Origin of the sequence: Enterococcus italicus (assembly GCF_023743875.1) — a bacterium.
Taxonomy (GTDB): domain Bacteria; phylum Bacillota; class Bacilli; order Lactobacillales; family Enterococcaceae; genus Enterococcus_G; species Enterococcus_G italicus.
This window is the reverse complement of record NZ_JAMRVB010000001.1, coordinates 1,816,764-1,874,434: the sequence shown is the minus strand read 5'-3', so window position 1 is coordinate 1,874,434 and position 57,671 is coordinate 1,816,764. Positions and strand designations below refer to the sequence as shown.

At 38.5% G+C, this 57,671-nt stretch carries 52 protein-coding genes, 2 pseudogenes and 1 other annotated feature (1 of these 55 only partly in view); of the genes and pseudogenes, 10 read left to right on the top strand and 44 right to left on the bottom strand.

The window, feature by feature from the left end; translation table 11 throughout:
* The 14 genes from NE257_RS09210 to NE257_RS09145 all read right to left on the bottom strand — a co-directional run.
* On the bottom strand, window positions 1-1,166 hold the 5' portion of the coding sequence (locus tag NE257_RS09210; protein WP_251886279.1) for an NAD-dependent succinate-semialdehyde dehydrogenase. It extends 244 nt beyond the left edge of the window; 1,166 of the gene's 1,410 nt are visible here — the first part of the coding sequence; its start codon is at window positions 1,164-1,166; the stop codon falls past the left edge of the window.
* 265 nt (window positions 1,167-1,431) lie between these two features.
* On the bottom strand, window positions 1,432-2,238 hold the full coding sequence (locus NE257_RS09205; RefSeq protein WP_007207403.1) for an AAA family ATPase: 807 nt from the start codon (window positions 2,236-2,238) through the stop codon (window positions 1,432-1,434).
* Between the two features lie 164 nt (window positions 2,239-2,402).
* Complete coding sequence (locus NE257_RS09200; protein ID WP_251886278.1) at window positions 2,403-3,413, bottom strand: ABC transporter substrate-binding protein; 1,011 nt, start codon at window positions 3,411-3,413, stop codon at window positions 2,403-2,405.
* A 1-nt stretch (window position 3,414) separates the two neighbouring features.
* A complete protein-coding gene (locus NE257_RS09195) occupies window positions 3,415-4,191 on the bottom strand; it encodes an ABC transporter ATP-binding protein (protein ID WP_251886277.1) in 777 nt (258 codons plus the stop codon).
* Window positions 4,192-4,194: 3 nt separating this feature from the next.
* Complete coding sequence (locus NE257_RS09190; RefSeq protein ID WP_251852180.1) at window positions 4,195-5,268, bottom strand: FecCD family ABC transporter permease; 1,074 nt, start codon at window positions 5,266-5,268, stop codon at window positions 4,195-4,197.
* 26 nt (window positions 5,269-5,294) lie between these two features.
* Entirely contained in the window at window positions 5,295-6,314 is a 1,020-nt protein-coding gene (locus tag NE257_RS09185; RefSeq protein ID WP_251886276.1) for an NAD(P)/FAD-dependent oxidoreductase, read from the bottom strand.
* A 324-nt stretch (window positions 6,315-6,638) separates the two neighbouring features.
* The gene (locus tag NE257_RS09180; protein WP_251869338.1) at window positions 6,639-8,264 is read right to left on the bottom strand and encodes an ammonium transporter family protein; all 1,626 of its coding nucleotides are present in this window, start codon (window positions 8,262-8,264) and stop codon (window positions 6,639-6,641) included.
* A gap of 25 nt (window positions 8,265-8,289) precedes the next feature.
* Window positions 8,290-9,264 carry an ABC transporter ATP-binding protein gene (locus tag NE257_RS09175; RefSeq protein ID WP_251886275.1) on the bottom strand — a complete coding sequence of 325 codons (975 nt, stop codon included), beginning with the start codon at window positions 9,262-9,264 and terminating at the stop codon, window positions 8,290-8,292.
* Window positions 9,261-10,322 (bottom strand): ABC transporter ATP-binding protein, encoded by a 1,062-nt coding sequence (locus NE257_RS09170; RefSeq protein WP_276532317.1) that lies wholly within the window; start codon window positions 10,320-10,322, stop codon window positions 9,261-9,263. Before NE257_RS09170 ends, NE257_RS09175 begins: the two co-directional genes overlap by 4 nt.
* 98 nt (window positions 10,323-10,420) lie before the next feature.
* Window positions 10,421-12,058 (bottom strand): ABC transporter substrate-binding protein, encoded by a 1,638-nt coding sequence (locus tag NE257_RS09165; RefSeq protein ID WP_251886274.1) that lies wholly within the window; start codon window positions 12,056-12,058, stop codon window positions 10,421-10,423.
* A 20-nt stretch (window positions 12,059-12,078) separates the two neighbouring features.
* Window positions 12,079-13,011, bottom strand: a complete 933-nt coding sequence (locus NE257_RS09160) for an ABC transporter permease (RefSeq protein WP_040366082.1) — start codon at window positions 13,009-13,011, stop codon at window positions 12,079-12,081.
* A gap of 13 nt (window positions 13,012-13,024) precedes the next feature.
* Window positions 13,025-13,972: an ABC transporter permease gene (locus NE257_RS09155; protein ID WP_251886273.1), complete on the bottom strand. Its 948-nt coding sequence runs from the start codon at window positions 13,970-13,972 to the stop codon at window positions 13,025-13,027.
* 15 nt (window positions 13,973-13,987) lie between these two features.
* Window positions 13,988-15,196 carry a M20 metallopeptidase family protein gene (locus NE257_RS09150; RefSeq protein ID WP_007207415.1) on the bottom strand — a complete coding sequence of 403 codons (1,209 nt, stop codon included), beginning with the start codon at window positions 15,194-15,196 and terminating at the stop codon, window positions 13,988-13,990.
* Window positions 15,193-16,440 carry a M20 metallopeptidase family protein gene (locus NE257_RS09145; protein ID WP_251886272.1) on the bottom strand — a complete coding sequence of 416 codons (1,248 nt, stop codon included), beginning with the start codon at window positions 16,438-16,440 and terminating at the stop codon, window positions 15,193-15,195. Before NE257_RS09145 ends, NE257_RS09150 begins: the two co-directional genes overlap by 4 nt.
* A 322-nt stretch (window positions 16,441-16,762) precedes the next feature.
* Here NE257_RS09145 and NE257_RS09140 point away from each other — a divergent pair, with 322 nt between their 5' ends.
* The gene (locus NE257_RS09140; protein WP_251855501.1) at window positions 16,763-18,175 is read left to right on the top strand and encodes a M20 family metallopeptidase; all 1,413 of its coding nucleotides are present in this window, start codon (window positions 16,763-16,765) and stop codon (window positions 18,173-18,175) included.
* A gap of 130 nt (window positions 18,176-18,305) precedes the next feature.
* Here NE257_RS09140 and NE257_RS09135 read toward each other — a convergent pair whose 3' ends face one another.
* The 6 genes from NE257_RS09135 to NE257_RS09110 all read right to left on the bottom strand — a co-directional run bounded on the left by NE257_RS09135 (window position 18,306) and on the right by NE257_RS09110 (window position 26,117).
* Window positions 18,306-19,940, bottom strand: coding sequence for a peptide ABC transporter substrate-binding protein (locus NE257_RS09135; protein WP_251886271.1), 1,635 nt, complete (start codon window positions 19,938-19,940; stop codon window positions 18,306-18,308).
* A gap of 25 nt (window positions 19,941-19,965) precedes the next feature.
* Entirely contained in the window at window positions 19,966-20,676 is a 711-nt protein-coding gene (locus NE257_RS09130; protein WP_251886270.1) for a gamma-glutamyl-gamma-aminobutyrate hydrolase family protein, read from the bottom strand.
* A 147-nt stretch (window positions 20,677-20,823) separates the two neighbouring features.
* Window positions 20,824-22,572 carry an ABC transporter ATP-binding protein gene (locus NE257_RS09125; protein WP_251869329.1) on the bottom strand — a complete coding sequence of 583 codons (1,749 nt, stop codon included), beginning with the start codon at window positions 22,570-22,572 and terminating at the stop codon, window positions 20,824-20,826.
* Window positions 22,565-24,313 (bottom strand): ABC transporter ATP-binding protein, encoded by a 1,749-nt coding sequence (locus NE257_RS09120; RefSeq protein WP_251886269.1) that lies wholly within the window; start codon window positions 24,311-24,313, stop codon window positions 22,565-22,567. The genes NE257_RS09125 and NE257_RS09120 overlap by 8 nt, the downstream gene beginning before the upstream one ends.
* A 304-nt stretch (window positions 24,314-24,617) precedes the next feature.
* Window positions 24,618-25,559 carry an alpha/beta fold hydrolase gene (locus tag NE257_RS09115; protein ID WP_007207422.1) on the bottom strand — a complete coding sequence of 314 codons (942 nt, stop codon included), beginning with the start codon at window positions 25,557-25,559 and terminating at the stop codon, window positions 24,618-24,620.
* Between the two features lie 18 nt (window positions 25,560-25,577).
* Entirely contained in the window at window positions 25,578-26,117 is a 540-nt protein-coding gene (locus NE257_RS09110) for a dihydrofolate reductase family protein (RefSeq protein WP_251886268.1), read from the bottom strand.
* Between the two features lie 149 nt (window positions 26,118-26,266).
* Between NE257_RS09110 and NE257_RS09105 the strand changes: the two genes are divergently transcribed.
* The gene (locus NE257_RS09105) at window positions 26,267-26,923 is read left to right on the top strand and encodes a GNAT family N-acetyltransferase (protein ID WP_251886267.1); all 657 of its coding nucleotides are present in this window, start codon (window positions 26,267-26,269) and stop codon (window positions 26,921-26,923) included.
* A gap of 262 nt (window positions 26,924-27,185) precedes the next feature.
* On the opposite strand, the gene NE257_RS09100 is transcribed toward NE257_RS09105, so the two are convergent.
* Together NE257_RS09100 and NE257_RS09095 are read right to left on the bottom strand one after the other, a co-directional pair.
* The gene (locus NE257_RS09100; protein ID WP_251886266.1) at window positions 27,186-28,502 is read right to left on the bottom strand and encodes a 2-hydroxycarboxylate transporter family protein; all 1,317 of its coding nucleotides are present in this window, start codon (window positions 28,500-28,502) and stop codon (window positions 27,186-27,188) included.
* Window positions 28,503-28,571: 69 nt separating this feature from the next.
* Window positions 28,572-30,212 (bottom strand): malolactic enzyme, encoded by a 1,641-nt coding sequence (locus NE257_RS09095; RefSeq protein ID WP_007207427.1) that lies wholly within the window; start codon window positions 30,210-30,212, stop codon window positions 28,572-28,574.
* A gap of 116 nt (window positions 30,213-30,328) precedes the next feature.
* Between NE257_RS09095 and NE257_RS09090 the strand changes: the two genes are divergently transcribed.
* Window positions 30,329-31,210 (top strand): LysR family transcriptional regulator, encoded by an 882-nt coding sequence (locus NE257_RS09090; RefSeq protein ID WP_007207428.1) that lies wholly within the window; start codon window positions 30,329-30,331, stop codon window positions 31,208-31,210.
* A 198-nt stretch (window positions 31,211-31,408) separates the two neighbouring features.
* On the opposite strand, the gene NE257_RS09085 is transcribed toward NE257_RS09090, so the two are convergent.
* The 9 genes from NE257_RS09085 to NE257_RS09045 form a co-directional block, all read right to left on the bottom strand.
* Complete coding sequence (locus tag NE257_RS09085) at window positions 31,409-32,605, bottom strand: trans-sulfuration enzyme family protein (protein WP_251886265.1); 1,197 nt, start codon at window positions 32,603-32,605, stop codon at window positions 31,409-31,411.
* 149 nt (window positions 32,606-32,754) lie between these two features.
* The gene (locus NE257_RS09080) at window positions 32,755-34,068 is read right to left on the bottom strand and encodes an NCS2 family permease (RefSeq protein ID WP_251886264.1); all 1,314 of its coding nucleotides are present in this window, start codon (window positions 34,066-34,068) and stop codon (window positions 32,755-32,757) included.
* Window positions 34,069-34,315: 247 nt separating this feature from the next.
* The gene (locus tag NE257_RS09075) at window positions 34,316-35,455 is read right to left on the bottom strand and encodes an amidohydrolase (protein WP_251852160.1); all 1,140 of its coding nucleotides are present in this window, start codon (window positions 35,453-35,455) and stop codon (window positions 34,316-34,318) included.
* Window positions 35,456-35,470: 15 nt separating this feature from the next.
* Window positions 35,471-36,217 carry an amino acid ABC transporter ATP-binding protein gene (locus NE257_RS09070; protein ID WP_251886263.1) on the bottom strand — a complete coding sequence of 249 codons (747 nt, stop codon included), beginning with the start codon at window positions 36,215-36,217 and terminating at the stop codon, window positions 35,471-35,473.
* Window positions 36,218-36,227: 10 nt separating this feature from the next.
* On the bottom strand, window positions 36,228-36,899 hold the full coding sequence (locus NE257_RS09065; protein ID WP_007207433.1) for an amino acid ABC transporter permease: 672 nt from the start codon (window positions 36,897-36,899) through the stop codon (window positions 36,228-36,230).
* An 11-nt stretch (window positions 36,900-36,910) separates the two neighbouring features.
* Window positions 36,911-37,720, bottom strand: a complete 810-nt coding sequence (locus NE257_RS09060) for an amino acid ABC transporter substrate-binding protein (protein ID WP_251869323.1) — start codon at window positions 37,718-37,720, stop codon at window positions 36,911-36,913.
* Window positions 37,721-37,724: 4 nt separating this feature from the next.
* The gene (locus NE257_RS09055; protein ID WP_251869322.1) at window positions 37,725-38,219 is read right to left on the bottom strand and encodes a GNAT family N-acetyltransferase; all 495 of its coding nucleotides are present in this window, start codon (window positions 38,217-38,219) and stop codon (window positions 37,725-37,727) included.
* A 3-nt stretch (window positions 38,220-38,222) separates the two neighbouring features.
* Complete coding sequence (gene purB, locus NE257_RS09050) at window positions 38,223-39,590, bottom strand: adenylosuccinate lyase (protein ID WP_251886262.1); 1,368 nt, start codon at window positions 39,588-39,590, stop codon at window positions 38,223-38,225.
* 3 nt (window positions 39,591-39,593) lie between these two features.
* Window positions 39,594-40,901 carry an MmgE/PrpD family protein gene (locus NE257_RS09045; protein WP_251886261.1) on the bottom strand — a complete coding sequence of 436 codons (1,308 nt, stop codon included), beginning with the start codon at window positions 40,899-40,901 and terminating at the stop codon, window positions 39,594-39,596.
* 42 nt (window positions 40,902-40,943) lie between these two features.
* Window positions 40,944-41,158, bottom strand: a binding site (T-box leader).
* 534 nt (window positions 41,159-41,692) lie between these two features.
* Between NE257_RS09045 and NE257_RS09040 the strand changes: the two genes are divergently transcribed.
* From NE257_RS09040 to NE257_RS09030, 3 genes are read left to right on the top strand one after another with little or no spacing between them, the layout of a single operon-like run.
* Window positions 41,693-41,860, top strand: coding sequence for a hypothetical protein (locus tag NE257_RS09040; RefSeq protein ID WP_251886260.1), 168 nt, complete (start codon window positions 41,693-41,695; stop codon window positions 41,858-41,860).
* 10 nt (window positions 41,861-41,870) lie between these two features.
* A complete protein-coding gene (locus tag NE257_RS09035) occupies window positions 41,871-42,611 on the top strand; it encodes a bile acid:sodium symporter family protein (RefSeq protein ID WP_251886259.1) in 741 nt (246 codons plus the stop codon).
* 1 nt (window position 42,612) lies between these two features.
* The gene (locus tag NE257_RS09030) at window positions 42,613-43,677 is read left to right on the top strand and encodes an iron-containing alcohol dehydrogenase family protein (protein ID WP_251886258.1); all 1,065 of its coding nucleotides are present in this window, start codon (window positions 42,613-42,615) and stop codon (window positions 43,675-43,677) included.
* A 122-nt stretch (window positions 43,678-43,799) separates the two neighbouring features.
* Here NE257_RS09030 and NE257_RS09025 read toward each other — a convergent pair whose 3' ends face one another.
* From NE257_RS09025 to NE257_RS09010, 4 genes are all read right to left on the bottom strand, one after another.
* Window positions 43,800-43,958: a hypothetical protein gene (locus NE257_RS09025; RefSeq protein WP_251886257.1), complete on the bottom strand. Its 159-nt coding sequence runs from the start codon at window positions 43,956-43,958 to the stop codon at window positions 43,800-43,802.
* A 14-nt stretch (window positions 43,959-43,972) separates the two neighbouring features.
* The gene (locus NE257_RS09020) at window positions 43,973-44,308 is read right to left on the bottom strand and encodes a hypothetical protein (RefSeq protein ID WP_251886256.1); all 336 of its coding nucleotides are present in this window, start codon (window positions 44,306-44,308) and stop codon (window positions 43,973-43,975) included.
* A gap of 105 nt (window positions 44,309-44,413) precedes the next feature.
* A complete protein-coding gene (locus NE257_RS09015) occupies window positions 44,414-44,893 on the bottom strand; it encodes a DUF4767 domain-containing protein (protein ID WP_251886255.1) in 480 nt (159 codons plus the stop codon).
* A 195-nt stretch (window positions 44,894-45,088) separates the two neighbouring features.
* Window positions 45,089-45,790 (bottom strand): MerR family transcriptional regulator, encoded by a 702-nt coding sequence (locus NE257_RS09010; protein ID WP_251886254.1) that lies wholly within the window; start codon window positions 45,788-45,790, stop codon window positions 45,089-45,091.
* Window positions 45,791-45,897: 107 nt separating this feature from the next.
* On the opposite strand from NE257_RS09010, the pseudogene NE257_RS09005 reads away from it, so the two are divergent.
* Window positions 45,898-46,362 (top strand): annotated as a pseudogene (locus NE257_RS09005) (CHAP domain-containing protein); the annotation flags it as partial.
* 107 nt (window positions 46,363-46,469) lie between these two features.
* On the opposite strand, the gene NE257_RS09000 reads toward NE257_RS09005, so the two are convergent.
* The 6 genes from NE257_RS09000 to NE257_RS11785 all read right to left on the bottom strand — a co-directional run bounded on the left by NE257_RS09000 (window position 46,470) and on the right by NE257_RS11785 (window position 51,043).
* Window positions 46,470-47,240: an ABC transporter permease gene (locus tag NE257_RS09000; protein ID WP_251886253.1), complete on the bottom strand. Its 771-nt coding sequence runs from the start codon at window positions 47,238-47,240 to the stop codon at window positions 46,470-46,472.
* Entirely contained in the window at window positions 47,233-48,168 is a 936-nt protein-coding gene (locus NE257_RS08995; RefSeq protein WP_002372158.1) for an ABC transporter ATP-binding protein, read from the bottom strand. The genes NE257_RS09000 and NE257_RS08995 overlap by 8 nt, the downstream gene beginning before the upstream one ends.
* A 110-nt stretch (window positions 48,169-48,278) precedes the next feature.
* Window positions 48,279-48,425, bottom strand: a complete 147-nt coding sequence (locus NE257_RS08990) for a hypothetical protein (RefSeq protein WP_251852149.1) — start codon at window positions 48,423-48,425, stop codon at window positions 48,279-48,281.
* 24 nt (window positions 48,426-48,449) lie between these two features.
* Window positions 48,450-50,123 (bottom strand): FAD-dependent oxidoreductase, encoded by a 1,674-nt coding sequence (locus tag NE257_RS08985; RefSeq protein WP_251886252.1) that lies wholly within the window; start codon window positions 50,121-50,123, stop codon window positions 48,450-48,452.
* Between the two features lie 20 nt (window positions 50,124-50,143).
* Window positions 50,144-50,437 (bottom strand): arsenic resistance protein, encoded by a 294-nt coding sequence (locus NE257_RS11790; RefSeq protein WP_477181463.1) that lies wholly within the window; start codon window positions 50,435-50,437, stop codon window positions 50,144-50,146.
* A 114-nt stretch (window positions 50,438-50,551) separates the two neighbouring features.
* Complete coding sequence (locus NE257_RS11785; protein ID WP_433961374.1) at window positions 50,552-51,043, bottom strand: arsenic resistance protein; 492 nt, start codon at window positions 51,041-51,043, stop codon at window positions 50,552-50,554.
* A gap of 131 nt (window positions 51,044-51,174) precedes the next feature.
* Here NE257_RS11785 and NE257_RS11770 point away from each other — a divergent pair.
* The 3 genes and pseudogenes from NE257_RS11770 to NE257_RS08950 all read left to right on the top strand — a co-directional run bounded on the left by NE257_RS11770 (window position 51,175) and on the right by NE257_RS08950 (window position 54,521).
* Window positions 51,175-52,497 (top strand): annotated as a pseudogene (locus NE257_RS11770) (ISL3 family transposase).
* A 669-nt stretch (window positions 52,498-53,166) separates the two neighbouring features.
* Window positions 53,167-54,000 (top strand): macro domain-containing protein, encoded by an 834-nt coding sequence (locus NE257_RS08955; protein WP_104806363.1) that lies wholly within the window; start codon window positions 53,167-53,169, stop codon window positions 53,998-54,000.
* Entirely contained in the window at window positions 54,000-54,521 is a 522-nt protein-coding gene (locus NE257_RS08950; protein WP_251886251.1) for a TIR domain-containing protein, read from the top strand. The genes NE257_RS08955 and NE257_RS08950 overlap by 1 nt, the downstream gene beginning before the upstream one ends.
* Before the next feature lie 132 nt (window positions 54,522-54,653).
* Here the strand turns inward: NE257_RS08950 and NE257_RS08945 are convergent, their stop codons facing one another.
* From NE257_RS08945 to NE257_RS08935, 3 genes are all read right to left on the bottom strand, one after another.
* On the bottom strand, window positions 54,654-55,667 hold the full coding sequence (locus NE257_RS08945; RefSeq protein WP_251886250.1) for a retron St85 family RNA-directed DNA polymerase: 1,014 nt from the start codon (window positions 55,665-55,667) through the stop codon (window positions 54,654-54,656).
* A 169-nt stretch (window positions 55,668-55,836) separates the two neighbouring features.
* Window positions 55,837-56,760, bottom strand: coding sequence for a retron St85 family effector protein (locus NE257_RS08940; RefSeq protein WP_104806360.1), 924 nt, complete (start codon window positions 56,758-56,760; stop codon window positions 55,837-55,839).
* Window positions 56,761-56,777: 17 nt separating this feature from the next.
* Window positions 56,778-57,671, bottom strand: an 894-nt coding sequence (locus NE257_RS08935) for an ATP-dependent nuclease (RefSeq protein ID WP_251886249.1), incomplete at its 5' end; no start/stop codon positions are given.

Below are 57,671 nucleotides of genomic sequence, written 5' to 3'. Positions count from 1 at the left end.
CTCAAGCCATAGACGGAATCATTCGCTAATTCGATTGCTTCCGCTTCATCTTTTACTTTATAGACTTCTCCAACTGGGCCAAAGAATTCTTCATAGTATGCAGGATTATCTTTCGTAATATCCGTCAAAATGACTGGATAGAAGAAAGCATCGTCTCCTTGGTTTTTACTCATGTCGCCATAGCTTAATGTCGCACCATTTTCAATGGCTTTTTCGACTTGCTTGACTAAATCTTTTTTCGCTTTTAGTGAATTTAATGGTGCCAAGGTCGTAGCTTCATCAAATGGATCACCTGTTTTCGCTTCTTTAAATGCCGCAGTCAAAGATGACAATACTTCGTCATAATTATTTTCCGTTACGATAAAGCGTTTAGAAGAGGTACATACTTGCCCTGCATTGTAAAGACGCGCTTGGCCGATGAATTTTTTGATTTCGCTTAAATCAGCATCTTCTAGAATAATAAATGGATCACTACCGCCAAGTTCTAATGAGCTACGTTTTAAGTTTTTACCCGCTTCAGCCGCGATTAATTCGCCAGCGCGCTCAGAACCTGTCAACGCCACACCTTGCACGCGTTTGTCGGCAATAATGTCATTAACTTGATCGTAGCTGACAAATAAGTTTGTTGCAGCTCCTTCTTCTATTCCCGCAGCCACTAGGAATTTTTCAAAAGCTTCTGCTGATCCTGGCGTATTGCTAGCGTGTTTGTAAACCATTGGATTGCCAAGTAAATAGTTTGGTGCAAATACTCGCATTAATTGATAAATAGGAAAGTTCCATGGCTCAACTGCCATTAACACCCCAATTGGGCGAGGGACAATTTGTGCTTTTCCCATACGAGAATCAAAATCTTTTGGCGCAGTGAGCGTTTCTGCATTTTCAGCATAATATTTCGCAATTTCTGCTGAGATAATCACTTCACCTTGCGCTTCTTTGAATAATTTACCCATATCATGTGTAATGATTGTTGCTAATTCATCTGTATGTGCATAGAAATAATCGCATACTGCCTGCAATTTTTTCGCACGATCAGCCACGGGTTCTTTCTTCCATGATTGATAGTTTTCGTAAGCTTTTGCCAATGCTGTGTCGACTTGTTCGTCCGTAAAGTTATCATAAGTCTTTTCGACTTCTCCAGTGTACGGGTTAGTGATTTGATACGCCATAGTAATCTTTCCTTTCTTTTTATCGATAATGAAATTAAAGTATTTTTTACTTATAATTTATAAGTAACATACGCCTTTTTTCCTTACTTGACAATCATTCTGTTTAGAAAATTCTCATTTTTTATCAGAAAACAAACTTATATTTTATTTTTTCACAAAAATTTAAAATATAAGTCAATATTCTCTAGTTGTTATATCAAATTATAAACCGGTTCCAATTAATTTAGCAACTCATTTTGTTCACTTGCGTATTTTCATTTGTTTATCATCTTTCTTTCGATGGTCTAAATTTTTCTTCAAAAAAATTTTGATAGAGTTTAACGATTGGCAGTTCATGCCAATGATTGATGACTAGCTGAGGCTGACTGAAATTATAGATAGTCCCTTGTAATGCACCAAGTAATAACGGTGAATGCGTCACGATAACAAACTGTACCGAGAAAAAGCGAGCCAATTCATTGATCTGCGCTGCTAGCTGTAATTGCTTCTCTGGGCTTAACGATGCTTCTGGCTCATCGAGTAGATAAAAGCCATCTGGTTGTAAATAGTCTTCAAATATTTGCAATGCTGTCTCACCATTTGAATATTTTTCCTGTCTGAATACTTGGTTTACGATTTGCTTTTCTATCTTAAATTGGGACTGACTCGCGTATTGCTCTTTCGTCATCCCCAGTTTACGTCTGGTATAATAGTAATTTTCTCGTAAAATAGCCTCTTGTTGAATTTTTTTAATTTCGTACAAGATGTCCTCACTTTTTATATACTGTTTCTGCATTGGAAATACTTGTTTTCCATCATCAGTTTCATCCTTCAAGAGTACACACTGTGCGAGGTACTCTTGAAAGTAATCGGTTGTCCCAAATCGGCGCACGCCCTCAGCACCTGGCATATCAAGTAAGGTGGCTAAACAATTTAAGAATGTTGATTTTCCCGAACCATTTTCTCCATAGATAAGAGTGATCGAGTCGAAGACAAGCATCTCTCCGGCTTTGCTATTCAAACTATTATAAGGATAAATTGTTCGGCCATATTTTTGTTCTAGTGGAAATTGAAATGCCCTTAGGTAACGCATATTCTCACAACCTTTCTCTTACCATTATCAAGCAACGACATCTCTTTAGCAATAAGGATGTGATACTCAAAAACTAGCGACAGGAAAAAAGCCCGCAAATCAAAAGTTTGTGAATGAACTTCTGAATTTGCGGGCTTTTTACTGATGAATCATTCTATCTGACCTTATTGGTTGGCTTTCATTTCTTTGACTAAGCTTTCTAGACCAGTCAATGATTGGTATCCATACCCAAATAAGTAATTGTAATTAACTGCATAGACTTGTTTGTTTTTGATTGCTTTCATACTAGATAATTTGGGATTGCTGTATAGTCCTTCAATGACTTGTTTCCCTGTAATACTGCCTTCAATCGTTGACCAATCACCGACGATTAAAACATCTGGATCTGTTTCTATTAGTGTTTCTTCGCTGACATCACCTGTTTGATCTTGGAAGACATTATCCAACTTAATCATTTTGAACATATCATTAAAAAATGATTCATCGTGGGCAGCATATACAACTACTTGGCTTGGATCAGACATATGCAAATAGGCAAATGTTTGGGTTTTGTTGTTTTCTACTTCTGCTTTTAAATTCGTTTCCCGAGTTTTGATTTCTTTTGAAAATTTCTTCGCTGCATCTTGCACTTGGAAAATTTCACCGAGATGATCAATGTCTTTATACACAGAGTCAAAGGTCGCTCCTGTGACGGATGATTCTAACACATACGTCGGGATACCCATCTCATTGATTGAATCGACCGTTCCATTGCCCCAGTCTTGATTATCAAATAAACCTCCGCGTCCATACATCATATCTGGATCGACACTAAGCGCGGTTTCTTTACTAATATAGCTATTCCCTAGGTCTTTTAACTCTTTAAACTCATCAGCAACTTCTGGATCCGCTGCTCCAAATGTTGCCCCAACTCCAGCTATGTGGTCTTTTAAGCCTAGATGAAGCAATAATTCTGCAGCTGGTCGTGTATTGGCCATCACTTTACTTGGTGCTTTCGTAAAGGTCTCATCTTTTTTCGTCCATTCAGTGCCGCCTTCTGCTTTCGTATAGTTTGAAATCGTCAAAGGATACGTACTTCCTTCAGAACTCGCTGTTGTTGATTGTGATTGACCACAAGCCGCTAGTGTAAGTGCTAGTGCTCCGATTTCCATGATGCCTACCCATTTTTTCTTCATTCTATTTTTCCTCTTCTCCAAAATAATAATAAAATCCTAACCCATTTGTAATGGGATTACGGTACACTTTGCATCGAATACCATAGACTGATTCGATCAGAGACTCCGTCAAGACCTCTTCTGGCTTCCCTTGAGCGACTACTGTTCCTTTTTTTAAGACATAGAGGTAATCACAATATCTTGCCGCTTCTTCCAAATTATGCAAGGCTGCCAAGACACCAATCCCCAAGCCTTTTACGATCTCTAAGATTTCCAATTGATAGCGAATATCCAAATGATTGGTCGGCTCATCTAAGATCATAAACTTAGGATCTTGGGCAATCGCACGCGCCAAGACAACTCGTTGTTTCTCACCACCCGACAAAGACAAAAAGCTCCGTTGACGATACCCCTCTAGCCCTGTCTGTTGCAAAGCTTGCTCTACTAGTGAAAAATCACGCTGGTTTTCTTTTTCGAGCATCGCTTTGTGAGGGGTTCTTCCAAGTAAGACCATTTGCTCAACCGTTAAATCAAAACTCAGCTCATTGAATTGGCTTACGACACTCATTTGTTGCGCGACTTTTTTTTCTGCACTTTGCAAAATATTCAAGTCATCCAAATAAATCTCGCCAGCGTCAGGCTTTAGTGTCTTATAAATACTTTTAAGTAATGTCGATTTGCCACTACCATTTGACCCAATCAAGCCAACAAATTGTCCTTCAAGGGTTTTTAATGAGATATTTTGTAGGATAGGTTGCTGATTGATTTGATACGACACGTGTTCGACTGTTAATTTCATCTGCTATCCTCCAAAATTGTATTGCCGCTTCACAATAATATAAATAAATATCGGTGCTCCAATGATGGCTGTAATAATCCCAATCGGCAACTCTACGCCGGTCAGAATCGAGCGAGCCAAAATATCCGCCCAAATTAAAAACAGGCCACCAGATAAAGCTGTTAGCGGCATCAAAATGCGATGATCTGAGCCACTAAATCCTCTTACTATATGAGGAATAATTAATCCAACAAACCCAATCATGCCCGAATTTGCGACAATAATACTAGTCAATAGCGCAGATAAAACCATATAGACACGACGATAGACAACAAGCTTCACGCCTAGCGTTACCGCTACTTCATCGCCTAGTAGCATCGTATTTAGCACGCGATACTGCAGTAAAAAGAAAATCGTTAATCCCACTACTAAAAGACTCACCATCGGCAATTTGGTCCAGCTAGCAGAAGCCAGACTGCCCATCGACCAAAAAGTGACCGTCTTCATTCCTTCAGCATTATTGGCTAAATAGACAATTAAATTGGCCAACGAACTACATAACGAACTAATAATTGTCCCCGAAAGGACTAATTTAGTCGAGGTCATCCGCCCACCAATGCTTGACAATAACAACACCAGAAAAGTCGCAGCGACCGCCCCGACAAAAGCCCCCAACGCTAACCCAAATTGGAAGAAAAATGACGCACCACCAAAGCCGACCAAAATAGCAAACGTAGCGCCCAGCGAAGACCCAGAAGAGATCCCTAGTATATATGGATCCGCTAATGGATTTTGTACCACTGCTTGCATGACAGCTCCACTCACCGCCAAGCCCATGCCGACAAAGATGGACAACAAAATGCGCGGCGTCCGCACAAACCAAACAATATTGGCATTGGCTTGCGTAATACCATCGATATTACCTAACAAACCATTACTTACTTTATAAAGTAAAATTCGGTAGACTTCTGACAGACTAATATCCGCTTGGCCACTTGCCAGTGCAATCCCTGCAGATAAAATAATCGCCAGCACTAATACCAGACTGACAAAAACCACAACCGGTAATCGATTGTGTTTACTTAAATGAATGGACATGTGGTTCACTCCCAGACTCTTTTCTTTTACATCATCAATTCTTGGTTTCTCTCATGGAACTTTTTATTGTGAGAAGAAACCATCCCATACGCTGGGCTTTTCGGATCAATGTATTGCTTGATTTGATTCACTGCCAATGCTGCGTCTTGGAAAGCTCCAGCCAGTAAATTGACTTTGCCATCAAAATAATGAATATCCCCCGCCGCAAAAATCCCTTCAGCACTTGTTTTTGTAGGAAACGGACAGTGAAGATAAAAGTCACTGTAGCGATCTAACGTAATACTTTCTTGTTCAAGCAACGACGTATCACGATCATAGCCATGTTGGACGAGTAGGTGGTCACATGAGAAAGCAGTCGTTGGTTCACCGTATTTGCTTTGAAGCTGTAAGACCATAGTAGTTTCTTCCCCTTTAGCAATACCTACAATCGTCTGATTGGTGTAGACATCTATGCCTAGAGCCGCTAATTTTTTGACTTGCGACTCATGGGCCTTTAAGTTCTCCCCGCGATAACAAAGCGTAACTTTTGCCCCGTATGATTGCGCCTCAATCGCATAATCAACCGCCGCATCGCCGCCCCCAGAAACAACCATTTTTTTGCCAAAGATGGCTTGCTGATTTGGAAATTCGTAGTGAATGTGTGAGGTGATTGTTGCATCGACAGGACAAGATAATTGTTGCGGTGAAATTACACCACCACCAATCGCAATTAATAAGGTCTTTCCGTAATAGCAAGTACCGTCTTGATCACGTAAAACAAATAATCCATCTTGTTCTTCCCATGTTTTGATTGTTGTATTAGTATGAATCGTTGGTTCAAAAAGGTTGGCTTGTTCTTGTAAAGAATCATTCACCTTTTTGCCTTTGGTTGGAGGCAATGCCCCTACGTCCCAAACCATCTTCTCAGGATAAAAATTTAACTTACCACCAAGTTCCGCTTGCGCCTCGAATAACGCAACAGATAGATCACGTAACCCAGCATAAAAACTTGCATATAAACCCGCGGGACCTCCCCCGATAATTAAGACATCATAGATTGTATCCATAGCGTCCCCTTTCTCAATTGAAAATCATTCTCAGTTGACTAGTCAAATTATAAGAAACCTCTTACTAAATGTAAAGAGGTTTTGTGAAATTATCTAAAAATTTTGAAAATAAATGAATACTCTCTACTGTTGGTATTCATGCTTTTAACAATACCTAGTATTCTCACTAAAAACTAGCTTCACAAATAAAAAAGGAGTATGACAAAATTCCGTCACACTCCTTTTTAACTAAATAAACGGTAGTCCTAAAAAAACTCGGCAATAAAAAAATTTTCGATCTTGATGCTCAGATATATTCGTTTTTGGTATAACCGCTTAGCTGACCTACTCGTATTCTAAAGCCTGGGAATCATGTTCACCAGTACTTACACGGATTACATGATTAATCGTTGAAATAAATACTTTCCCATCTCCAACATGACCAGTGTATAATGCTCTTTGTATAGCTTGTAGCATATCTGTCGTTGAAATCGTATTAACCACCACTTCTAATTTAATCTTTGGTAAAAAATTCGTATCTACCTCCAACCCACGATAATAACTAGAGTGCCCTTTTTGAACACCAAAGCCAGTTACATTAGAAACATTCATTCCAGCGACTCCAATAGCATTTAATTCTTCTACCAAACGGTCAAATCGATTAGGGTTGGTTAAAATTTCAAACTTACGAATCGTACTAGTATTGGAACTATCTGTAAATTGTTTATTTGGATTGTCCTGTTCTTCCACAGTAAGAGTCGGTTTTACTTGCTCAACATCTACTTGTTCCATCACAGGCACCTTACTGTAGTTTACAGCAGGAAGCCCTTGAAAATTAGCAGGCAAATGAAAAATACTGCTATCTTTCCCAACTGTCTCTTCCATTGTAGATAATCGTGTACCACGTGATGAATAGCTTATTACTTTCAAGCTGATATACGCAATCACACTAACAAAAATTGCTAGTAATATATATCCAACTATGCTCCCAATAAACCATTGTAATTTATTGTTTCCTAAACTTGTCGAAACATTAGAGAATAACATTTTTAGTATTAACACCTGTAGACTACTTATACCAAAAATAGCGATGATACTACTTGGATCATCAATCTTCGCTTTCTTATCTAACCATTCAATGAACCAAAATAATAGAGGAACACTTAAAATATTAGTAGCTATCAAAGCAACGATATTCGTTTGCGTACCTACACTGGCACTTGAAATAATGCCTAAACTTGTTGCATGCATAACTAAAACAACATCAACATAATGATAGTGGATTTTAGAAATGAGCAATGCGACGAAAAAATTAATCGCTGGGATCAATAAAATTACAAAGAAGAATTTTGTATGTAAGTCCGCTAGTTCTCTTTGTTCAAGTACTATTTGAACAAATAATGGCCAACCAATCCAAGATAATAGAACAGAAAAAATGATTAGATACAAATTACTACTGGGCAAAGCATTCACTGTATCATTTTGATATTTTCCTAATCGTGCTCCAATTTGGTTAGCTGAAACAAAAGCAATCACAGCAATAGCAAGTTGGATACTAATGGTTTGATTATCTAAAAAACCCATTTTGGTAAGTAGAGCATTTGGTTGTAATAAGATATTTAAAGCTGGTTCAATTATTATCCCAACCACTAATGCCAATCCACCATATACCAAGTTTTGCGCTCTTTCAGCGATTGAATTTGTTGCAAACATTCCAATAAGAACACTGACCATTACACCTTGTAAAAGGTTAGCTGAAATGGTTCCACTTTCTGAAAAAGCAGATGTTATCCCTAACATCAGTTTTCCTTCTGAAAGACCGAAACCCACTAATGCATACGCAATTCCAGCACACATGAATACGACTAATTTTTGAAATAAGGTACTTGTCTTATTTTTATCAGATATAAATGCCGCTTCGCTTAAAATTGCTGCAAAAACTAACACCCCTAAACTTGTAAACATTATCATTCAATCACCCCCTTTTGTCCTCTTCTTATGAAAGAACCATCGTCTCTTTTTTCTCCTTTAATGCCTCATATTTTTTTTGATACATAGCAATTTCTTGCTGATGGCAATAAACAAAATGCCCAGGTACAATCTCATATAATCCTACGTCTGGGTCATTTTCATTATAGGAAATTTTGGTCTCATCATAGCCAATTCTTGTTCTGTGTTTTTCAGAAATGGGATCTGGTTCAGGTATTGCTGAAAGCAGTGACTCAGTATACTGGTGTAGTGGATAGTGATAAATATCATCAGCAGTTGCCAATTCTAATAACTTTCCTCGATTCATCACCCCAATGCGATCACTGATATACTTCACCATCGACAAATCGTGAGCAATAAATAAATAAGTTAGTTTTTCTTTTTTCTTTAAGTTTCTTAATAGATTTACAATTTGAGCCTGAATAGATACATCTAACGCTGAGATGGCCTCATCTGCAATGATACACTTTGGTTCAAGCGCAATAGCTCGAGCAATCCCAATCCTTTGACACTGTCCTCCTGAAAATTCACGAGGATAACGATTGGCAAAACTCCGATTCAAACCTACTAAATCTAACAATTCATATACTCTATCATCGCGCTCTTTTTTATTTTTAACTAACTGGTGAACTTCAAGTGGTCCACCAATAATTTCTTTTACTGTTAGTCGAGGATTCAGCGAAGCATAAGGATCTTGAAAAATCATTTGGATATTCTTTCGAAATGCCAACAAATCTTTGCGATTTTTCTTATTTTGAATGTTATCTCCTAAAAAAATAATTTGACCATCCGTTATCTCTTCTAGTTTCATCAATAACTTTCCAGTGGTTGATTTTCCACTTCCAGATTCTCCTACTAAGCCAAATGTTTCTCCTTCATAAATATCGAAAGTAATATCGTCAACTGCGCGAACTTCATTTGCTTTTCCTTGGTTGTAAACTTTCTTAACTCCTTTGATTTGAATAATCAGATTTCTATTCATAGAACGACCTCGTTTCCTTGAAGTTGGGCAAATAATTTTTGTCGTTCCACAATTTCTTGCGGTGGTTCAATCTTTAGTGCACGGTCATCCAATAACCAGGTACTGGCAAAATGCGTATCGGAAATCCGAAACATCGGGGGTTCTTCTACTAAGTCAATCTCCATAGCAAATTCATTCCGTGAAGCAAATGGGTCTCCTTTTGGCACATGCAGTAGGTTAGGAGGAGAACCTGGGATGGTATACAAATCATGGTCATCCGTTTCCATATCCGGCATTGATGCTAGTAGCCCCCAAGTGTACGGGTGTTTTGGATTATAAAAAATTTCATTTGCTGTACCAATTTCAACGATTTTACCTGCATACATCACAGCTACACGATCAGCGATATTGGCAACCACGCCTAAATCATGCGTAATGAAGATGGTAGACATTTGAAATTCCGTTTTTAATTCTTTTAACAACTCAATAATTTGTGCTTGAATCGTTACATCCAAGGCAGTAGTTGGCTCATCTGCAATCATAATTTTCGGATGACACGCCAATGCCATGGCAATCATAACCCGCTGACGCATACCACCGGAAAACTGATGGGGGTATTGTTTAAACCGTTCTTTGGCTTTCACAATCCCCACGCGTTCCATTAATTCAATGGCTTTTTCTTTGGCTTCTTTTTTCTTATAATTTTGATGCACAATCAATGGCTCCATAATTTGTAAGCCGACTGTTAGCACCGGGTTCAGCGAGGTCATAGGATCTTGAAAAATCATCGCAATTTCTTTGCCTCGAATTTGGTTCATTCGACTTTCTTTCTGATCTAATAAATTCTCTCCTTCAAATAGAATACCGTTACTTTTGATTGTTGTATGCCGTTGCGGTAAAATCTGTGTAATCGCTTTGGTTGATACACTTTTTCCAGATCCAGATTCTCCAACTAGCGCTAAGGTTTCTCCTTCATATAAGTCAAAAGTCACCCCACGAACCGCATGGATGACACCTTCAGAAGTCTGAAACGATACGGATAACTCTTCGACTGAAAGTATTTTTTTCTGGTTTTCCATGCACATCAACCTCCCTTTCGTTGCATCCTTTTTAAGAAGAATGGGACACGCATTCAATCGAACAGGTCCCATTCTTAAGAACTATTTCACTTCTCTAATTATTTTTTGGTCCAATCTTGCATATCGTATAAGCTACCTACCCAAAATTCTTTGATCCCGCCATCAAGGTTTTTACTTTGTACTTTGTATTGGTAATCGGCATAAAGACCAACTGCGTAGGCTTGTTCTTTCCAGTACGCTTGAATTTCATCATAGATTTTTTTCCGGTCATCCATATTTGTCGAAGCTTTTCCTTGAGCAATCAATTCTTCCAGTTTTGGATCGTTCACGCGACTTAAATTAGTGGTTCCTGATTTTGACCAAAGATAGGTTTGGTCTGGGTCCGAAGTCATTGGAATACCTATTAATCCTAATTGGTAATCACCTGAACGCACATTAGCCAAGGCTGTAACAAAATCAAAACTTACTTGTTTCACTTTGAAACCAGCTTCTTCTAGATTTTGTTGAATCAAGTTGGCTGATTGTTCCCGTGCTTTGTTTCCAGTTGGCACCGTCAACTCAATTTCTTTGCTTGTATCAAAGCCAGATTCTTTGATTAATGCTTTGGCTTTCGCTACATCATGTGGTATAGCCTTCAAATCTTTGTCATAGTACTTGCTTGCAGAGGTATACGAAGTTGGTAGAACTTCCGCATTGCCACGGAACAATTGTTTCACTATAGCTTCACGGTCAATCGCATACGTCATCGCTAACCGAACTTTGGCATCAAAGTCATCGTTATTAATGAACATAAATTGAGTCGCAAATCCAGGATAGCTCTTAAACGTCAAGTTGCTATTTTTCTTCAAGGTATCAATATCCGAAACCGGAATAACCCCAATTCCGCCACCAGCAGCCATGTCTACGCCACCAGATTCTAATTCAGTTACTAAACTTGTCCCGTTCACGATTTTCAAGTAAACATTCTTCAGTTTTGCTTCTCCTTTATAGTAAGAAGGATTGGCTTCTAACTGAACATACGAATCCTTTTCGTACTTCACAAATTTGTAAAGACTTCCTGATACCGTTGGGGCCGTAGCAAAAGTTGAACTAGATAGATTTTTTAAATCTTCTTTTTCTACGATGTGTTTTGGTACAATGTAGATATTAAATCCAATCATTTCCTTCAAATAATTAGGATCCACGGGTGTTTTAGTGGTTAAGGTTAAAGTGCTATCATCCACAACTTTAACCCCACTGATTTCTGTGGTGCCATCATCCAATTTCCCAGTATCTTTGACCCCCTTCAGACTAGAAATATTCACCCCAAAAGAGGTTTCAACATCTGGATTGGCAATCAAATTCAATGAATATGCGACATCTTCCGCAGTAATTGGTTTATCATCTGACCATTTCGCACCACTGCGAAGCTTGATTGTAAAAGTTTGGTTGTCCGTTGTTTCAAATGAATCAGCCAAATTCCCTTTAAAGGTTAAAGACTCTGGTTGATCCAATAGTGTTGGGTACAACATCCGCAAAATCCATTGACCAGACGTATCTGTCGAATTAGCTGGGTTGAAACCACCGGGTGCATTAGTTAATCCAATGTATAGAGTATCTTTTTTGGTGGCCGAACTTGACTCAGTGCTTGATCCACTTGAGCTATCACTGGATCCCCCACAGGCAGCTAACAATGTAACACTTAACAAGGTAATGATTCCCATCCAAATGGCTTTCTTTTTCGTTTTGATTGTCATGTCAATCCCTCTTTTCTTTTCTATTTCATATCTCCCTCAATCGCTTTTCTCAGTCCATCACCGATAAAATTGATTGACAATACCGTTAATAACACCATAATTCCTGCTGGTAACCAACGCCAATACTGATTTTGCAGCACATTTAATGACTGTGCGTTGGACATCATATTCCCCCAACTAGAAGTCGGTGGTTGCACACCTACACCTAGAAAGCTTAACGAGGCTTCGGTAATAATCGATGTTGCAACCCCAAACGTCATATTGACTAAAATTAATGTCAGAATATTGGGAAAAATATGTTTAAACATAATCTGGAACGTGGTGTAACCAGAAGCAATCGCTGCTTGTACGTAGTCCGCATTTTTTAATTTCATCACTTCCCCACGAACCAAGCGACAAATCATCGGCCATCCCAGTAACCCAATTACAAACGTGACGGTCCAAATACTTGGGCCAATCAAACTGACAATAACCAAAATCACCATGAAATAAGGAAATGACATGAAAACTTCCGTAATTCTCATGATGGTTGTATCCCAAATACCACCTAAAAACCCACTCAATAAGCCTAAAGTGGTGCCGATAACGGCATAAATAATCACAGAAAGGACACCAACAATCAATGAAACGCGGGTCCCATAAATCAAGCGACTCAGTACATCACGCCCTACTTCATCTGTACCTAGCAGATTTTTGGCGGAAGGTGCTGCTTCAAAATAGCCGACTGTTTTGGTTGGATCATAGGGAGAAATCGCCGAAGCAAACACGGCAATCACGATAAAAAGAATGAATAAAATCAAACTAGCCACAGCCAACTTATCTCTGAAAAACCGTTTGACCAACGTCTTTAGATAGCCATCTTCATTCTGAGCTGTTCCTTGCAATTGGCTCAGATGTTCCAATTCTTCAAGTTTCTTTCTTGAAACAGTTTTGAACATATTGGTCATTTCCATTCGCACACCTCCTTTAGTACCGAATTCTAGGATCAACGACCGCATAGAGAATGTCTGCCAAGAGATTGCAAAGCATTACTCCCAATGCTGCTACTAGATTAATGGCCATTAACACTGGATAATCCCTAGAATTAATAGAAGAAATCATTAGCTGACCAATTCCAGGCCATTGAAAAATTTGTTCCGTTACAACTGCTCCACCTAGCATTTTAGGTATGTCAGAACTAGCTACGGTTATAATTGATACTAAGGAATTTTTTACACCATGTCTCCATAAAGTCAGCTTTTGATTTAATCCTTTAGCCTTAGCAGTTCTCATATAATTCTCCGAAAAAATTTCGATCATATTTGCTCGAACATAGCGAATCATATTCGAACAATAAAAAGCTGAAAGTACGACAGTGGGCATAATCAAATGTTTTAAACTATCAATGGCATTGGACTCTTGGCCCAAAGTGGTCATTCCCCCGGTCGGCAACCATTTAAGTTGTAAGGCAAATATAAAGATTAAGCCTAACCCAAAGAAAAAGTTAGGGATTGATACTCCTAAAAACGAAAAGCTTGTAATCAGTGTATCTAGCCAACCGCCTTGCTTTTTGGCACAAATGATACCTAACGGAACTGCTAATATGTAAGATAGCAATAGTGTAGCTAGCATAAGCGTGAGCGTTGCTTGAATTTTATTTGGAAGTACCTCTGTTACGGCTACCCGCGAAGAAAATGAAATACCGAGATTTCCTTGTAATAAATTTCCTAGCCATTTAACGTACTGCACTGGTAAGGGTTGATTCAATCCTAGATTTTCTCGCATTTGTTCCTTTTGTTGCGCAGTTGCATTTTCAGAAATATATAAATCTGTCGGATCTCCTGGTGCTAAATTAACAATTCCAAAACAAAAAATTGTTACCAATAACAAAACTGGTATAGTAATCAAAATTCTTTTAATGATGTATTTTCCCATTTCTTTACCTCCAATCTATTTTGAGGATTTACCATCGTTAGTTGTTAAGTAATGTGCGACGATGGCTAAAAATGATTGCCCCGATTGAAGTAAACAACTCTCGTCCAATTTAAATTTAGGATGGTGGTGTGGATAAACTGCATCAATATCAGGATTATTTCCTCCTACATAAAAGAAGCACCCGGGTTTTTCTTGGACATAATAAGAAAAGTCTTCCCCACCCATACCTGTGGGAATTTGTACAACCTTATCTTCTCCAAATAAGTTACTTACTATTTTTACAACTTGTTTCAATTCTGGTTCTGATTGCTGGATAGCAGGATAGCCATCACGATAAAAAGTCGTGGCCGTCCCACCTTGAATACTGGCAATAACATTTGGCAATGTGACAACGCCATTTTTTAATACTTCTCTCGTTTTAGCATCAAGTGTACGAACCGTACCAACTATTTTTGCAGTATCTGCAATAATGTTATACGCATCTCCGCCAGCCTTTACACTTGCAAAAGTTAATACCCCGGCCTCGATTGGATCGACTTTACGACTAACTAGTGTTTGTAAATTGGTAATTATTTGGCTAGCAATTACGATTGAATCGACCGTTTCACTTGGATGAGCAGCATGACCGCCTTTTCCTTGAATATCAATTTTGAAGGTATCTGAATTAGCAGATCCGTATGGTTCAGAATAAGCAATCATTCCTTTTGGTAATAAAGAGGATACATGAATACCAAAAACAAAATCAACACCCTCTAGTGCCCCAGCTTCTACCATGAATTTAGCTCCGCCTGGTTGAATTTCTTCTGCATTTTGATGAATTAATACAACATTTCCATGAAGGTCACTACGATTATTTTGTAATACTTTAGCGACACTTAATAAACCAGCAGTATGAACATCATGACCACATGCATGCATGACACCTTCATTTTCTGAAATAAATGGAACATCTGTTTCTTCCGTAATTGCCAAAGCGTCAAAATCAGCACGCAAAGCGATTGTTAACCCGGGATGTCCCCCTTTAATTTTTGCAACAATGCCGTATCCATTACCAAAATTGGGCTGGATATCAGTGATACCGTATGCAGTTAATTGTTCAATAATATATTGTGCTGTTTTTTCTTCTTTATAAGACAGTTCAGGGTGTTGATGAAGATAGCGTCGATTTCCTAATGCTTCTTCGTGTCCGGATTCTAAATCTGCTAACCATTTTTCTAAAGTCATACATTATCTATCCCTTCTATTGATTCATTCTCTATTAAATAGTGTTGAATAATAGATAAAAATGCTTGTGCTCCAATGAATAGACTCTCTTCATCAGCAGTAAATTTTGGATGGTGATGTGGATAATTTATTTCTTGTGTCGCAATCCCTGCCGGTACATTAAAGAAAGTTCCTGGTATTTTTTGCAAATAATAAGCAAAATCCTCACCACCCATTGTTGGCTGAACTGTAACAACATTTTCTTCTCCAAATTGTTCAATAAATATTTTCTCTACCAAACTTGTTTCTTCGGGATAATTGTACACAGAAGGATAACCGTATTTATATGTTACTTTAGCTGTGGCACCGTGAGCAGCTGCAATATGTTCTACCATTGCTGAAATACCTTCTTTAAATTGTTGTTGTACTTCTTTTTCAAATGTTCGAACAGTTCCTTTCAAATATGCTTTATCTGCAATAATATTATCGGCCCCTTCTCCTGCGTGAAAGGCTGTAACGGATAAAACCCCTGCTTTAATTGGATCTTTTCTTCTGCTAACAATCGTTTGTAATTCTTGAATTAAATATGCTGCAACTACTGTAGCATCGACTGTGGTATGCGGAGCTGATCCATGACCACCTTTTCCCTGAATTTGGATTTCAAACGAGTCAGCAGCAGCCATCATATATCCTGGGTGAATATAGAGCTTTCCTGCGTCAACAGTTCCGCCTTGGATATGTAAGCCAAATATTGCATCCACATCATCTAAAGCCCCAGATTCCATAATTGCAATTGCTCCACCTGGTGGCAATTCCTCAGCATGTTGAAAAATAAAAATTAATTTACCTGATAAATCACTTGAAAGTTTCCCTACAGCTTGTGCAACGGATAATAATGTTGCTGTATGGACATCATGTCCACAAGCATGCATGACACCATCGTTTTTTGATTTAAATGGTAAGTCACTTTCTTCTTGGATTGGCAAAGCATCAAAATCAGCTCTAAGTGCAATTGTTGGTCCTGGTTTCCCAGTATCTAACGTAGCTAAAATACCGCCACCGCCTACCTCTGTTTGGATATCACTATATCCATATGCTAACAATTCCTTTTGAATAAATGATCTTGTCTGCTCCTCTTGAAATGACAACTCTGGAAACTCATGTAAATGTCGTCGATTCGCAATCGTATAATCCCTATTCTCTTGTAAGATAGCAATTGCTTTTTCTAAAAATTGAGAAGCCAATGTATCTTCAGCTAAATTCATGAGACGCCCTCCTTAAACTAACCATTTTCACGTAATAAAACCTAACGTAAGTCAAATTATAAGAATTTAATTAGATTATTGCAATCTATTTTCATAATTAATTCACTATTTTCTCACTTTTCTATTTTTATTAATTTTACACAATCTTTTCTTACTATTATTAGATAAAGTTGATTTAATAGCTTATTTCATTTTTAATTTGTGATTTTCTGAAAAAAATCAATGATTTACAACTTATATATTCATGATATATGTTAAAATTTCTATTAAAAATATTAAAATAAAATTAGAAAAGAGTGGTCTTTTGAAAAAAGAAAGAATAATGGAGATATTGAATGAAAAAAAAGAAATTTTTTTTCAAGCTTCTGATTCTATATGGGACACACCTGAACTACGCTTTGCCGTCGATCAATCTGTACAACAACATTATAGTGTCTTAGAAAAAGAAGGATTTACGATAGAAAAGGGCATTGGTGGCATGCGTAATGCCTATGTAGCCACATATGGTAGTGGGTCTCCTATAGTAGGTATTCTTGGTGAATATGATGCGCTTTCTAATTTAAGTCAACAAGCTGACTTAAAGAAACAAGAGCCCATTACTAAAGGTGCTAATGGGCATGGATGCGGTCATAATTTACTGGGGATGGGTGCTGTTGCAGGAGCTGTGGGAGCGAAAGAATTTTTAAAAGAAACGGGTGGTCCGGGTACAATTAAATTATTCGGTTGCCCTGCAGAGGAAGGTGGTTGTGGAAAGTCATATATTGCCAGAGCTGGTCTGTTTGATGAATTAGATTTGGCATTAAGTTGGCACCCGATGGATCAGACAGGAGCTTGGGGTGCTTCAAGTTTGGCTGTATACCATGTCAATTATCACTTTAAAGGTATTTCATCTCATGCAGCGGGAGCTCCTGAATTAGGTCGTAGCGCATTAGATGCCGCTGAATTAATGAATATCGGTGTACAATTTTTACGTGAACACATTATTGATGATGCAAGAATCCATTATGCCTTTACAGATACAGGAGGCACCTCTCCTAACGTTGTTCAATCAAGTGCTTCTTTATTTTATTATGTTCGTGCACCGAAAATGGAACAAGCTACCGAGATTTACGAAAGAGTGACTAAAATTGCAGAAGGGGCCGCATTAATGACTGGTACGACTATGGAGGTTAGCCTTGATTCTGCATGTTATGAATATATACCAAATAAACTTTGGACAGCACAGATGCATGAAAATCTATCCTTGATTGATTTATTTGACTATTCTGCTGAAGAATTGGCCTATGAACAAGGCTATTATGATACAATTGCTGATTCAGTGAAACAAGACATCTATCACAAGCTTTTGGATATTTTCCCAGATAAAAGTGTTGAAGAACTTAAAGAATACGTTTCTCTTCCTATTTGTCAATTTATTTTACCACTTTCATTTGATGGAACTGGAGGAGGATCGACAGATGTCGGAGATGTCAGCTGGATATGCCCTACTGCCCAAGTTTGGATTGGTTGTGAGCCTTTGGGAAGTGCTCCTCATAGCTGGCAATGGGTTGCTAACGGAAAATCTTCAGTCGCTCACAAAGGATTACTCAATGCGGGTAAAGCAATCGCTTTAACAGCAATCGATGCCTTTACTTCACCCGAAAGAATAAAAAAAGGGAAAGAGGAGCATTTACGTAATCTAAAAGGAAAAACGTATAAATGTGCCATACCAAATACGGTTATGCCGGATTGCTAAAAATACACATACAAAAAATACCTGAACATATCTCTATATCATTTTTATAGTCGAAAGCTAAGATTAGTCGAATTCACTATATAAATGTATAAACTAATGTTCAGGTATTTTTCATTATTCATGGGAACAATTACTTCACATATGCTAAACGGTAAGATACAGTTCGGCCAAATGGGAAAATTTGAAGATTTTGTAGTTTCTCCGATTGTAAGTATGCTACTGCACCTTGATACAATGGCAACACGGCTGTATCTGTTTCAATCAGTTGTTTTTCCAGTGCTAATAGTTCTTTCCATCGTGCATCAGCATCATTCGCTAATGTCGTACGAGCTTCTTCTAATCCTTGGTCATAGCTAGAACTTGCATAGCCAGATGTATTCAACCCACCTTTTGAATCATAAAATTCTAAGAAGTTGATAGGGTCTGCATAGTCCGGTGTCCATGTACCAAACACTAAATCAAAATCACCTGCTGATTGTAAATCTAAACGGTTTTGCAACGGTACAGATTTGATCGTAATAGTCAAACCTGGTAAGTTTTGCTCAAGTTGTCCTTGAATGTACTCAACGGTCTTTTTAGAAGAGGCTGTATCGGAAGAAAGTAGTTCCAATGTAATTTGATCTTTTCCTAATTCTTCTTTGGCTTTGGCCCATGAAGCTTGTGCCTTTTCAAGATTATATGGAAGCAAATCGCCGTTTTCTTTACGGAAATCTTCACCAGTTGATGGATCTTTTGCGAAGTTACTTGGGACGAAACCATTTAAAGCAGTCGAGCCATCGCCTAATATATCTTCTGCAAATGATTTTTTATCAATGGCCTGCAAAATAGCTTGACGGACATTTAAGTTTCCTGTGACGTCACGCTTCTGATTGGCACTAATATAGCCTACCAAAGCTTTCGGTACATAGTGAGCTAAGTCGTTGCCTTTATATTGTTGCGCGTAGGTATCAGTCAATGTCGTATAGTCAAGCGCATCGGTTTCAAATAAGTTTACGCCGGTTCCTGTTTCCTTGACTACTTGCACATCAATTTCTTCTAATTGAACATTGCCTGTATCCCAATAGCTATCATTTTTAACTAATTTCCAAGACTCATTGGCTCCTGTCCACCCTTCGATTTTGAATGGTCCATTTCCCACAAAGTTCTCTGAACTAGTTCCATAATCCTTCCCTTTTTCTTTAGCGAAGTTCACATCTTTTGGCATAAATGGTGTACCTACTAAAATTTGATCTAAATAAGTAATTGGACTTTCTAGCACAATCTGTAAGGTGTGGTCATCGACAGCTGTGACACCTAATGTATCGACATCTGCCTCTCCTTGACGAATTTTGCTCGCGTTTTTGAAAATATCCATTCGGTTGCTACTACTTGATGCATTGGTCGGATCGACAACGTATTGGTATGCATACACAAAGTCAGCTGCCGTCACGTCATCTCCATTACTCCATTTGGCATCTCTTAACTTAAAGGTATACGTCAAGCCATCCTCACTAACAGTTGGCTTTTCAGCAGCAATTGCAAGTTCAGGGTCACCATTTTTGTCTGTGCGATAAAGACCTTCTGTGACTTGACCAATCATATCTGAACTGTTGACATCACTGTATTGCCCACTATCTAATGTCGTTAATTCACCTGAAGTTGAAACATTAATTACTTGCTTTGAGCTACTATCTGTACTCGTAGTCGTCTCATTTTTTCCTGTTGTTGAGCATGCAGACAGAGTCAATGCTGCAATCGCTAAATAACCCAATAATCGTTTCTTCATTCCATTTCCCCCTTTTTTCATTCCCTTATAAATGATTTGCTACATATTGAAATATACCCATTTCTTGAACCAACTCTTCATACGCAAAATCCGGATGCCACTGTACTGCTAAAATGCTGTGCTTTGGATCTTCAATTGCTTCGATAACATTATCTGGACTCCACGCAGTCTCGGTGAAATTACTTGATAAACGATTCACAGCTTGATGATGAAACGAGTTCACCGTATTATGTGTGCCATATAATGATTGTATCATGCTTTGGTCCAATGTTTGAATTCCATGCGTCGGCACAGCACGTGGAATTGGTGCTTGCATATGACGAATGCCTTTCGTTTCATCAATTTTTTGTTGCAAGTCACCACCAAAAGCGACGTTGACTAATTGCATTCCCCGACATACAGCAAAAATCGGTTTCTTTTGAACAAGTGCTTCATCAATTAGCGCTAGCTCAAACTCATCGCGTGCTAGGTAGCTGTAATCCTCTTCTGTCTCTAGTTGTTGCCCGTAAAATTTGGTTGAGACATTCTGACCACCCGCTAATACTAGCTTGTCAATTTGGCTAATGTATTCTTTGGCAGCTTCTTTTTCACTAATCGGTATAACCATCGCCAGTGCACCTGCTTTTTGGATTGCCTTCACATAACCAAGCGGTGTATACAAGATTGGCATCTCATGCAATACTTCTCCCGAATTTTGAATTTCATTCGCTGCAATTCCAATAATTGGCCTCTTCATGTCTTACTCATCCTTTACTTAAACGATTATCTCATCAATCTTTAATAATAAAATTATCTTAATACAAAAAAAATAAAATGTATATGAAAAAGCGATGGTGATTCTTTATTTCTATCACCAGCGCTTTTTTTGTTATTTTCTTAGTTATCACAGTTGTTCTGCTTGCATTTGATACATTTGTTGATAAATTCCTGCATGTTCTATTAATGAGCGATGCGTCCCTTGCTCGACAATTTCACCTCGATCTAAGACTAAGATTTGATTGGCCTCCTTAATCGTCGACAAGCGGTGGGCAATCATAAAAGTCGTACGCCCTTTCTTTAAGACATTCATAGCCTTTTGGATAATTGTCTCAGTCTCTGTATCCACGTGGCTAGTAGCTTCATCTAAAATTAAAATTTTAGGATTGACCACTAAAGCTCGCGCAAAACTAATCAATTGCCGCTCACCACTGGAAAACTCATTGCCCTTCTCCACTACTGGATGGTGAATACCTTCTTCATAGCGGTCCAATAAATAGGCTGCACCGACTTGCTCCATCGCATCCACAATCATTTCATCCGTAATATCTGGGCGATTCATCCCGATATTCGAAGCAATTGTCCCTGAAAAAAGATACGGGTCCTGTAAGACAATCGCCATGCCCTTTCGTACACTTTGGCGACTGTATTCTTCGATGGTCTGACCATCAATCACAATGGAGCCGGCTTGCGGATCATAAAACCGAAAAAGTAAATTCAAAATACTCGATTTTCCTGAGCCAGTGTGACCGACAAGAGCGACTGTCTCTCCTGGTGCTGCATGGAAAGTAATATTTTTCAAAACTGTTTGCTCTGGCAAATAGCCAAATGTGACATCATGAAAGGTAACATCGCCTTCTTTAATCTGCATTTGCTTTTCTTCTTGTGATTCAGTTTTTTGATCAGCAAACTCAAAAATTCGTTGACCAGCGGCTAGAGATTGTTGGATATTGGCAATTGTTTGTACGAATCCCTCAATCGGGTCAAACAAGCGATTGATGTAGTCGATAAAGACATACATCAGACCCGCTGAAAGGAGCATATGGCCATCTAAAAATTGATAAGAAGCCAATGAAATCACAGTTAACATCGTGACGTTTCTTAATAGATTGGCAAATCCCCACGCCACCGATGAATCCAAAAGCAAGTATTTTCTTCCCATCTCAAACCACTTTTGGACAGTATCTTTGAATTCGTGTAGCAATTGATTTTCGCGCTGAAATGCTTGCACGACCGCCATTCCTTGGACAAACTCATTCAGCTGTCCGCTAATCTGGGAGATATATTCTCGCATAGCTAGATTGTATTTAGAGGCATATTTTGTGTATTGCTTTTGCCAAATAATTAAAATCGGAACTAAAATTAGCATCGCTACGCCTAAGCGTCTATCTAATAGCAACAAGGCAGTAAATGCACCAATAATTTGAATCATATTACTAAGCATGTTGCTAATGACACTCACATAAAAATTTCCTCGCAAAGCTTCGGTGTCATTTGTGATGCGTGCAACAACTTTTCCGGCTGGTAGCTGATCAAAATAGGAAATCGGCAGGTGATGCATGTGGGCAAATAATTCATTGCGCATGCGTTTGACAATTCGATTGGACATTTTTCTTAGTAACAATAAACTAACATACTTTAATAATGATCCTACACTGTTTAATAAAAGATAGCTCATTAATAAGATAATCAGCCATTCTTTGTTTAAGACGCCTGTCTCATATGCAGGTGTCAGGACTTGGTCAATTAACCGCTTGGCAATCATCGGGGAATATAGTTCTAAGCCCGTGGCGATAACCAATAGACTCGCACCTACTAGAAATCGCTGCTTATAAAAGCGGATATAACTCAATAATCGGATAATAGTCTTAAGCATCAGACGCTTCATCCTCCTTTATTTGTTGATGATAATATTGATCTTGGTACCAGCCAGGCTCTTGAATCAAGGATGCATGGGTACCGCGTTGGACAACTTGTCCTTCGTCCAAGACAAGTACTTGATCGGCTGTCGTAATCGCCGACAAACGATGGGTCACGATGACTAAAGTATCGGTAATCGTTTGGTTGCTGAGATTTTCGATAATGGCTTGCTCGGTCTTAGCATCGACGGCGGAAAGTGCATCATCTAGTAACAAAACGGGACTATTTCTTAAAAAGGCACGAGCTAGGGACAATCGTTGCTTTTGTCCACCAGATAAAGACACCCCTTTTTCACCGACTAAGGTCGCTAGTTGCTCTGGCATCAGTCGGATGTCTTCGGCTAAGCAGGCCATCTCGAGTGCTTTCCATAGTTTTTCATCACTTGCTTGGCTGTCACCAAACAAGAGATTTTCACGGATTGTTCGCGAAAAAAGGGTATGTTCTTGCGGTACTTCAGCTAATTGGGACCGCACGGATTGCGTCTCATAGTCCGTCAATGGCAAGCCGTTTAGCTCAGGCACTTGATTTGAATAAGGGTAGCGGTGGCCAAACTGACGAAGCAAAGTCGTCTTGCCGCTCCCCGTTTTACCTACGATACCGATGACTTGACCACGTGAAATCGTCAAATCTACCCCCGCGAGTACGAGTCGTTTGGTATCAGGATATCGAAAATCAAAATCTTTTAATGCAAAGTATTCAAAGCTGGTGGCTGTTTTTGCACCGGATTGCTCCAAGCCATCACCGGTCTGCAATACTTCATTGATTCGTCGCCAAGAAGCTGCTCCTTGCTGCATGACATTCACTAAGTCTCCCGCTGAAATCATAGGCCAGACGACCATCGTTAAATACACTTGAAACGAAACCATCGCCCCAATGGTAATTTGTTGACGGACGACCAATAAGGCACCAAAGCCAAAACTTAACACAAAACTAATTGCTAAAATAATCGTAACCAGTGGTGTAAAGCGTGCATCGATTTCTGAGACGCGATCATTTTTGCTTTTTGTTTCTTCTGTACGTGCTTCAAACTGAGCCGTAGTGGCTTCTTCCAGACCAAATGCACGCACGACACGAATGCCATCAATCATCTCTAAGACTTCACTATTCATCTCGGAAACAGAATTTTGTGCATCCGTGAATGACTTATCTACCTCTGAGCCCCATTTGAAAATAAAGTAAGCCAACACTGGCATCGGGATCAATGCAATCAATGTCAATTGCCAGGATACACTCCAAGCCATCATCACGACAATAAACGCTAAGTATACGCTAGTGTTCAAAAAGACCATCAAGCCATAGCCCACCGTCATCCCCATGACTTGGACATCATCACTCGAGCGCGTCATCAAATCTCCTGTTCGAAAACGATGATAAAAAGGTGCACCCATTTTTAGAAAGTGCGTCATCAAATCCCCACGTAAATTCCGTTGTAAATCGAAGGAACCAATGAATAGAAAAAAGGTCCAGACAAACTCGGTCAGATATGCTAGGACAATCGCGCCTCCAAAAAGCACACTGTATTGAAGTAACATCTGACTAGTTAATTGTTTGGCGATAATCGCATCCACAAATAAGCGAATAATATACGTCGGTGCTACATACATTGCGCTGGCTATCAGCATAAACAAAACGACAATGACATAGCGTTTTTTGTGTTCATTAAAATAACTTGCTAATTGGTTTAAAATGTATTTCATTCTTTCTCCCTTTGAGTCGCTTGACCGACTCCACTTTTCTTCCTCTTCTTTTTTCTAAAAAGCGCACAAAAAAGCCCTGTCCCATTCAGAACAGAGCCTAGATATACGTATACAATAATTGCTTCACTGTACGCTAAATAGAATCCAAAGAAGGGATTAATAATGTAGATGATATGCAGTTTGTTTGGTTGTTTATCAGTAATTTGCTCATCTGACTTTCCCTCTCTTTCTTAAATTTTTAATAAGTACATCTCATAGTGTACAGATACTTCTCATTATTGACAAGTGTTTTTTTTTATTTTTGCTAATTTTGATTGGCCGCTAAACACTGGAAGTTAATCCATTCCTTGATTTCACGGTAAACAAACGAGGCATTTTGCTCGTTCAAAATTTCATGACGGGCTTGATGTATCATTCGCAAAGTGACTGGATTGCCATTTTTTGCGATTTGCTTGGCACACGCATGGACACTCTTTCCGTAATGCCCCACCGGATCCTCCTCACCTGAAATAAACAAAAACGGAAGCTGCGGATTGATTTGCTTGAGTTTTTTGGGTGAGCTGGCTTCCTTGGTTAAATAAAAAAGATCTTGATAGGCTTTTACGGTGAACGTAAATTGATTTTTCGGATCTTGTAAGTAGGCATCAACTTGCCTTTCATCCCTTGATAGCCAATCCTTAGTTGTACGCGCCGGTCGAAAATGACGATTAAAGCCATTAAAAGCCAAATTGTCTAAGATGGCGGAGCGATATTTTGGTCCACGCAGGCGGATAAAGGTCTGACTCGCCAAGAGTGCTGCGGTCATTTTAAGTAATGGTTCATAGGTCGTCCCCATCATGATGCACCCAACGAAGGTCTCATTCGGATACTTAATTAAGTAATCCCGTACGACAAGTGAGCCCATACTATGTCCCAAAAGAACATGCGGTAGCTTCGGATACTTGGCACGGACTTGTTCATTGACGCGCTGAACATCGTCAATCAAAAACCGGTGTCCCTCTCGATCTGCAAAATAGCCGTACTCCGCCTCATCTTGGACAGAGTCTCCATGTCCCAAATGATCATGACCGATGACCGCATAACCAGCTGACATCAAGTACTTCGCAAAGTCCTCGTAGCGATCAATGTGCTCGACCATCCCATGTACGAGTTGGACGGTGGCTTTCGGTGCTTGCTCTGGTAGCCAATGATTCATTTTTAATTGATGACAGCCATCTGAAGACCTAACCCAACACACTTGCTTCATAGACATCCTCCTTTTTTTTTATTTTTTCTTGGTCATCTGTTTCTTTTGATAATGCAGCTCGACCATTTCACCCATCTGTGTTGCTTCGACAAACTTCACCCGTTGCTCATAATCCCCTTCTGGAAACAAGCGCTTGCCCGCTCCTAAAAAGACAGGTGCAAGCTGAATCCAATAATCATCAATTAACTCTGATGCCATTAATGACGTCACTAATCCACCACCACCGACAATCCAGATCCATTTACCAGTTGCTACCTTTAAGTCTTTGATAATTGTACGCACATCACCATCTACATAGCGGCCTTCTGGAAATGAACCTTTCATTTGATGCGTGAAGATAATCTTTTGCTTGCCGGGATAGAGTGGTTCTTCACCGAGCATTTTTTTTACTTCATCATACGTTGTCTTACCCATGACAACCGTATCGACTTGCTCGATGAACGCCTCATACGTCGAGACTCCTGCAAGATTGGTGTCAAATAACCACTGCAAACTATCCTGTTCATCTGCTAAATACCCATCGATACTCATAGCCCCGTAAAATACAACTTTGCGCATCCTTTGCTCCTTTTTTTACTTTGATACAGTTAGTCTACCATAGCTTGCACTGAATCGATAGCAACAAAAAAAATAGCTATCAACGAAAAATTTGCTATACTGCTAATTAGAATACGCTTAAAAAAGGAGCACTCATCAACCTAATTCCCATGACCCAAGAAATTTATGATCATTATCTCAGTCAAGCGATCGTTGCCTACGCTGAGGACAAAGTACAAGCCAAAACATGGACACAAGAAGAAGCACTTTCTTTATCCACCGCGAGCTTTGCGGAATTATTGCCAGCCGGCTTGGCAACACCTAATCACTTTTTGTTTTCATTACAACTTGATGAAGGCCAAACAATCGGTAGTACCTGGCTTTTTGTTAAGGATACCCAAGCTTTTATCTATGACTTTGAAATTACTGCAACGAAGCGTGGACAAGAATACGGGAAGCAAGCTCTCAAAGCTGTTGATCAATGGGCAGCGACACAAGGAATCACCGGTATTGGGTTACACGTCTTTGCCCATAACCAAACTGCGTATCATCTTTATAAAAAAAATAGGCTACATAGAGACAGATTTCTCTATGACCCATCGTGTGAAAGAGTAAAAAAGCTGAGACAGAATAGTTTTGCTCTAAAAAAGACGGAAAATCCAGAAGTTATCACTCAAACTTTCGGATTTTCCGTCTTTTTCGTTAGCCCTTTTGTTTCATCCTTTTTAATCAGTGAAGCAAAAGCAGCTCTCTCGGCATTACGTCATAAATCCTCAAAAATTTATAAATCAATTTTTGCAATTTCTGAACGTATTGCTCGGAGCTAACCGCTTTTGTTTCATCCTTTTTAATCAGTGAAGCATAAGCAGCTCTCTCGGCATTACGTCATAAATCCTCAAAAATTTATAAATCAATTTTTGCAATTTCTGAACGTATTGCTCGGAGCTAACCGCTTTTGTTTCATCCTTTTAATCAGTGAAGCATAAGCAGCTCTCTCGGCATTACGTCATAAATCCTCAAAAATTTATAAATCAATTTTTGCAATTTCTGAACGTATTGCTCGGAGCTAACCGCTTTTGTTTCATCCTTTTAAGAGAAGAGTTGCATGATAAATCCGGATATGATTAAGACAATCGCACCGCCTAGACGATTTCCCATTTGCGCGAATGCAATGAGTTCCATCCGTTTTGAGGCAGATAGGACAGCGACATTTCCGGTACCGCCCATTGAGTTGTTACAAAAACCTGCCGTGATAGAAGCTTCGACTGGATAAAGGCCAAAAAGACGACCGACAAAGCCTGCTACAACAGAAATACTGATAACGCTCACTAGACATAGCACCACAAACTGCCAAGTCAATGAAGCAACTAAGACATTTAAGTTTAATAAAGCCATCCCTATACCGGCTAATACAGCAGCAGTTAAGTTTTTGACTACTAATTGGTTGAACATCACTGCAGCATCTTCGTAGTATTTTGGTAAGATGTTAAAGACTTTACACAATACTACGATAATAATCATGAAGGCATAAGCATGAACTTTGGGTGCAAAGTAATTAGCGATCTGGCCTAGCATGAAAAAGGACATAGCAACCATTAAGCCCACACCAAATTGTGGGATATTCAATTTCAATTCACGAGTAGAGGCATCGCCCAGGCTACCCGTTTTGACTAATTTACCTTGACCAGAGAAACCAGGTTTTGATTCACCTGCTCGAGCAAGCAAGGCTGCTCCAATAATAGCTAATACATTGGTCATAGCTGTCGCTGGAATTAAACGTGAAATCACTTGTGATGCATCAGTTCCTAAGACATGCGCATAGATAGAAGACAATGGCACCGCACCCGCACCAACTCCACCAGCCATCGCTGGGAGTGAAATATATAGGACCGAATTACCAAAGCCATTACCAATTAACATCCCCACAAAACCAACTGCAAAGAATGAGCTAACCATCGCAATTAACGCCACTGGAATAAAGCGAACAGATGCTGTAATAAGTGTGTCCCGATCCATTCCTAAAATACTACCAGTAATCAATGCGGCAATATAAAAATCTAAAAAGCCCATGTTGTTAATAAAATTAGATGTATCTTGTAACACCGCATGCGGCAAAATGTTAAATGTTGCCAACGCCGCAGAAGCAAAAATTGCAAAGACAGAACCACCACCTAGGTAGCTTTTGATGATTGGAATTTTATTTCCTAAGAAATGGAACAAATTCCCAAAAATCACCAAGACAGCCAATGGTCCCAAAATGCCTTTAGGTAATTTTCCTAAAGCCATGGTAACAATTAAAATAAGCACGATCAGCAAATACAATGGCAAGGAGATACCGGTGATCTTCGTTGACCAAAAACTGTTTTTTTGCGTTGTTTCCGCAGTTCCCTCTTTTTCGTGTGACACTTGTTTCCATCCCTTTCAATGAGGGGCGGCCAAAAACAGTTGCCTGCTTTTGGCTCCTCAAATTCTTTCTTATTGGTTTTGTTCTTCGTAAGTTGGTGTCCATTTTGCTGCTTGAACTGCTTCGTGAACATCTTTGATTTCTTCACGATTTAATTTTTGATCAACGACAGATTGTGCAACAACTTCTGCGATTGTTTCAGAGAATTTTGTGATTTTGCTGATTGGAGGCAAGATAGCTGCGCCTGGTTTTGTTACATCAACAATACCACCAAGAGCGCGGCTCGCTTTAGAGATGATTTCTGCATTGACACGAGTTGCAGTCGATGCAATCAAGCCTAAGCCAAGTCCTGGATACATCAACGCGTTGTTTGCTTGGCCAATTTGGTAAGTCACGCCATTGTACTCAACGTCGCTGGCTGGAATACCTGTACCAACTAATGCTTTCCCATCGGTCCAAGCAATTAAATCAGCTGCTTTTGCTTCAGCTAATTTTGTTGGGTTCGATAATGGCATAATAATTGGACGAGGTGTGTGGCTAGCCATTTCTTTAACGATAGCTTCCGTAAATGTACCTGGTTGAGTAGATGTACCAATCATGATTGTTGGGTGGATTGCACGAACAACTGCTTCTAAGCTTGTTAATTCTTCGCTTGCTTCAAATTCTGCACGTTTTCTAGCAAATGGAATTTGGCCAGGAGTCAATCCTTCTGTATCTTCAAATAAAAGACCTTGTTTGTCGACTTGGTAGAAATGTTTTCTTGCTTCTTCAGCTGGTACACCTTGACGAATCATTTCATCAAGCAAAATATTAGCAATCCCTACACCTGCAGTACCGGCACCATAAGTTAAGATAGTTTGATCTTTTAATTCTTCATTAGAAATATTTAAACCACCTAACACACCAGCTAATACAACAATCCCAGTTCCTTGAATGTCATCATTGAATGTAGTAATTTTGTCTTCGTAGTTTGAAAGAATGTTAGCTGCATTGCCACGACCGAAGTCTTCCCAGTGAAGCAATAATTCAGGGAATAATGTTGTGCTTGCTTCTACAAATTGATCAATAAAATCATAGTAACGGTCTCCTTCGACACGTTCATGACGGTTACCTAAATAAAGTGGGTTCGCTAATAATTCTTTATTATTTGTTCCGGCATCGATTGAAACTGGCAATACTTGTGCTGGATTAATTCCTGCAGCGGCTGTGTACACCATTAATTTACCAATCGCGATATCAACACCATTGACACCCCAGTCACCCATACCTAAGATTCCTTCAGCATCTGTCGCAACGATCAGACGAATATCACGGCCATCTGCAGCGTTAAGTAAACTTTCTTTAATATCTTCAGGACGATCAATTGATAAGAACGCTGCATCTTGTGGTTTTAAAAATAGTTCATTGTATTGTTCGATTGAATCTGCAACAACTGGATCATACACGATAGGCATAAATTCTACCAAATGTTCGTCCATTAATTTGAAGAATAATGTACGATTTGTATTAAACAAATTCATCAAGAAGATACGTTTTTCTAAATTTGATGGTTTACTTAAAAATTGATTATAAGCTTGTGTCGTTTGTTCTGCTAGTGTTTGCACTGTAGAAGGTAACATACCAGTCAATTTGTATGCCTTTCTTTCTTCGGCTGTAAAAGCTGTGCCTTTATTTAAGAATGGATTGTTTAAGCGATTTAATCCTGTTAACATGTGAAATTCCTCCTAAATTGTTTTTGACATATGCAGTATAGTACCTGCGATTTGATATAGTCAAAACAACGAGTTATAATAAATTTTATTTATATGTAAGAGAAGGTGCTAGCATCATGAACCTAAAAGATTTGGAATACTTTCATCATTTAGTTAAATTGACAAGCTTTACCAAAGTCGCGCAATTGTTACACGTCAGCCAGCCGACCATCACCTATGCCGTGAAGCGACTTGAAGAAGAACTACAGACACAATTGATCATTCGCGATCAAACACATCACGCCATCCAGATTACTGAATCAGGCAAGCTTTTGGATGCACACATTGCTGTTGTCTTGAATGAACTAAAGACTGCTCGCGTCAAAATTCATCGCCTTCAAAATCAAAAAATTGTGCTTGGCTTGCCGCCAATTATTGGCAATCACTATTTCCCTAAAATTTCAGTTGATCTTTTGCAAAAAAAAGTCATGGATCAAGTGACGATTGTCAGTGGTGGCTCACAAGACATGCTACAACTACTAAAAGATGGCCGCGTCGATATGGCTCTTATTGGCTCTTTAAACAAAATTGTCCATGCACACTTAGTCGCTAAAGTCTTGACCAGTAAGCCTTTCATGATTGTCGTTAGTCCTCGTCATCCACTCGCACAGAAGCAATCGGTCTCATTTGCTGAATTGACAGAAGAAAATTTCGTGCTTTTCAATGAACACTATGTCCATGCGGTGGCTTTTGAGCAACTGTCCGACCAAGTCTCGTTTCAGCCAAAAATTTTATATAAAACCGATGACCTCAATATTTTAAAAGGCATGCTGAAAGAACAAATCGGCATCGGCTTTTTGACTGAAATTGCCTTAGATCAAACCGATGACCTTGTCGCCATCCCTCTTTCGGATTCTGTTCAACCACGTTTTTATATTTCATTGGTGCAATCAGAAAATATCTTGCTGACCAGTATCCAAGAAAAAATCGCCACCACAGTCGAAACCTTTGCATTTTAAGGTTATGACAATTACGTTTTGCTCCGAGCGATAAGCTTGAAAAGTCCGAAAATTGCCCCTCAAATTTTTGAGGATTTTTGACTTATTGTATAGTGAGTTGCTAAATGTAAAAATCCAGAACACCCAAAAAGTTTGCGACACAACTTCCGGATGTTCTGGCTTTTTGTATGTAGCTAAATCATTCTGTCTCAACCTCTTTTAGAGCCCAATCACTTTCAACGCCTGATCTAAATCAGCAATCAAGTCGGCGACATCTTCTAAACCAACACTAAAACGAATAAACCCGTTTTGAAATTGCGGTGGGTAAAGTCTAATGCGTTCATCATAAGATGGCTGCGGAAAAATTAGGCTTTCATCATGTCCTAATGACACCGCGAAGGTAATAATCTTTAAAGCGGCGCAAAAGCGCTCGACCGTTTTATCATCGGCATCAATACCAAATGAGATGACACCACCAAAGCCATTCTGCATTTGCTTTTTGGCAGTCTCATAACCTGGATTGTTCTTTAATCCCGGATATGAGACAAAGGTCACACCTTGTCTTTGTTCCAACCACTGAGCAAGCTGCAATGTTGTCGTATTGATTCGCTCCATCCTCATCGGAAAAGTCGACGCTCCTCTAAAAATTTGCCACGCATTAAATGGACTGATGATTGCTCCAACATTGACCTGTGCCTCATAGCGTATTCTATCCATCTCAGCTAAGTTATTTGAAAAGATAGCTCCTCCTTGTGCATCGCCATGACCATTAATGAATTTGGTCAGCGACTCCACGACAAAATCTGCTCCCAGTGCCAATGGATGTTGATTGTATGGTGATGCGAAGGTATTATCCACCGATAATAAGGCCCCATGCGTATGGGCAATTTCAGCGATTGCGGCAATATCCGTCACACCATTCACTGGATTATCAGGCGTTTCAATATGGATCAAACGAGTCCCGTCTTTGACTACTTTTTCTACAGCAGCTAGGTCAGTCATATCAACCATCTCTGTCTGCACACCAAATTTTTCTCGAAATAACTCATGAAACAAACGATACACAGCCATATAACTCACCTTAGGATAGACGACATGGTCACCCGTCTTTAATAGTGTCCAAAATAAAGTATGCAATGCCCCAACACCACTTCCCAGGACAATGGCATCATCTGCTCCGTGCAATGACGCCACTTTTTGCTCGAGCCATTGCTGATTGGGATTGCCATTACGAGAATACATTAGTAGATCCGTTGAGGAATAATTTACTTGCGATAAGTCATCCGGCAATTTAAAACTATTCGCCATATGCAATGGTCGGCGGACAGCACCCGTCTCTTGATCGTAGCCATTCCCTGTATGGACTGCTCGCGTATTTATCCCATATTCCTGAAAATCATCTTCTTTTTTTGCCATTGCGTTCCCCTCTTTTCTGATTGCAGCTATCAATTGTTGCTACCGATTGTAGCATTCACTTTTTCTGTTGGGTAATAGTTAAAGTTGATTGCCAAATAATAAAACCTACTTTTTTGCAAAAAAAAGTAACTGAGCTCTCGCTCAGTTACTTATGCAACATTTAAAATCCACATGAATCCTACAAAGACGAAGAACAAAGCATACATGACTGGTGAAACTTCTTTGCCACGTTTTGCAGCGATCATCGTGATTGGATAAAAGATAAATCCTAAGGCGATACCATCAGAAATACTATATGTTAACGGCATACCCAAGAGAATTAAAAAGGCGGGAATCGCAATCTCCATTGATTCCCAATGAATGTTTTTCAATGACTGCGCCATTAAGACACCCACGACTATCAAGGCCGGTGCAGTGACTTGTGACGTCACGACGGATAATAGCGGAGAAAAGAACAAACTCAAAAGAAACAGAATGCCTGTCGTTACAGCCGTCAGACCTGATCGTCCGCCGACAGCTATACCAGAAGAAGATTCGACATAGGCCCCGACTGGCGAAGTACCAAATAACGATCCTGCTAACATCGCAGTAGAGTCAGCTGCTAGAGCTTTACCTACCCGAGGCATTTGATTATCTTTTATAAAACCAGCTTGATTAGCCAGACCAACAAGGGTACCTGCCGTATCAAAAAAGGTCACAAGTAAAAAAGTCAGCACGACAACCCATAGCTGTACACTGTTAATATCTCCAACATGCTTTAGTGCGACGAAAAAGGTAGGCTTTAAACTTGGTGCAGCCGACACGATTTGTGTCGGAGCTTGAATCAAGCCGGTCAATAATCCGAGTACAGTCGTTGCGACCATCCCAATAAAGACACCACCGGGAACTTTGCGAATCATCAAAATGGCTGTCACCGTCAAACCAAAAATGGTCAACCACGTCGTCCCCACACTCAACGATCCTAGTCCAACTAATGTCGAATCATTGGCAACAATAATTCCCCCTTCATTCAATCCTAGAAAAGCAATAAATAGTCCAATCCCCCCAGAGATAGCAAATTTTAAATCAGTCGGAATCGCTTGAATAATTAATTCTCGTAACTTAAAAATGGTGATAAAAATAAACAATACCGAAGCAATAAAAACACCAGCTAGAGCGGTCTCCCATGGCACGTCCATCCCTACACATACTGAATAAGCGAAAAAGGCGTTGATTCCTAATGCCGGAGCCGTTGCAATCGGGTATTTGGCATAGACACCCATTAAAATACTTCCTAAGGCACTGGCCAAGGCGGTCGCCGTAAATACAGCGCCTTGATCCATTCCTGAAGCTCCTAGCACGCTAGGATTTACAAACAAAATATACGCCATTGAAATAAACGTCGTAAACCCTGCTAAGACTTCCGTTCGTACCGTCGTGTGTAACGATTGTAACTCAAAATACTGTGACACTTTTTCTTTCATTCTCATCCTCCAACTACCTTCTTTTCTAAAAAAACTTTCCATTGCCGCGTATATCATAGCGTAATCTGTTAAGCCTGTAAACCTCTACAAACAAAGAGAGTGTGACAAACATCTGTCACACTCTTTTAACTATGAATTAACGGTGGTCAAAGGCACCTCTTTCATCAATATGTCTGAAATTCTCAAAAATTGGTCATTCAATTTTTGGCATTTCCGAACATATTGCTCAGAGCTAATCGCCTTTGACTCATCCTTCGTTTAGCACTGAGGAAAGCAGTGCGACGAAGTATTCGACTGCTGGATAGAGTGCTTTGTCATCGACTCTAAAGCGTGGGTCGTGGAGTTCGTACGGTCCACCTGACCCAATCATTACAAAACAGCCCGGAATTTCTTCTTGATAATACGCAAAGTCTTCCCCAATAGCCATCTCAGGAATCACTCGCGTATCATAGCCGACTGATTTAGAGACGTCTAAAGCTAAGTCCGTCCACTCTTTGTCATTCATCACTGATGGACAATTGCCAAACCATTCCAACTCGATATCGACTTCATTTGTTACCGCGATTCCTTCTAAAATCGTCCGAATACGTTTTTCGGCTAATGCACGATTTTCTCGGCTAAATGTCCGCACAGTTCCTTCTAACATCGCTTCTTCTGGAATCACGTTCCACGTATTCCCGCTATGAATTTGAGTGATGCTGACTACCGCATGTGAGTCTGGCGTCAAATTCCGACTAATAATTGTTTGGAACGCTTGAACGATTTGAGAGACCACAATAATCGGATCTTTTCCTTCATTCGGCTTCGCCCCATGTGCGCCGGCTCCTTTAACAGTAATAACAAAGCGATCGACTGCCGCAGTGAGCGCACCGCTTTTCGTACCTAATGCTCCGACTGGTAAAGATGGATCATTATGGAAGCCAAAGATGGCGGAAACATCGCTCAAGACACCCGCTTCAATGACCGAGCGTGCTCCGACACCCGTCTCTTCTGCTGGTTGGAAAAGAACGATTAACGTACCGGCTAAGTCAGCTTTTTTTTCATTTAATTTAAGAGTGGCGCCAAGAATGACGGAAATATGAAAATCGTGACCACATGCATGCATCACGCCAGGGTTCTCTGAGACATATTCGACACCTGATTTTTCTATAATTGGTAAAGCATCAATATCTGAGCGTAACGCAACTGTCGGCCCAGGCTTGCCACCTTCAATCCGTGCAAAGACACCGGTCGGCAAATCAACTGGTAACACTTCGACATCATGCTCTTCTAGGACGTGTCGGATTTTTTCCGTCGTCTTGAATTCTTGGTTGGATAGTTCAGGATGACGGTGCAATTCACGGCGATAATTAATTAAAAATTCTTCTAAATTCGTTAATTGACTCATTTCATTCGCTCCTTTTTAGACTTGAGGTGTAGTATGGACTTGACTTAAAAACTGGCGCAAGCGAGGATTGCTTGAATCAGCAAACACTTCATCAGGTGTTCCTTCAACAATCAACTCGCCATCTTCCATAAAAATAATGCGATCGGCCACTTCACGTGCAAATTGCATTTCGTGTGTGACAATCACCATCGTCATGCTTTGTGTTGCCAATTCGCGAATAACTTGCAATACTTCATTCACCAATTCCGGATCCAACGCTGAGGTCGGTTCATCAAACAACAAAGCGTATGGATGCACCGCTAAGGCTCGGGCAATGCTGACCCGTTGCTGTTGACCACCTGATAGTGTAATCGGGTATTGCTGTGCTTGATCAGCTAAGCCGACTCGTTGCAACAACTCTAAGCCCCGTGCATTGGCTTCGCTTTTTTTCATTTTTTTATTGGCGATGAGTGACTCCGTAACATTTTGGAGTGCTGTTTTGTTACGAAATAGATTATAGTGTTGGAAGACCATCGCTGTCTCTTGCCGCAAGCTATACGCTTCTTTGCGACTGATTTTGCTTGTATCTACTTGTCGATCGTTGACGGTGATATGGCCACTATTGGGGCTTTCTAGTAGGTTCAAGCATCGTAACAACGTTGACTTTCCTGAACCAGAAGGACCAATGATTGCGACCACTTCACCTGTCTCTATCGACAAATTAATATTTTTTAAGACATGTTTGTCGCCAAAATATTTTTCTAGTTGGTTGATTTCTATCATATGTATACTCCTATCGTACGTATGGTTTACTCAAGGCTTTCTCTACTAGTCGTTGGAAGAAAGAGTAAATAATAATTAAGCCCCAATAGACTAACCCCACGACTAAATACGTTTCAAAAAATCGTAACGAAGCTGCGGCTAACATTTTCCCCTCTGCAAATAGCTCGGTAATTCCTAGAGTAAACGCCAATGAACTTTCTTTGATCAAAGAAATAAAGGTATTTCCTGTCGCGGGTAAGGCATTCACAGCTGCCTGCGGTAAAATGATACGCGTATAGATTTTGACTTTCTTCATCCCTACAGCTAATCCTGCTTCCATCTGCCCTTTATCGACCGATCCAAGTGCCGCCCGGAAAATTTCAGCCAGATAGGAAGACTCCTTCAAGCTAAAGCCGATAATCGCAGCTTGGCTAGCTTGTAGATTAGACATTTCTGGGAAAATCTGCGGCAAGCCATAGTAAATAATAAATAATTGAACCAAAGTTGGCATGCCCCTAAACAATGAAATGTACAGCGTTGCAAATTGCGTAAGTCCGGGGATTTCACTGCGCTTTAACAGCGCAATGACTAACCCGATAATCACCGCAAAAAACATCGAAATAATCGAAAGCATTAAGGTTGTCGGTACATAAGAGACGATGGAAGGAAAGACTTCCAACATATAGTTCACATCAAATTTCATAGTAACCTCCGTTACTTGGTTTCTTCTGTAATATCTTCACCAAAGTATTTTTCTGATAGTTCTTTTAATTTGCCAGATTCACGTAATTTTTTGATTTCTGTTGAAAATTCTTTCGCTAACTTGCTACCTGCTTCCGTTTTTGCAAATGGGAAGCTTACTGATTCATAGGCAATTGGGTCACCTACATATTTTAGAGCCAGATTGCTCTTTTTGATTTCAGCCGCTAAGATTGGACGAGAGTTGATATAGCCATCGACACGATTATTCACTGCATCTTGCAATGCACCATCACGTGTTTCGTACGTACGGATCGTAATATCGCCATTTTTATCATAGGCTTGCAAGTTTTTTAAGTTGTTTGATCCTAAGACCCCAGCGACCGTTTTTCCTTTTAAGTCGTCTAATGAGTTAATATCAGTATTTTTGGTGCTTGTTACGATTTGGGCACCATAGTAACTATATGGATCAGCGAAGTTGTAGGTTTCTTTTCGTTCATCCGTCATCGCTACGGCATTGGCTACCGTGTCTAATTTTCCTGATTCAAGTTGCGCCATGAGTCCACTAAAGTCGGTCGTTGTCCACTCTACCTTGTAGCCTAAATCTTTGGCAATGGTTTCTAAGACTTCCACATCAAAGCCGACTAGTTTATCGTTTTCTTTGTACCCGTTCGGATAACTTTGACCCGTGCTACCGACTTTTAAGACTTTCTCCTCGCTGGTCGTGCTACTTGTTGATTCACTAGAATTGTTACTTGAAGAACAAGCTGAGAAGACCACCAATGCTGCTGCCAAACTGATTATATAACCAAAACGTTTTTTCATATTTCTATTCCCCTTTATAATTTTTTTCAAAATAGATCGTCACATGCTGTTTGTTCGGTAATTGTACCCGATCAAACGCTTCAAAACCTAATTGCTCGTACATTTTTTTCAACCAAGGATGGGTACTCGCCGTCCCTAATGTAACTTTAGGCGTGCGCAATTGCTGGATTAATACTTCTTGCTCCAACTGATGGAACAGCTCCTTTGCATAGCCCCGCCCTTTATAGTTAGGATGAGTGACAAAGCGGCCGATATGTGGCACACCGCTCGGCCCTGGCAAGTTCCCCCACGGCATTCGTAACGATACCGCACTGACCAAGACAGTCTCTTCATATAGTCCATAAGTAGGATGGTTGCTTAGCCACTCTTTCGCCTCAGCTTCATCTGTGTCCGCAGCATCAAAACTAATCGGATACTGCTTCACGCTTTGATAGCCTTCATGAAGCACCTCATAGTACTGACGGTACTCACTGGGCGGAATCAATCGAAATTCTGTCATCCCTTAACCTTCCTTCAAAAAGCCTTTTGTTTGCCATACAGCCAAGACTTCATCCACTTTGTCTGCACATAAGCCCGTGTATTGTGTCGGATCTAGCCATTGTTCAACTTCCGCTCGAGTGTATGCGTCAGCGATGGCTGCTTGTTCGAATAACGTATCAATAAATGGTCGCTCTTCTTCAAATGACGTCATCGCGCATTCATAGACTAAGTGATGCGCCGTTTGTTTGCCTAGTTTTTGACCGACTTCAAACATGACTTTTTCAGATAGTAATAGACCATGTTGCTTTTCTAGATTCCGAGCCATGACTACTTCTTTGACTTGTAGTCCATCCAAGACATTCTCTAAAATCGCTAATTGCGCAGATACATACGCATTCATCTCAGGCAATGCGACCCATTCTTGTCGCCAAGACATCGCATCACGCTCATGTTCAACGTGCATGGATTCATGGATTAAAGCCACACTCTTTAGGACTGGTGGTGTTAGACTAGCCAATCCTTCAAAAGCTGCTGGATTGCGCTTGTGAGGCATGGTTGATGAACCAATCTTGCCTTTTGAAAAAGGTTCTTCAATTTCATTGATCTCCGTGCGCATCAAGTTGTAAAATTCGTTGCCAATTTTTCCTAAGGTAGCACTAATCAAACCAATGACTGAAGCATACTCAGAAAAGCGGTCACGACTAGATTGCCAGCCAATTGTTGGAGCATTCAAGTCTAGAATTGCCAGTGTTTGGCGTTCCACTTCGCTTCCTTTTGGTCCAAAGCTTGCGTATGACCCCACCGCACCGTTGATATTACCAGTAAAGACACGCTCTTTTATTTCGTGCAGGCGTTCAAGATGACGACCAAATTCATCCACCCAAATCGCTAGTTTGTAGCCAAACGTAATCGGTAAAGCTTGCATACCATGGGTCCGTCCAACCATGGGGACGTTTTGATAGTGCTTTGCTAGTTTTGCCAATTTTTCAAATACGACTTGTGTATCACGCAGAACAATGTTGTAGGCATCCTTTAACTGTAAGACCGTCCCTGTGTCAACGATATCTTGCGTTGTCGCACCATAATGGACAAATTCCCCTTCTTCTCCGGCTGCCGCTTGCAAGGCATTAATGGTCGGCATCAATGAATGTTTCAAGACTGCTACTTGTTCAGCGATTGCTGCAATATCAAAGGTTGTCTCTTTTGCTACTTTGGCAATTTTTTTCGCTGCATCTTGGGGAATTAAGCCTAACTCACCCTCAGCTTGAGCCAAGGCTGCTTCCACGGCTAGTTGCTTGGTAATTCGTGCTTCATCATTCCAAACAGCGCGCATCTCAGCAGTACTAAAATTGTTTTGTAACATAACTAAATCAATTACGTGTGATCCCATTGTTTACACTCCTTTATGAATCCATGCCAGTAACTCAGTCATGGATGTTTCCGTGAATCGTTTCATAATTTTTTGGTAATCTTCGGTATTTATCGTTGGATTGCTTTTTGCTAATTTTGCTAATACTTCTTCTTTCGTCAAAGGATTTTGAGGTGAACCTTTCGGATGCGTGACGCAGGCTGTCAGTACTCGACCATTTTCTAACGTCACGCTAAGTTCTGTTCCTTGACCAGTCGCTATTTTACGGTAGCGGCGTGTCACGCAGGACAAGCCTTGCTTCACATCTGGTGTTAATGACTTTTTCGAAAATGCCTCAGCCTCATACGAACGACCCATCAAGCCAAGCCATGCGACATACTCGCCACTAAACCGCCCTTGCTCAACGGTCTCTGGTCGGCGATGAATCAAGGCTGCATCGCGACCGTGATCAAAGATTAATGCCACGTCTTTCACCTTTTGATCCTGTAGCTCTTTATACAACTGCTCAGCGGCATCAGCAATGCCCATTGCAGCTGAACAAAATGGGTATCGCTTCATCCAAAGACCCGGCTCACTTATTGCCCAAGTCTGTGGTTCTTCTCTGTCACTCACAGGCGCTACATTTGGTGCCAGCGTTGCTAAGAAGCCTTGTGGGTGAAAGAGAAAGTCCGTCTGAGCAGGAAAGCCAGCCTTGACCAATAGTATACTGTCGACCGCATTGCGCGCAGCGAAGCCAGCATGCATCGGCTTAATTGGCGTACCAAATGACATCCGTAACCCAGCTGCTTGCGTCGCTGCGATGCTCATCGCTTGGCACTGCTCATCAAGTGAGAGCTGCAAAAGCTTCGATAATGCCCCAGCAGCAGCCATACCACCAAGCGTGCTCGTATTATGCCATCCTTGCTCATAGTGCGTCGGATTCACCAATTTACCAAGCTGCGCCATCAGCTCAATCCCATAGATATAACTCTCTAGAAATAAACACCCCGATGTCGTCGGCTCAGTAAGGGCAAATAAAGCAGATAAGATCACCGCACTCGGATGGCCACGCACCTCGCTATGGACATCATCCATATCTAATAAATGCGTCTGCAGCCCATTATACAAGGCCGCAAAGCTCGCACTCGCCGTCGCCTCTCTACCAATAATTAGCGAATCCCCCTCACCGTATCCCAATGCTTGGATGAGCTGCGTCATTTCCTGTTCATCTTTCGCTAAAAAGTTAGTAGCTAAATAATCTGTAATACCTAGCTTTACCCGCTCATAGTCAGCTGCGGTAAAAGGAGCAGCGTTTTTATTAAATTTTGACATATACTGTTTAGTTCGATTCATTTCTGCCTCCTTGTTGCGAAAAAAAAGCCCTCCAGAAAATTCTGGAAGGGCGACATATCGCGGTACCACCTTCGTTTGATTACTCGGTCAAATCCATGCAATGAATTCTACTGCTGTAACAGGCAGATCTGTTGCTCGCTAACCATTCGCAAACAAACGCTCCGAGACCATTTTCTAAGTCGCTGCTTTACTTGTTTTCAGCTAACCAAGCTCTCTAAAAAAACAGTGCCTTATACTCTTCTCTTCCTCGCGTAACTATTCAATTTCAGACATTATAAGATTTATCTATCACAAATACAATTTCTTCCGTGATACGTATCCTCTATACCCAATTGTTTTTTTAGTCAGAATATTTCAAAAAAGGTGGAACACCAACAACACGAAACAGTAAAAATGACTATCACGCGCTCATCCTCGTAAAGAAAACTTTGCACCAGGAGACCTTTTTCCATTTTAAAGCGCTTTACATCAGTCTTCACTATCTACTTGCATCCTCTTATCACCAGACTGAAGTGAATGGATACTGTTTAAAAAGACAACTGAAATGTCATTGACTTCTGTTAATTACTTTCGTAGACTGAAATTAAATAAATAATATGAATTTTCTGACAAAAAAAGAATGGATGCCATGACAAACGAAATAGCTAAGCAATTAATAGTAGCAAACTAATAATTTTTTTCTCAAGCACTGATTACATGACATCGCTCAGAAGGCGTCTTCTTCGAGGGAATGTTTTTTATACCCAATTTTACTAAATCCTAACTCAGAATCTGGAAGGAAGAAACCTGCGATGAACACCGTTAATATAATTGCTGCCTTTGTAAATAAATATCTAATCTATCTCATGATCGTTTTAATGATTCTCGCCTACTTCATGCCGCAACAATTCTTATGGATACTACCACGGATCACCAATTTACTAAGTATTATTATGTTTTGTATGGGCATGATCTTATAATGCTCTTAAGATGGTAGTCATACAGCCTAAAGCCTTTATCATTGGTCTTTTATTTCAATTTACGATTAGTCCACTTGTCGCATACGGTCTGGCTCAGTTATTCGGTCTGTCATCTGGCTTAGTCATCGGCTTTGTCCTACTTGGCTCAGTATCGGGTGGCACCGCTAGCGATGTCATGACCTTCATTGGAAAAGGCGATGTTGCACTGACCGTATCAATGACGACTGTCTCAACTCTACTAGCAACGCTCGTCACACCCTTTTTGACCTACTTGCTAGCAGGAAAATATACCGACATCTCATTTATTCAGATGCTACTGTCCGTCTTGCAAATGGTCTTACTACCAATTATTTTAGGTGTAATTGTCCATCGCTTGATGCGTCACTACATCGATCGCTGGCTTCAAACTTTTGTCTTAATCTCCTCGGTCAGTATTCGCTTGATTGTCGCAGGAACAGTCGCCAAAAATGGTGCCGTAATCGTTCAATCTGGCTTGATTGTGATCTTACTTGTATTGCTTCACAACCTAATCGGCTATGGCCTTAGTAGGATGCTCGGCGTGAGTGGCAAACAAGCCAAGTCCATCATGTTTCAATTAGGTATGAAGAATACTGGCCTGGCGATTTCATTAGCCAATGCTCACTTTGCGACGATTGCAGCAGCTGTGACCCCTGCCGCAGTCGGTATGGTCATTCATCAAATCACTGGTCCAATCTTAGCCAATCTCGTATCAAAGAAAGAAGGAAACTAATATGAGGCAAACAACTTTTTTACCAAACTACACTATCGGCACAGATGCGTACGATGCCATCAATGAAATCGTCAAAGCATACGGCACAAAAGCCGTCATAATTGGCGGAAAAACAGCCCTTCAAAAAGCTGGATCAAAAATCAAAGCCAGCTTGACGAATGAAGTCACTGTCATTGACACGCTTTGGTATGGCGGGAACTCTACATATGAGAATGTCGACCAACTACTCCAAACCCCCAGTGTCCAAGAAGCAGATGTGCTCTTTGCAGTGGGTGGCGGACGAGTTTGCGATACTGTCAAAGTTGTCGCAGAAAAAATAGGCAAACCAGTCTTTACCTTCCCGACAATCGGGTCTAACTGTTCACCTGTGACTGCGGTCTGCGTGATTTATAAAGAAAGTGGCGAGATGCAAGGATTATTTTTCCCGACCAAGCCGCCGACACATTCCTTTATCGATACTGCTATCATTGCCCAAGCCCCCGACAAATATTTATGGGCCGGCATAGGCGATGCTTTATCCAAAGAAATCGAATCTAGCTTCTCCGCGCGCGGCGATCAATTAAACTATACCGATGGCTTAGGCATTCAGATTGGTAAAATGTGTACCGAACGCTTACTCACTTATGGGACGCAGGCATTGAAAGATAGTGCGAATAATCTTCCTTCCTATGCCATCGAACAAGTAGTCTCAGATATCATAGTAACTACTGGACTCGTATCAGTCCTAGTCATTAATGATTACAACTCAGCCTTGGCACACTCATTTTATTACGGTACGACCGTTTTAGAAAAAATGGAGGACTACCTTCACGGAGCTTCTGTCAGCTATGGCGTATTAGCTTTGCTAAAACTCGATCAACAAGACGCCTTGTTTGAACGCATCTATCGCTTCATGCAAGAAAACAAACTACCCGTATCACTAGCCGAAATGAACTTAAATACTACAACCGATGTGGATGCGATTTTGGATAAAGCGATGACAACCAACGACATCGTCCACGTACCATACGAAATTACCCGCGAAATGTTTAAAGAGGCCATCTTAGCAGTCGAAGCATACCAATAAAAAGAAGACCATAAAAACCAGAAGTTGCTGCTCAAACTTTTGGTTTTTATGGTCTCTTTGTTGTGGATCATTCCGTCTCATTTCTTTACCATAAGTAAATGATTCAAAAAGAAAATCGATCATTATTTTTTACATACTTTCTTAGAAAAATAGCTACTCACTGGCAGACTGACAATCGCTAAGACAAGACCAACAGCGACGTCATTAAATAGGACTGTAACGAACAATAAAATCAAAGCAGAAATAAACAAACTGATCACCCAAATTTTATCTTCTATCACTTTCTTCATCCTCTCTATTCAATTCCTTGAATAATTCGCCCAAAAAGATGGTTGGCTTGTGTCGTTTGCCCGTCCGTCATCGTAAGCGTATAGCCTGATTCTTGTGGTTCTTGCAAGCTCACTGGTATCCCCGCTCCTACATTTTGCTGCACAGCTATACTAATTGCCCTTACATTATCGATAGCTGCCACGATTGATGGTTTCTCATTTATGATTCCTTCATTAATCGTATAAATAACTCGTAACCCAGTGCCGGTATTATCGACACGAAGAGAGCCTGCATAAGGCAATTGACCATAATCATTAACGAAATAGCTTAGCTGCTCATCTCTAGTAAAATTGGCTTTCACATTGTCATATGCCACCTGACTATCAACGATTGACTTGAAGCCTTCTTTCAGCTCGACGTTTTCAGTCTCAGAAAAATATAGATAGTTGTCCCCATTCCCTTGATTTTAAGTAGTTACTAATACTTTAGGTATCCCCGAGTTAATCGTGAAAAAGTAGACGTGCTTTGCCAGATACGGCTGCGTATCCGCATCCGAATAGACCGCAACTAACGCATAGCCTGAATCCACAACCCCATCCCCAGACCAATTTAAAACGATTGGTGTCTGACCTATCGCCACTTGAAACTTTGTCTGCGTCAGTACTTCATCCGGAAGCTGCAAGCCATATAAGTCCACATTATGCCCTGGACTATACTGCTTATACGTCTGATTCATTCTTTGTCCCCAAGAACTCATAAACTCACTCAGCTTTTGATCCTTTTCCCCATTCCAATATGTGTTTTCGACCGCTTCTGTGGAAGAACTACTTACGTAACTTTCCTGTAGCTCACTTGAACTACTTGCAGACTCACTTGCAGTACTTGATACAATACTATAGCTAGTTGCTTGAGTCGTTTCTTCATTCTTACTTTGACATGCCCCCAAAAAATTGCAGCCAACATTACAATTGCTACCCTTTTTTTCATTTTCCTCCCCTTACCAAACCATATTCTTTCTATATTTATTGTGAGGGATGATCGCTAGAGACACAATTATTTCTATCAGCTAACGGCTATAACACTATGATTGAAAAAAGCTAGATACACAAAAATTACGATGTTTCTAGCTTTTGATTTGTTACTAATGAAAATGGTCTTCTGTCACTTTATTCGTCGTTTCAACACAGTGTGATTTAGTTTTACAGCAATGGCATGTTAATTCTCTCGTTTTAAACGTATGATTCCCCTTAGCAAACTCAGAAAAAGAGGGATGAAAAATCGTGCTACACTTTGGGCAAATGTAATTAATATTTTTTCTGTAATACCAAGTAAACCACATAATGAAACTTTTTACGGCAATCATTCCTAGGATGAAAGGAATCCATACACCCTTCATTATACCTAGTAATAATGTTGAGTATTGAATGACAGCACAAATCACACCTGTAATGATCAATAGATAATGTACTTTCCTTAATTTTATTGACTCTTTCATAATATGTTCTATGTCCGTCAGTATTTCTGTTGGGATAGTCTCACTATTTTGTAATGTCGTTCTTACAGATTTAATGACTTTCAGGCGAATTTCTCTTTCTTTCAATTCGTCAGTTAACTTTTGGGATTGTTCATCCAAAATCAGTAACAACGTATTTGTAGAAAAATGACTGTCTAGAATACCTTTTATTTCTGTTAATTTTAAACCTAAAGATTTTAAAAGACAGATTAATTGGAGTTGTTTTACATTGTTATCTGTATAAAGTCTTCTTCCACCATCTGTAATTTCGCTTGGTATCAGTATTCCTTTTGTATCATAAAATTGAACTGTCCGATAAAGAAACAACATAATTTATAAACAGCACTTTGATGGAACGCCGTATGAGGTGAAAGTCTCGCGTACGGTGTGGAGCGGGGGAAAATCTGGAGATTATTTCAAAGGATTACCTATCGCTATCTCAAATTGTTAAACAATATATCACGTCTACTTCCAACAACAATAGCCAAGGTAATTCAACTATTGTAAAAGCAGCTCTTAAAGAATTAGATGAAGGAACTCATGATGGTGGGGAAAAATATTGGCGTTGGTACGGCTTCAATGGACGTGTTGAATGGTGTGCTATTTTTGTTTCATATAATGCTGAAAAAGCTGGGGTTAAAATGGAACGGGTCGCTTATTGCCCCACAGGTATTGAAAATTTTAAAGCTAAAAATCACTGGTTGGGGAAAAGAAATTTACCTAAAAGTGCCAATATCGTTTTTTTTGATTGGGATTGTGATTCTGTTAGCGACCATGTAGGAATCGTAGAGAAAGTAGAAAATGAAGTTGTTTACACAATTGGGGGGAATTCAGGAGACAAACTTGCTAAACTAAGTTATGAAAAAAATAGTCCTTATATCATGGGATATGGGACACCATAACCAAATTCTTTGATACATTAAAATACAATCTTCATAAAATAAAAAAGCTCTTATCTCCACAAATATGTTAGAGTTAAGAGCTAATTCTAATAACTTTCTTTTAATTATTAACTTCTTAATCCCTTTCCTTTATCTACTAAATAATAACAAATTGCATAAAGAACGATGATAAAAAGGATTAATATTGTAATTGAAACCATAATTGGTACATCTGTCGTTCCAAGAAATCCATAACGAAATCCTGAAATCATATAAACAATTGGATTAATTTTCGATACTGTCTGCCAGAATGGCGGCAACATTGAAATGGCGTAAAATACACCACCTAAATAAGTCAATGGCTGTAAAACAAATGTTGGTACAATTGAAACATCGTCATAAGATTGTGCAAAAACACCATTAATTAAGCCTGCTAATGAAAATAAAATTGCAGTCATCAATAATGTAATCACCACAATAAACCATGAATAAACATGAAGTGGAACAAAAAATAGAGAAATGACTGTAACCAATGTCCCAATTAAGATACTCCTACCCAGTCCACCAATAACAAATCCCCCAATAATAACATGTGTGGGTACAGGTGCAACTAATAGCTCTTCAATATTCTTTTGGAATTTTTGAGAAAAGAAAGATGAAGAAACATTTGCGTAAGAACTTGTGATTGCAGACATCATAATTAAACCTGGTACAATAAATTCCATATAGGAGAAGCCACCCATATCACCAATACGACCGCCAATCATTTTTCCAAAAATAACAAAGTATAATGAGGTCGTAATAACAGGAGGCACTAAAGTTTGTACCCATATCCGTAGGTAACGGTTGGTTTCCTTAACTGCTAAGCTTTTAAGTGCTGTAAAGTAGATACTAAACATTTTTCTCCTCCTTTTGATGTTTGTCTTCGGTAATTTTTAAGAACAACTCTTCCAATCTATTTGATTTATTGCGCATAGAAAGAACCTTGATATTTTGCTGATTGAGCTGCTCAAAAATATTATTAACTCCCTGATTTCGTTCAACTTCTATAGCAAGTGTTAGATCATCTTCAAAAAAGTGCTTATAACCTTTTATCACAGGCTTTTTGTCGTAGCTATCTAAATCAAAAATGAACGTCTCATATTGTAGTTTTGATAGAAGTGCTTTCATACTTGTATTCTCAATTAGCTCACCTGATTGAATAATTCCAATGTTACGACAAAGCATCTCTGCTTCTTCTAAATAATGAGTTGTAAGAATGATTGTTGTGCCACTTTCATTTAACTCTTTTAAAAATGCCCACATTTCTCTTCTAAGCTCAATGTCCACTCCAGCAGTTGGTTCATCAAGAATTAGCAGACGTGGCTCGTGCATTAATGCTCGAGCTATCATAAGTCTTCGTTTCATCCCTCCAGATAACATACGGGCACGAACGTTTCTTTTCTCCCATAAATTGGACTGCTTCAAATACTTTTCACTACGTTTCAGTGCCTCTTTTCTTGAGACACCATAATATCCTGCTTGATTTACTACAATTTGTTGAACCGTTTCAAACGGATTAAAATTAAATTCCTGCGGCACAAGACCAATCTGTTGCTTTGCTCGCTCTAAATCATTATCAATATCATAATCAAAAACCTTTACTTGACCAGCAGTCTTATTAACAAGTGAGGTAATAATTCCAATTGTTGTTGATTTACCAGCACCGTTTGGACCTAGCAGTGCATAAAAATCTCCTTCTTCTACAGTTAAATCAATACCACGCAGCGCCTCAACACCGGTCGCATATACTTTTTTTAAGCCTTTTAAATCTAGTGCATAGCTCATTTATTCATTACCTCCTTACTCATATTTCTTTTGTCAAAAAACAAATGCAGTCAAGGTACAACTGCATTTGCGACAAACTATTTTCTGTCTTCTTTAGCTTTAGATTCTCTTTATTTAGCTAAAACATATAGAACCACAACAATTATAACAAAATTTACAAATATACCCACATTTATTTGATAGTTTAATAGTTTGGCAGCGAGGAAAGCTCCCAAGATACCAGCAAGTCTTGCCAGCGCTCTTTTTTCTTCTGTCATCTATTTAATCCCTTCATCATTAAATCAGTTAGAGGCAAGCATTTGGGCAATTATCTGGTAATTTTTATTTCCTCCAGATAAATTATAGACTTCTTTAAATCCTTCGTTTAACAGGATATTTTGAGCAGCATTTCCAGTTACGCCCTTATTACAATACGTGATTGTTGTTACATTTTTATCTAGCTCCGCCACTCTATCACGTATTTCTGCTAATGGAATATGGATAGCCCCTTTAACACAAGAAATTTCATATTGTTTTTTGGAACGAGTATCAATAATTTGCAGTTGTTCTCCACTTGCTTGTCGCTCAATCAATTCAGCTGGGGTCATTAAAGGTGTTCCATTGCTTATTGCATTATCTAACGCCATTCCAGTATAAAGAACGGGGTCTTTCGTTGTCGCAAATGGTGGTGCATAAGCAAGGTCTAAATGGAACAAATCTTCTGCTACTGCACCAAATGAAATTGCAGTGGCAATTACGTCAATTCGTTTATCTACACCTTGCTCTCCAATAATCTGAGCTCCAAGAATTCTCCCGCTACTTTTATCTGCTAAAGCTTTGATTGTCAGCTCTTTTCCACCTAAGTAGTCCGCATGATCTGGCTTGATATTATAAAGAATAGCTGTCTCTAATCCTTCTAATTTAGCTTCTTTTTCTGTTAAACCAGTATATGCAACCGCTAAATCAAAAACTCGAACAATACCAGTTCCTAAAATACCACGATGTTCCAGAGTTCCTCCTGTGATGATATCACCAGCAATTCTACCCATCTTATTAGCAGTTGATCCAAGTGGACGATATATTGGTTTATCTGTAATGACAGAATAGCTCTCAGCAACATCTCCTACCGCATAAATATGTGGAACCGTTGTCTGCATTTTCTTATTCACTTTAATCGCACCGGATTTTCCCAATTGAATAGTTGTCGATTGAATAAGTGAAGTATTCGGAGTAACACCAGCTGCAAGAATGACTAAATCCGATTTGATTGTTTGACCTTGATTGGTTGCTAATTCAGTAATATAGCCAGCCTTCTCAGTTACTTTTGTGATCGTTGTATTTAGTTGAAGCTTAACATGATTCTTTTCAAGCTCCTTTTGGACACGATATGCCATATCAGCATCCATTTGTTTCATGACTTGATTGTCACGTTGAATAATAGTTACCTCTATTCCTTTATGAACCAATTGCTCCGCCATTTCTAATCCAATAAAGCCTGCACCAATAATAGTAGCTTGTTGCGGCTTTTCTTTTTCAATAAATGAGTGAATGGCAGCAGCATCTTGAATAGTACGAACATGAAAAAGATTTCTATTAGCTTGCTGTGCTTTAAAAACCTCTGGCACAATCGATTTGGCTCCTGTTGCTAAAACCAATTCATCATAGGATTCGGTTTTCTTCTCCTTTGTTTGAAGATTCTCAACCTCAAGCGTTTGAGTTTCAGGATGAATAGCTGTCACTCGATGCTCTGTAAAAATATCTACATTATAACGCTTTTTAAACCATGCAGCATTTCTAGGGGTCAACTTATCTAACTCTTCAACTTCTTCTCCTATATGATAAGGAATCCCGCAAATTGAATAGGAAATATCCTTGTCTTGGTCGTAGACAACAATCTCTGCTTCCTCTGTATTTCGTCTAGCCTTTGCAGCCACACTTGTCCCAGCTGCTACTGAACCAATAATCACAATTTTCATAAAGATGCCTCATTCCTTTTTTAAGTTTGCTTAAAATATTTTTGCTTAAATTTCAATGCTACATTTACTAAACCAATCAAAACCGGAACTTCCACTAGTGGACCAATTACTGCTGCAAAGGCTTCCCCTGAATTAATACCAAATACGCCAACTGCTACCGCAATTGCTAATTCAAAATTATTGCTCGCTGCGGTAAACGATAATGAAGCTGCAATTGGATAACTGGTTCCCATACGGTTAGAAATAAAGAATGAAACAAAGAACATAAGGACAAAATAAATGAGTAATGGAATGGCAATCCTTACTACATCCATTGGAAGTTCAATGACTTTTTCTTCATACTATTTCTTTCCTTTTTTCTTTATTAGAATCCAACGAGATAAAAAGCCTGCAATGAAAGGAATACCTAAATAAATGAAAACACTTGTTTAAATCTCACCCATTCCAATTGAAACAGCATGCGTTTCTAAGCCTAGCCATCCCGGAATAACTGTCACAAAAATATAGGCAAACACTGAATAAAAGATAATTTGAAAAATGGAATTAAACGCCACTAATCCTGCCGTATACTCATTGTCCGCTTGAGCTAAGTTACTCCACACAATTACCATTGCAGTACAAGGTGCCGCACCTAACAATACTGCTCCTGCGACATATTCTTTGGCTAAATCATTGGGGATAATCCCTTTAAATACAACGAAAAAGAAAAATGCCGAAATAGCGTACATCGTAAATGGTTTAATTAACCAATTCACTGTACAGGTTACAATCAGACCTTTAGGTTTCTTAGCTGCATTAACAATACTAGTAAAATCTATTTTCAACATCATCGGATAGATCATCAACCAAATTAAGATTGCTGTTGGAATAGATACTTGATAATACTCGAATTTCCCTAAAGTTGCTGGAACAGTTGGCAAATATTTCGGTTCTATAATATTTGGTGTTGTTACTCACATTGAGTAAGGACATCAATTATTTTTTTATAACAAAAAGACATCTGATTGTCCTATAATTAAGTCGACTAAAACATTAATAAGGAGGAAATCAGATGTCTCTACCCAATTCTATCAAAGTAAAGGATGAATTTCTAGATGCTTCAATCAAGTTAATTTTAAATATAAAGGATCAAAATAGTTTCTTTTCAACGTACGCTGTGACCAAAGAATGAGTACAAGACCATTGGTCCACAGTTTATACAGGAATTTTGACGTACCAACCACCTAAATGTGCCTGCTGCGGTTTTGATTCAGTGGTATGCCATTCCTATAAAAAAAGCGATATACAACTAATTAAGGTTCAAGAAAATTATTCTTATCTACGGTTGTATAAAAAACGATTTTTATGTAAAAACTGTGGGACAACTTTCACTGCTAAAAACTACTATGTCGACGAAAATTGTTACATTTCTAAACCATTAAAGTTTGCCATTGCAGCTGCTCTGAAAGGAAAAAATCCATGAAAGATATTGCTACAGAGTATGGTGTCTCATCTAAAACCGTTGAACGTATTTTGCATTCTTTCTACAAGGAACCATAATTAAATATACCTTTTCTACCAAAACACCTTCTGATTGATGAATTCAAAAGTACTTCTGATTACGAAGGAGCCATGTGTTTTATTATTTCAGATGCAGATACAGGAAAAATTTTTGATATCCTAGACGATCGCAGAAATTTTAAAATTGAACGTTACTTTATGAGGTTTCCATTGAAGGTATGACAAAAAGTGACATATATTGTGATGGATATGAATGGTTCGTATGGTTCTATTATCTCTAAAATTTTCCCAAAAGTGAAAATTTCTATTGATCGATTTCATATTATCCAACAAATGAATCGTGCACTTAATACACAACGTATAAAAACAATGAAGTCTTTGAACAGAAATGATTCAGAAGAAATGAAAGACTATCGAAAACTCAAAAAATACTGGAAGATACTTCTGAAAAACAACAAAACTATTGATTATACTTCGTATAAACAGTTTCCATTATTTAATAATACAAAAACTTCTAACAGAATCCGATGTATTGGACCATTTGCTTTCAATCGACACCACACTTAAAGAGTCCTACGAAATTTACCAGGACCTGCTTTATCACTATGATAAACGTGATCACAAAGCGTTTTTCGCTACGATTTAAAATTTACCTTGTACACTTGATGAGCAATTTAAAAAAACAATCTGCTATCTAATAAAACATAAAACATCGATTAAACATTCTTTTCTATATCCCTACTCCAATGGGAAAATCGAGGGAAAGAATAATCTAATTAAAGTGATCAACGGAATTGCATTTGGTTTTCGAACCTTTCGAGCACTAAAGATGCGCATTTTTATCCAGCAAGATCTATTTACTATAATTAAATAACAAAAAAAGAGAGTGCCGAAGCACCCACTTTCTCAAGACTTATATAAAACAACACTATTTGACAAAGAGCCCATTTCTAGTGCTAAAAAAGGCTTTATCCAACACTGCCTTCCATATTGGAATCGACTTCTTAACCAGTATCATTCATTGTCAAAGCAAGTAAGCAAGGCCAATTATTATGGTTCAATTAATCATTAACCATCATTAATTATCAAATTAGGATGGTCAAAATCTGGTCAATTTAAAATATGTTATTGGGAGCAATAAATGTTGAGGTATATCCCCAACATTTTTTTCATTAATGAAAAAAAGAGATGTATTCGATTTATCTCGACAACTTTTATTTAACGTCGATAATCTCTTTACTAGTCTTATCAACATACATTATTTGTACTACTAAATCATCAAAAACTGTTTGATACTCTTGAACAACAATTACCACTTGATAATCATCAGTATGCAATTTGTCTAGCAGCTCATTTTCTTAAAAGCTATTCATATCATTCTCTATACACGGAGTATGATTTACTTTTTATTTTCACCAACATATGATATGTCAATCTGAAAAACCAAACAAAATATTTAGCAATTTAAAGTAAATAACATATTCATCAATTTATATTTCAGAATATTTTTAACCATGCTAAAATCATAATAGGAGGTTGTGTGATGACGAAAAAAGTTTCTTTCTTCAATAAACTAGTTAGAAGTGACTTCTATAAATACTTCTCAATTATTACCGCTATTCTTTCTGTAGTTGTTATCTTTGTTGATATTCCTCAAGAACGAAAAATTATTAGTGGTGTAATTTTTTTAGTAGTTTGTATTATACTTTACTGTGTAATTTGGATAATCGCCAATAAACGAACGAGTATTAAATTAAATATTGGAGGAACACCTGTTAAAATTAAGTCTGGTGATATATTCACTCAAGAAGGACTCAAGGTTATTCCTTTCAATGAATATTATGATACTAGAGTAGATGATGAAATAATCTCTCATCGTTCATTGAATGGTCAATACATCGATAAGAATTGGAATCAGGCAGTAGATAAACTAGATAGTCTAATTTCAGATAACGCTAAATTAAAAGAAATGCAACTAGAAAATAATGTTAGAAGAAATGGTAAAACTGTTAGATATCCTATAGGCAGTATAATTGTTATTGATGACTTTGTATTGACTGCTTTTTCTAAGTTTGACAACAAAAATTGTGCCCGCCTAACAATTAACGATTATCTTAACTTTTTAATTAAGTTTTGGAATGAAGTTAATTCAGTATATGCACAAAAAAAAGTAGTTGTTCCAATATTCGGATCTGGTATCACAAGATTTACAAATGGCATGGAAGATATAAATGAAAATGATTTACTTAGAATTATGTTATGGACTTTTAAAGTTAGTAAAATAAAATTTGAATATCCCGCAGAATTATCGATTATTATCCATCCCGATAAAATTGATAAAATAGATATTTTTAGTTTAAAAGAGGAGGAAGAATAATGGCGTACAGAAATAAAACTTATGTAGCTTTTGATGGGGACACTGACATTAAATATTATAGAACTATGCAAATGTGGAAGCAAAGTGACAGTAGTGAGTTCAATTTTTATGATGCACATGATTTAAATAATGCCCTTGATACTAGCTCAGAAGAGACGATCAAGCGGAAACTCCGTGATAGAATGGCAAACTCTAAAGTTTTTGTATTGCTGGTCGGTGAAGGAACTCGGCATCTTTATAAATTTGTTCGTTGGGAAATAGAACAAGCAATAAGGTTAAATTTACCAATTATTGTAGTCAATTTGCCCAAAATTGCTGGTACTGAAGGCAAAAGAAATATGGATAGTGAACGATGCCCTAAAATTGCTAGAGAAGCATTGGCAATTCACATATCTTTTAGATCGAAAATTTTACAATATGCTTTAGAAAATTGGCCTGAAAGTCATAAATTATATAAAAAGGAAAACGAAAGTGGCCCCTACTATTATAAATCTAGTGTGTACGAAAAGTTAGGATTATAAACATGCTAGTTTTTACTTCTATCAGGAAAATCTCTTGAAGTTGTCAAGTATAATTTTTAAAACAAAAAAGTTGAGAAGAATATCCTCTCAACTTTTTTATTTAATTAAAATATTCTTTTTACATCAAAAATTTTATTCTGTATATGAACTTTCCATCCAAGAATATAAGGGTGATTTTTCATAATTCAATTTAATGAATAATAGATTATCTGATCCAATAGACTCATTATTTATTATACCTTTAATATAATCACGTACTTTCTTAATGTAGCCATTCTCTATAGAATTAATATAGCTAACATAACCTAATATCACTTCATAAGAACTATAATCATTAAAAACTATCGCATTATATATTTTAGAGCGTAATTCTCTTTTAATAGCTCGAGGAACTAGTACTTTATTATCATGTATAGTAAGTCCTGTAACTAATTTTTTTTGAAATGAATACCTAGTTTTTTTGGGATTAAGTTCAAAACCTTCATCGTGGATGATATTTTCTAAGTAAACACGAGCTTTTTTTAAATCATTTTTATTATCAGAAGACAACACAATATCGTCCGCATACCTAGAATAAACGATTTCTCTTTTTTGACAAAGTCCCATGATTCTTCTGTCCATTCTAAAACAAACAAGGTGGGACAGATACGGGGAAGTTACTCCTCCTTGTGGAAGATAGCCATCCAAACAACAAAGCCTTGCTAAAGTTAAACTAACCTCTTTATTATAACCTATCTTCAAAAAAATACTGTAAACTCTCTTAAAGTCTACATTTGTAAAAAAATTTTTAATATCTGTCTGAAAAAGATATATGTTGCTACTATGAATCTCGGCATTTTGTTTTGTGGGGGATTTTTTTCCCTTGAGAAAACCATAAGAAGGAGTATCAACTCTTATTTTATATAAGATAGTTTCTAATATCCATCTCTGTATCATCTTGAGTCCAGAAAAAGGAGCATGTATTATTCTTATACTTTTATCCTTTTTAGGTATTTCAAACATATGATAAAACGACGAGGTGTAATTAGTATACTCATATATCCTTCGAGAAGAAATTCCAATTTGCCTTGAAATATCATTAATATTTGTCATAACAGGTAAGCCATTTACTCCCAATAAAAAAGGACGGCTATTAACTAAATCCATAATAAACTCCTCTCGTTACCAAAAATAGCTTTTAAAGTCTTTTCCACGAGTTACTACTTTGTAGTGAGTTGGGGGAAAGACTTTAATATTCGAATTGCATGTATTCAACTGACAGCGACGAAACATCGCTAGTATACCCAATCGGGAAATATCTAACAAGAGGATTTTATTATGAATAATACCTATCTCTCATTATATCAAATTTTAGTTCATCATACAATCTGGTATCGGTATGAATACGTAATCGCTTTTTACTCCTCAAGTCGTTAAGCAGTTCTATTCCTAGTAAATTTCTAATATCCTCAATTCCTTTTATAGATAAAGAATATGTATGATTTGCATTTTTTATTATCTGTTTTTCTTTAAATAATAGTTTCAATGATGCCTTTAGTAAAATTTCAACTGAATATTCTAGTTTTATACTTGAAGAGTTCAAAGCAAATTCTACATATTTTTTTAGAGTATTAAAATCTACTCTCTCATAAAAATATAGAATCAGAAGAATATAATAACTCATTCCTACAATAGTATCTAATTTTAAGCCATTGAACCATAATTTTTGGTGTCTGCGTCTTAGCAATTTCAGTAACTCATTACCAATTTTTTCAACTTCATCAACTTTATAAAAAATAACACTATCTTTATTATATTTTTGTAGCATGTCTATTGGTCCAAGCATTAAAAAACTTTTAGTTCTTTGATACTTTTTTTCAACAAGAGCTACTACTTTTTCCTTTGTAACTTCATTATTAACAAATGCTCCTAATTCAACAAATGAACCTACGCTTTCAGCTATAATACACACTACATCACTATTATGGACTAAAAAGTTTTCTAAATCTAACATATTTTGCTTCTTATCCGTATTCATCAAACTAATAAATAAATCTTCGGGATAAAAAACTCTAACATTACTATTTTTTTTATATGCTAAATACTCATTTAACTTATCTCTAAAGGATATTTTTTTTTTATCCGATGCCCCTCCACACAAAAAAATATTGGTCATATTTTCAGCTAAATTCTCAAAAATTTCTATAATTTTAGTAAGTTGATATTTAGTAGAATTTCTCAAAATAATTTTTTCAGACATATTTACCTCCAAGTATACTAAACAATATCTAGTAGTTGTTTTATTATTTCTTGCAGTTCAAAACACTGTTTGCCTGTCGCATCTTGATAGCACTCTCTTTGCTGTATCAAAGAAAACGTCATATCTGTCCATCTTTTAGATATTATTCTCTTTTCAATTTCTTTTTTTACATCATTATAATCGGATATAACATACTCTTCTGTAAATAGTGACGGATGAAGATAGTTCTCAATTTCTCTTTTTTTTGTTGTGATTGCAATAGCACCTTCACTTTTATACTGTGACACTACTTTCATATTATAAGTTTCATCGTTTTCAGACTCTTTATCTGAATCCATAAAAATCGCCCATGGAACATTAAATTGCTGTACCACTCGCATAGTTACCCATAGTTTTAAGTTTTTACACCCTCCTGTAGGTAATATAGCTATATCTTTATCTTCAAAAGTTGAATTAACAACTTCTACATCTTTATACACTTCAGCTAAATGTCTTAAAAAAATCAAATCATCTCTTCCTTCAACTAATACTATAGCTTTGGTTTTAGATGGAATATTTTCTGAATATACTCCTAAAGTTTCAGCAATTTTAATATATACTTCTGGACTACCTTGAAGTATTAATGGTCTCCCATCTTTTTTATCTATTAATCTTAAGCTTTCTAACGGTAATAGTTCTCCCAACGCAGGCGTGTGTGTTGTTAATAAAACTTGACAATTATCAGACCTTGAGAGCTTTATAAAAGATTGAATAAGCATTTTTTGATGTGAAGGATGTTGAGATGTTTCCGGTTCTTCAAAAGCATATATTATATTTTCTTTTTCTCCATCTTCTTTTAAACGTCTTTCTGCTTCAGCTCTAAAAAAATTCAATAATATGAGTCTTCTAACTCCACTTCCTCTTTTATTAAT

What these genes read in the sequence shown, in the direction of transcription:
- NE257_RS09155 (WP_251886273.1), bottom strand. Translation starts at nt 13,972, where the DNA reads ATGGGAAAATACATCATTAAAAGAATTTTGATTACTATACCAGTTTTG.
- NE257_RS09165 (WP_251886274.1), bottom strand. Translation starts at nt 12,058, where the DNA reads ATGACAATCAAAACGAAAAAGAAAGCCATTTGGATGGGAATCATTACC.
- NE257_RS09140 (WP_251855501.1), top strand. Translation starts at nt 16,763, where the DNA reads ATGGAGATATTGAATGAAAAAAAAGAAATTTTTTTTCAAGCTTCTGAT.
- NE257_RS09090 (WP_007207428.1), top strand. Translation starts at nt 30,329, where the DNA reads ATGAACCTAAAAGATTTGGAATACTTTCATCATTTAGTTAAATTGACA.
- NE257_RS08950 (WP_251886251.1), top strand. Translation starts at nt 54,000, where the DNA reads ATGGCGTACAGAAATAAAACTTATGTAGCTTTTGATGGGGACACTGAC.
- NE257_RS09055 (WP_251869322.1), bottom strand. Translation starts at nt 38,219, where the DNA reads ATGACAGAATTTCGATTGATTCCGCCCAGTGAGTACCGTCAGTACTAT.
- NE257_RS08945 (WP_251886250.1), bottom strand. Translation starts at nt 55,667, where the DNA reads ATGGATTTAGTTAATAGCCGTCCTTTTTTATTGGGAGTAAATGGCTTA.
- NE257_RS09000 (WP_251886253.1), bottom strand. Translation starts at nt 47,240, where the DNA reads ATGTTTAGTATCTACTTTACAGCACTTAAAAGCTTAGCAGTTAAGGAA.
- NE257_RS09200 (WP_251886278.1), bottom strand. Translation starts at nt 3,413, where the DNA reads ATGAAGAAAAAATGGGTAGGCATCATGGAAATCGGAGCACTAGCACTT.
- NE257_RS09125 (WP_251869329.1), bottom strand. Translation starts at nt 22,572, where the DNA reads ATGCTTAAGACTATTATCCGATTATTGAGTTATATCCGCTTTTATAAG.
- NE257_RS09105 (WP_251886267.1), top strand. Translation starts at nt 26,267, where the DNA reads ATGACCCAAGAAATTTATGATCATTATCTCAGTCAAGCGATCGTTGCC.
- NE257_RS09060 (WP_251869323.1), bottom strand. Translation starts at nt 37,720, where the DNA reads ATGAAAAAACGTTTTGGTTATATAATCAGTTTGGCAGCAGCATTGGTG.
- NE257_RS09030 (WP_251886258.1), top strand. Translation starts at nt 42,613, where the DNA reads ATGAGGCAAACAACTTTTTTACCAAACTACACTATCGGCACAGATGCG.
- NE257_RS09045 (WP_251886261.1), bottom strand. Translation starts at nt 40,901, where the DNA reads ATGAATCGAACTAAACAGTATATGTCAAAATTTAATAAAAACGCTGCT.
- NE257_RS09180 (WP_251869338.1), bottom strand. Translation starts at nt 8,264, where the DNA reads ATGATAATGTTTACAAGTTTAGGGGTGTTAGTTTTTGCAGCAATTTTA.
- NE257_RS09185 (WP_251886276.1), bottom strand. Translation starts at nt 6,314, where the DNA reads ATGGATACAATCTATGATGTCTTAATTATCGGGGGAGGTCCCGCGGGT.
- NE257_RS09205 (WP_007207403.1), bottom strand. Translation starts at nt 2,238, where the DNA reads ATGCGTTACCTAAGGGCATTTCAATTTCCACTAGAACAAAAATATGGC.
- NE257_RS09135 (WP_251886271.1), bottom strand. Translation starts at nt 19,940, where the DNA reads ATGAAGAAACGATTATTGGGTTATTTAGCGATTGCAGCATTGACTCTG.
- NE257_RS09115 (WP_007207422.1), bottom strand. Translation starts at nt 25,559, where the DNA reads ATGAAGCAAGTGTGTTGGGTTAGGTCTTCAGATGGCTGTCATCAATTA.
- NE257_RS09075 (WP_251852160.1), bottom strand. Translation starts at nt 35,455, where the DNA reads ATGAGTCAATTAACGAATTTAGAAGAATTTTTAATTAATTATCGCCGT.
- NE257_RS08940 (WP_104806360.1), bottom strand. Translation starts at nt 56,760, where the DNA reads ATGTCTGAAAAAATTATTTTGAGAAATTCTACTAAATATCAACTTACT.
- NE257_RS09110 (WP_251886268.1), bottom strand. Translation starts at nt 26,117, where the DNA reads ATGCGCAAAGTTGTATTTTACGGGGCTATGAGTATCGATGGGTATTTA.
- NE257_RS11790 (WP_477181463.1), bottom strand. Translation starts at nt 50,437, where the DNA reads ATGGATGTAGTAAGGATTGCCATTCCATTACTCATTTATTTTGTCCTT.
- NE257_RS08990 (WP_251852149.1), bottom strand. Translation starts at nt 48,425, where the DNA reads ATGACAGAAGAAAAAAGAGCGCTGGCAAGACTTGCTGGTATCTTGGGA.
- NE257_RS08955 (WP_104806363.1), top strand. Translation starts at nt 53,167, where the DNA reads ATGACGAAAAAAGTTTCTTTCTTCAATAAACTAGTTAGAAGTGACTTC.
- NE257_RS09070 (WP_251886263.1), bottom strand. Translation starts at nt 36,217, where the DNA reads ATGATAGAAATCAACCAACTAGAAAAATATTTTGGCGACAAACATGTC.
- NE257_RS09130 (WP_251886270.1), bottom strand. Translation starts at nt 20,676, where the DNA reads ATGAAGAGGCCAATTATTGGAATTGCAGCGAATGAAATTCAAAATTCG.
- NE257_RS08995 (WP_002372158.1), bottom strand. Translation starts at nt 48,168, where the DNA reads ATGAGCTATGCACTAGATTTAAAAGGCTTAAAAAAAGTATATGCGACC.
- NE257_RS09010 (WP_251886254.1), bottom strand. Translation starts at nt 45,790, where the DNA reads ATGTTGTTTCTTTATCGGACAGTTCAATTTTATGATACAAAAGGAATA.
- NE257_RS09040 (WP_251886260.1), top strand. Translation starts at nt 41,693, where the DNA reads ATGAACACCGTTAATATAATTGCTGCCTTTGTAAATAAATATCTAATC.
- NE257_RS09120 (WP_251886269.1), bottom strand. Translation starts at nt 24,313, where the DNA reads ATGAAATACATTTTAAACCAATTAGCAAGTTATTTTAATGAACACAAA.
- NE257_RS09080 (WP_251886264.1), bottom strand. Translation starts at nt 34,068, where the DNA reads ATGAAAGAAAAAGTGTCACAGTATTTTGAGTTACAATCGTTACACACG.
- NE257_RS09035 (WP_251886259.1), top strand. Translation starts at nt 41,871, where the DNA reads ATGGTAGTCATACAGCCTAAAGCCTTTATCATTGGTCTTTTATTTCAA.
- purB (WP_251886262.1), bottom strand. Translation starts at nt 39,590, where the DNA reads ATGGGATCACACGTAATTGATTTAGTTATGTTACAAAACAATTTTAGT.
- NE257_RS09190 (WP_251852180.1), bottom strand. Translation starts at nt 5,268, where the DNA reads ATGTCCATTCATTTAAGTAAACACAATCGATTACCGGTTGTGGTTTTT.
- NE257_RS09170 (WP_276532317.1), bottom strand. Translation starts at nt 10,322, where the DNA reads ATGGAAAACCAGAAAAAAATACTTTCAGTCGAAGAGTTATCCGTATCG.
- NE257_RS09065 (WP_007207433.1), bottom strand. Translation starts at nt 36,899, where the DNA reads ATGAAATTTGATGTGAACTATATGTTGGAAGTCTTTCCTTCCATCGTC.
- NE257_RS08985 (WP_251886252.1), bottom strand. Translation starts at nt 50,123, where the DNA reads ATGAAAATTGTGATTATTGGTTCAGTAGCAGCTGGGACAAGTGTGGCT.
- NE257_RS09145 (WP_251886272.1), bottom strand. Translation starts at nt 16,440, where the DNA reads ATGAATTTAGCTGAAGATACATTGGCTTCTCAATTTTTAGAAAAAGCA.
- NE257_RS09195 (WP_251886277.1), bottom strand. Translation starts at nt 4,191, where the DNA reads ATGAAATTAACAGTCGAACACGTGTCGTATCAAATCAATCAGCAACCT.
- NE257_RS09150 (WP_007207415.1), bottom strand. Translation starts at nt 15,196, where the DNA reads ATGACTTTAGAAAAATGGTTAGCAGATTTAGAATCCGGACACGAAGAA.
- NE257_RS09160 (WP_040366082.1), bottom strand. Translation starts at nt 13,011, where the DNA reads ATGGAAATGACCAATATGTTCAAAACTGTTTCAAGAAAGAAACTTGAA.
- NE257_RS09095 (WP_007207427.1), bottom strand. Translation starts at nt 30,212, where the DNA reads ATGTTAACAGGATTAAATCGCTTAAACAATCCATTCTTAAATAAAGGC.
- NE257_RS09175 (WP_251886275.1), bottom strand. Translation starts at nt 9,264, where the DNA reads ATGAATAGAAATCTGATTATTCAAATCAAAGGAGTTAAGAAAGTTTAC.
- NE257_RS09085 (WP_251886265.1), bottom strand. Translation starts at nt 32,605, where the DNA reads ATGGCAAAAAAAGAAGATGATTTTCAGGAATATGGGATAAATACGCGA.